Genomic DNA, 55,911 nt, shown 5'->3' with positions numbered 1-55,911 from the left:
GCCAGTTCGGGTTCGACGAGATCGACGACGACTACTCGTGGATGTACAAGGTGTGGCCCGCTCAGCCTTAGGGTGTGCGAGCACTCCCTAGTCCATGATCGGCGGACGGGTGTCGCCGCGACGCGCTAGGCTTGTGCGTTCTCGAATTCGAGCGAGGAGCGCAGTGTCCCAGGAACCAGGCCCCGCCAGAGCCGCCCAACCGGATGCCCAGCAAGAACAGGACGTCGACACGACGCACGCCGTCCCCGTCCCCGATCCCGCCAGCACCCCCGAGCAGGAGATCGCGATCGAGCAGGGCTTCGTCGACCGCGTCTACGCGCGCGTCGACGTGCTCCGCGGTGAGGCCGAAGGCAACCGCGACTCCGGCTACGCCCACCTCGCCGCCACCGTGCCCGGCGCCCGGTACGAACGCGACGTGTTCGTCTACCAGGCCGCCCGCCGCATCGCCGACCTCGACTCCCAGCACGAGGGCCTCGTCTTCGGCCGCCTCGACTTCGACGACGGGAAGGTCCGCCACGTCGGGCGCCTCGGCGTGCGCGACGAGGAGTACCGCACCCTCCTCGTCGACTGGCGCGCCCCGGCCGCTGCGCCGTTCTACCGCGCCACCGCCGTCGACCGCCAGGAGGTCGCGCGCCGCCGCGTCATCCGCTCCTTCGGCCGCACCGTCGAGGAGATCAGCGACGACCTGCTCAATGAGGACGCCGCCGACCGCCTCCCCGTGATCGGCGACGGCGCGCTCATGGCCGCCTTGGGCCGCAAGCGGACCGGGCGGATGCGCGACATCGTCGCCACCATCCAGGCCGAGCAGGACGCCGCGATCCGCGCGCCCGGCCGCGGCGCCACGATCATCACCGGCGGGCCCGGCACCGGCAAGACCGTCGTCGCCCTCCACCGCGCCGCGTACCTGCTCTACCAGGACCGCAGCCGCTACGAGGCCGCCGGCATCCTCGTCGTCGGCCCCTCGGCCGTGTTCATGAAGTACATCGGGCGGGTCCTCCCCAGCCTCGGCGAGGAGACCGCCGCCCTGTACTCCCTCGGCGAGCTGTACGCCGGCGTCGAGGCCACCCGCCAGGACCGGCCCGAGGTCGCGGCCGTCAAGGGCGGCACCGTGATGCTCCCGATCCTGCGCCGCCTCGTCCGCCAGACCCCGCCCGGCGCGCCCGACGAGCTGCGCATCGTCTACCGCGGCGACGTGTTCCGGCTCGACGCCGCCGAACTCGCGGCCGCCCGCGCCCGCGTCTTCGAGAAGGAGCCGCGCCCGAATCTCGCCAAGACCGAGGCCGGACGCGCCCTCCTTGTTGCCTTGTGGCGCAAGATCAAACCGGTCATCGAAGAGGCCGAGCCGGCGAAGTTCTCCCGCGACGTGGGCTCCCGCGGCGAGTTCCTCACCTTCCTCGACCACTGGTGGCCCGACCTCGACCCGGCCGACGTCCTCGGCTGGGCCGGCGACGACCGCCGCCTCGCGTCCGCCGCCGAAGGGCACCTCAAGAAAGAGGCCATCGAAGGGGTCGCGGCCTCGCTGCGCGAGACCGACTTCTCGATCCCGGACGTGGCGCTCCTCGACGAGCTGCGCATTCTCCTCGGCGTGAAGCCGCAGCCCCGCAACCGGGACCGCATCCGCTCCTGGGACGGCATCCAAGAGGTCTCCACGGTCCAGGACCGCTACTACGACCGGCCCGAGCGGCAGGCGCGCGACGCGTTCTACGAGGACTACGCGCACGTCATCGTCGACGAGGCCCAGGACCTCTCGCCCATGCAGTGGCGGATGCTCGGCCGCCGCGGCCGCGGCGCCGGCTGGACCATCGTCGGCGACGAGGCCCAGTCGAGCTGGCCGCGCCCGAGGGAGAGCGCCGACGCCCGCCGCCGCGCCGTCCCGAGCGGGCGCCTCCACGAGTTCCACCTGACCAAGAACTACCGGAACTCCAAAGAGGTCTTCGAGTACGCCGCCGAATGGGCGAAGCCGCGCCTGCGCAACATCGACCTGCCCGAGGCCGTGCGCGAGACCGGCGTGGCCGTCGCGGAGAAGACCGTCGCCGCCGACGCGCTCATGCCCGAGGTCGCGGGCGCGGTCGTCCAGGCACTCGAAGCCGTCGAAGGCACCGTCGGCATCATCGCGTCGTACGACCGCCACCCGGAACTCGCGGACATCGTCCACGACGGCCGCGTGACCCTCGTGGGCCCCTTGGAGTCCAAGGGCCTCGAATGGGACGCCGTGATCGCCGTCGACCTCGAAGCCGTCGCTAAATCGCACGGCGCGGGCGTCGCGTACGTGGTCCTGACCAGGGCCACGCAACGCCTCACCAGGATCGACCTGGCCTGAGCGCCCGGTGCATGGATCGCGCGCCGGTCGGGTACCCCTCCGCTCTTGTAGCGGAGGGGGAGCTATGACCGACCGGCACGCGACCGACACCTTGGGGAACGGCGAGCGCGAGCCCGCACCGGACGAACCGGGGCGGCCCGACCCGAACCGACCGTATCCGTCACCCGGGGAACCCGACCCGCACCCGCCCTTCCCGACGCCCGGCGAGCCTGATCCGGCCAAGCCGTACCCGTCGCCGGGTGAGCCCGACCCGGCCAAGCCGTACCCGTCGCCGGGTGAGCCCGACCCGGCCAAGCCGTACCCGTCACCGGGTGAACCCGACCCGGCCAAGCCGTACCCTTCGCCTGGCGAGCCCGATCCGACCCGGCCGTATCCGGAACCGAACGAGCCCGACCCGTTGCGGCCGTTCCCGGAATGAACCGGTCCGCCTAACGGCGCAGCGCAGGGCGGCGCGCCCAGGTCGCCCATCGCCAATCGCGGACGGCGCCCTCGGCGCGACCAGCACTGCTGCCGGCGTATCGGAGATGCCTGCTATACCTAGGGCGTGACAGCTGCCGAAACGCCTGCGATCGCCGGGACTGTCGGATCGCTGCTCGGCAAGACGGCGGCGGCCTGGCGCACACCTGAGTTCGGGCTGTCTGCTGCCGAACGGCTCGTCGTCACGTTCAGCGACGGCAGCGCCGCGTTTGCCAAAGGAGCCACGACCGAAGAGACTGCGGGCTGGCTGCGCAACGAGCACCGGATCCTCGACCACCTCCGCGGCACCGGCCTCGCCCCCGAGGTCCTCGGCTGGCACGACGACGGCACTGGACAGCCGTTGTTGGTGACGGAGGACCTGTCCGCCGCCTACTGGCCCGCGGCCGGCGTCAAGCATCCGGGCGGCAGCACGTCGACCGTCTGGCGACCAGGCGACATCGACGTTCTCCGCCGCACGCTCGACCGTTTGCGCCGAGTGCCGCTCCCTGTCGGGCTGCCGCGGACCCCCAGCTGGCCCGGGCCACAGTGGCCGCGCGTCATCGAGCTCGCCGACCGGCTTGCCGATCTCGGTGTCGTCATCCGCGGCTGGCTCGAGGCCAACGCCGAGACCCTGACCGCTGTCGACGCGGAGGCCGGCACCGCTCTCGAACTCGATGCACACCTGGTGCACGGCGACTTCCGCAGCGACAACCTGTGCATCCTCGGCAACACCGGCGAGCGCGAAGGTCGCCTCGTCGACTGGTCGCACGCCGGCGCCGGCCACGAGTTGCACGACCTCGTGCAGTTGCTTCCCACGCTGCACCTGGAGGGCGGCCCGCCGCCGTGGCAGGTGTGCACGGAACCCGCACCCCTCATCGCGAGGCTTGCAGGGCCGTCACTGCAGCGCGCCTGTGTGAGCGAGCAGCCGGATTGGCTCCGCCGCGTGTTCGTCGACCTCGCGTCGATCAACCTGACGTGGCTGGCAGCGGCCCTTGGACTGCCACTGCCCGTGCCGGATCAAGACGCCCTCGGTTGAGCAATGCGCTCCACGGGTCTCCGGCAGTACAGGACCAGCGCTGAACCAAGCTGCTGGCTACGGGGCAGCCGCACGAACTCCCGTCACCTCGACACCCGCCGGTACCGGTCAAGGGCTCGCCGCAACCCTGCGCTTCATGAAGGCCGAGAAGAGGACGGTCGCGCCGAAGAGCGTCACCGTAGGCAGCCAGTCGAGGTTCGGACGACCTTCAGCGGACACGGGCCGCCAGCGGGCATCGGTCGAGCCGAGGAACACGTATGCGGTCCAACGCGAGGGGGAGTACGGGGCGACCAGGTCGCCCGGCTCGACCGGCGCGCCCGTGGCGACCTCGATCGATTCGACCCACGAAGGGTCAAGGTCCTCGGAGTCCGTTGCGCGAAACGAGGTCAGGTCGCAGGTCCGGGCGATGCCGAAGCCCAGCGGAGCGCGCTCGCAGTCGCCGACTTCGACCACTTCGACGGTGGGAAGCCCGCGCTCGCCGAAGGGGGAGCCGTAAGCGGCCCGGACCTCGAAGGCCAGCCCCATCGCGGCGGCGAACGCGATGAAACCGGCGATGTTGGTGAGGGCGCGGCGCACCGAGCCCGCGCGAGACCGTTCGGTCGTCGCAGGCCGGTGGGGCTCGGACGGGATCAGGAGACGCAGCGAGACGCCCACAACGGCGAAGACGAGCAGCGCGAACACAAGGATCGCGGCGATGTTGACGAGCGAGGTCATTCGGGGGCCTTGAAGGGCAGGGCCTTGATGGTTCCGAGGATCAGGAGCAGTTGCGCCGCAGCATAAGTCGCCATCACCGTTTGCGACTGGAGCGGAAACTCGAGGCCCGAGACGCCCAGGCCGAGCGTGAGGTCCGAGACCACGAAGAGCAGCCCGCCCACCGCCGCGAGGCGGTTCAAAGCGCCGGCGGCCGCCGCCATGGCGACGAGCAGCAGGCTGTAGACCGCGACCGGAACCGCCAGCGCCTCCAGCCGAGGCCAAAGGATCACATTGGCGCCCAACCAGAACACCAAATAGCACGCAGGAACGATCCAACGGCCGCGGAGCGTCGACAGCGCACCCAAGCGCACGAAGACCGCCAGATACGTGACCTGCATGAGGGCGAACAGGCCCATCCCGACCAGGAACGCGGGCGTGCCGTCGAGCAGCAGCGCGATGTCCGCCGCGCAGGCGAACAGGAGCCCCAGACCGAGCAGGCGGGCCGGGCGCAGACCCGGCTGCGTCGCGATGATCAAGTGGCACAGGAGCAGCAGCATGAGCGCGGGCTTCGTCGCCCAGCGCAGCGGGTCTGCGTCGAAGCTGATCACGGCGAGGTCCGCCGCGATCGCGACCGCGAACGCCCACAGCCAGAAACGCGTCGGGAAACGCACGAGCACCGAACGGATCAGAACGAGGGGAGGGTTCATGGCTGCCGGAGCCTACCAGAGCCCAGCGACGGGGCGGTCGAGTTGAGGGCGCGACCGCGCGCTTCGGAAAAGCGCTGGCGATCGCTCAGGAGATCGGCGATGCTGGCGCCGATGAGAAACAGAAGCTGCTCCGATGACCGCTGACGCCGCCGAATGGGAGTGGGACGAGACCCTCTTCGCCGGCAGCGCCGCCCACTACAGCGTCGGCCGGATGCCGTATCCGACCGGCCTCGCCGAAGCCGTGCGCGCCGAACTCGGGCTCGACGGCACCGGCCGCCTCCTCGATGTCGGCTGCGGCCCAGGCTCGCTGACGCTGCTGCTCGCGCCGCTCTTCGCCGCCACTGTGGGCGTCGACCCGGACGCGGGCATGCTCCGGGAAGCCAGTCGGAGGGCCGAGGACGCCGGGCTCGCCGAGATCGAATGGCGGCAACTGCGCGCCGAGGAACTGCCGGATGACCTGGGCGTCTTCGATGTCGTGGCCTTCGCGCAGTCCTTCCACTGGATGGACCGCCTGCTGGTCGCCCGCCGCGTGCGCGAACTGCTGCGCCCGGACGGGCACTGGATACACGTCGGCGCCACCACCCACCGCGGCGCCGAGGACCCGGAGACGCTGCCGCACCCGGCCCCGCCCTGGGATCGCATCAGCGAACTCGTGGCGGCGTACCTCGGGCCGGTTCGCCGTGCCGGCCAGGGATTCCTGCCCGGCGGCACCGCGGGCGGGGAGGAGGACGTCATGCGGGAAGCCGGGTACACCAAGGTGAACCGCATCCAGGTCGACGACGGCCGGATCTTCGACCGGAGCATCGACTCGATCGTCTCCGCGGTGTTCTCCCTGTCGAGTTCCGCGCCGCACCTCTTCGCGGAACGCCTGCCCGCCTTCGAGATCGAACTGCGCGCCCTGCTGGCCGACGCGGCCCCGGACGGTCGCTTCTCGGAGCGCGAGATGTCGACGGGGGTCGTCATCTGGCGGCCCTGAACCGGTCCGGATCGTGCATAGTTGGGCCATGCCTTCATTCGAGCCGATGTCGTTCCATCTTGAGACCGAGCGGTTGATCCTGCGCCCGTGGAAGGACTCGGACGCCGATGAGCTCCGTGCCCTGCACGCCGAGCGCGGCGGCGGGACGCAGCCGATCGAGGAGATCCGAGCGATCATCGCGGACGGCATCGCCAACGCAGCTGCCACAGGCATCGCGCTGCTGCCGATCCAACGACGGGCGGAAGGCGACTTCATCGGCTACTGCGGACTGACCGTGGGCCGGGCGAGCCTCGAGGAGCCCGAGATCGCCTACGAGCTGTTCGAACGCGTCCACGGCAACGGCTACGCCACCGAGGCGGCCCGCGCGGTCCTCGACGCCGCTGCAGCGACCCGCCGCACCCGGCTGTGGTCGACGGTGCGTGACTGGAACACCGCGTCGTTCCGCGTCCTCGAGAAGCTCGACTTCGAGCGCGACCACGTCACGACCGACGACCGCGGCGACATCGTCTGGCTCACCCGCACACTGCCGTGAGCGGCGAGTCGCCTGGGGCGCAAGAGGTGTCTCTGATTGACTAGCCGCCGTTCGCGGCGGCCGCCGTCAGGTTCCACAGGGTGATCGCGTGGCGGCCGTGCTCGTAGCCGAGGGCGGCGATCGAGGCGGTGTCGATCTTGAACTCGCGGCCGTCGCGGGCCGGGCGGCCGAGCCAGCGGGCCGCGGCGACGCGGAGGCTGTGGCCGTGGGCGATGAACGCGACGTCGCCGCGTTCGAGGAGCGGTTCGGCCTCGGCGAGCGCCCGGTCGAGGCGGGCAGCGACCTCATCAGGGGTTTCACCGCCGGAGCCGGTGCCGCCGTCGGTCCAGAGCGACCAGTCGGGGTCCTCGTCCGCGATCTCCTCGCTGGTGCGGCCCTCGTAGTCGCCGTAGCCCCATTCGGCGAGGTCGGGGATGACGGCGGTGACGTCGAGGCCCGCGAGGTCGGCGGTGATGAGCGCCCGTTTGCGGGGGCTCGACCAGACGGCCGCGAACTCGCGCCCGCTCAGCAGCGGCGCGAGCGCCTTCGCTTGGGACACACCGTTCTCGGTGAGCTCGAGGTCGGTGACGGACGTATGCCGTCCGGAGGCGGACCAGGTGGTCTCGCCGTGGCGGATGAGCACGATCTCTCCCATGCCGACCACCTTAATCCGGCGCGGCCAGGGCCACGGGCGATCGCCTCAGCGGCTCAGATCGCGCGGGCGAGGAACACGCCCATGTAGTCGTGCTCATCCGTCCACCAGCGGGTGGTCTCGAATCCGCTGGCCTGGAGCTGGTTCTCGAGCTCGGCGGGCATGAACTTGGTGGAGATGCCGGTGTGGATCTCCTCGCCCACGGCGAACGAGATGTCCAGACCGAGCGCCGAGAGGTCCACCCGCATCGGCTTCATGGCGCGCAGGCGCATGTCGATGGTGGCGGTGTCGTTGTCCCACAAGGCGATGTGCTCGAAGCTGTCGGGTTCGAAGTCGGCGCCGAGGCGGTGGTTGAGGACGTAGAGGATGTGCCGGTTGAACTCGGCGGTCACCCCGGCGGCGTCGTTGTAGGCCGCGAGGATCACGTCCGGGTCCTTCACGAGGTCGGCGCCGAGCAGGAACCAGTCGCCGGGGCGCAGGGCCTCGCGCAGGTCGCGCAGGAACTGGCTGCGCTCCATGCCGGCGAAGTTGCCGAAGGTGCCGCCGAGGAACGCGACGAGGCGCGTGTCGTGGTGGTCGGGCAGGTTCGCGAGGTGGAGCGTGAAGTCGCCGACGATCCCGCCGAGGTGGGCGTCCGGGTAGGCCGTGGCGAGCTCGCGCAGCACGTCCTTGACCTCCCCTTCGGCGACGTCGAAGGGCCAGAACGCGTCGAGGCGGCCGGCGGCGGCGAGTGCGCTGAGCACGGGCCGGATCTTCTCGGCCCGGCCCGCGCCGAGTTCGATCACGGAGATCGGGTCGGTCCCGAGAGCGTCCGCGATCTCGGCGGCCCCGTCGTGGAGGATCGCGCGCTCGCTGCGGGTCTGGTAGTACTCGGGCTGGCGGGTGAGCTCGCCGAACAGGGTCGAGCCGCGGCCGTCGTAGTGCAGGCGCATCGGCAGGTGCTTGGGGTGCGAGGTCAGGCCCCGGCGGACGTCGAGGCGCAGCGACGCGTCGAGGTCGGACTCGTCGAGGCAGATCCGCATTTCAGGAGCAGACACACCATCATCGTATGTCGACTCGGGGCATGTTTCGCCTCAGTGAACGACGGGCGTCGCAGTGCTTCCCTTCATGGTGCGCCCGGAACGGTGCACGCCTGCGCGGCGACCTGGCTCGCGTACCGCAGGGCCGCGGCGACCACGGCCTGGTTGCCCCAGGCGGGGAGCCGGTCGAGGCGCATCCAGCCCGCCGAGGTGAGCCAGCCGAGGAGCCCGGACGTGAACGCGTCGCCCGCGCCGATCGTGTCGACCACGTCCACCGGGACCGCCGTCATCTCCGTGACGTGGTTGCGGTGGAAGGCGACCGACCCGGCGTCGCCGAGGGTCACGACCACCAGTTCCGGACCGGCTTCGAGCCACTTGCGGGCGATCTCGTCCACCGCGGTGCCCGGGTAGAGGCGGCCGAGGTCGCGCTCGGAGACGCGCACGAGGGTCGCGAGCCCGACCAGGCGCTCAGTGCGTTCGAGGACCTTCGCGCGGTCGCCCATCGCGCCGAGGCGGATGTTCGGGTCGAAGGAGATCGGGACGGCGCGGCGGGCGCGGTTCACCCAGTGCTCGATCGCGCGCGCGGACGGCTCGAGGTAGGCGGCGAGGGACCCGAAGTGCACGAGGTCGACCTGGGCCGGATCGGGCTTGGGCAGGGCCCGGCCCTCCCACGCGAAGTCGGCGGTGCCGGTCGTCCAGTAGTCGTACTCGGCGGTGCCGTCCTCGCTGACGATCGCGAGGCCGAGCGTGGAGGGCAGTTCGGTGCGCAGCAGCCATTCGCGGCGCACGCCGGCGGCGATGTGTCGCCGCCACGTCTGCCGGCCGAAGTGGTCGCCGCCCACGGTGCCGACGAGCGCGGTCGGGATGCCGCGCCGGGCGAGCGAGACGGCGGTGTTCGCGGGACCGCCGCCGCAGGTGGGGCGGAGCTGGCCGCCGGGGGCTGGGACGAGGTCGATGATGTTCTCGCCTGCCACGAGGATCAACGGGGGCTCCTTCCGTTCGGGCGCGGATGCCGCTGCGGAGAGGGTATTGCAGGCGTCCTTCGGGTCGGAAGTCGGATTCGCGTCCTACTGGGCGGGCGCGTCCGGATCGCGGCGCAGTCGCGCGGGCGGGCTTCGTGCGCCACGCCGAGGCGGGCCGGTGCCGCGGGCGGTCAGGCGGTCGTTCAGGATGGAGCCATGTCCACCGAAGAGGTCAAGACCGAGCCCGCAGCCGAGGTCGATGGCGCGGTCGACGGCAGCACTGGCGATCAGGGCGCTGCCGAGGGCGGCACGGTTGAAAGCGGCACTGCCGAGGGCGGCGCGGCCGCCGCCGACGGCGAGGCGGTCAAGCCCGCGCGTCCGAAACCGCGCAGGCTGCGCGACATGGCCATGTCCATGGCGGTGCTGCTCGTGCCGATCGGGCTGTTCTACGTCGGATGGAACTGGCTGGCCTCGGACCGGCAGGTCAGCGTGGTCGACACGAGCGAGAACCACGCGACGGCCGCGAGCCTCGGCCTGGCCGCGATCGAGCCCGAGCTGGACGAGGAGTGGAAGGCGATCTCGACCGACCTCGCCGTCGACGAGGAGACCGTCACGCTCCGGACCGGCTACTACTCGCCCGATGGCAACGGCCTGCAGCTCGCGGAGACCAACGGCTCGCTCGCCGACGTGAACGAGGACCTGTCCGGCGCCGGGACCCCGGTCGAGGCGGCCGGGATCGAATGGGCCGCATACGAAACGGGCAGCGGCGAGACCTGGGTGGCCGAGATCGGCGGCGAGACCGTCGTGCTCAGTGCCGAACCCGACGGCGTGGCCGACCTGCCCGAACTCGCCGAAGGCGTGGCCGAGGCCGCGGGCGCCTGACGGCCCCCGTCGATCTCGCCCTGAGAGCTGCACTCCGGCGGTCTCGAGGCCGGCGCTCAGTCGTCGTCTTCCGCGTCCGGCTCCGTGCGGGCCTTGAGGCGCTCGCGCGCGCCTTCGAGGTGCGATTGGCACAGATCGGCCAGCTTCTCGCCGCGCTCCCAGAGCTGCAGGGACTCCTCCAGGGTGGCCCCGCCCGCTTCGAGCCGTTCGACCGTGGCCACGAGCTCGGCCCGGGCCTCCTCGTACGTCAAGCGTTCCTCGCTCACTACCCGTCCTCTCGTGTGTGTACGACCGCGGCCCGCAGCGATCCCGCCGCCAGCCGCACTTCGATGGCCTCGCCGGCCGCCGTCGCTTCCCGCAGCACCGCACCGGATTCGGTGTCGGTGACGATCGCGTAGCCCCGGTCGAGCGTCGACTGCGGCGACAGCGACCGCAGCCGCGCCCGCAGGTGCTCCAGGTCGTCCGTCGACCGCTCGAGCCGCGAGTCCACGCGCGCGCGCATGCGGTGCGTGAGGTTCGCGACGACATCGGCCCGGGCCTCGAGCATCGTCTCGGGCCGCGCGAGCACGGGCCGGGCGCGCATCGCGGCGAGCCCGTCGGTCTCGCGGGTGAGCATCGCGTTGAGCGCCTGGCGCAGCCGGGTGCGGCAGATGTTCAGGCCGCGCTGCTCCTCGGCGAGGTCGGGGACCACTTTCTTGCCGGCCTCAGTGGGGGTGGAGGCGCGCCAGTCGGCCACGTAGTCGAGGATCGGCGTGTCCGGTTCGTGCCCGATCGCGGAGATGACGGGCGTGACGGCCTCGGCGACCGCGCGGCACAGCGTCTCGTCCGAGAACGGCAGCAGGTCCTCCATCGAGCCGCCGCCGCGCGCGATGACGATGACCTCGATGTCGGGGTCCCGGTCGAGCTCGGCCAGCGCGGCGCAGACCTCGGTGACGGCGCGCGGGCCCTGGACGGCGACCTCGCGGACCTCGAAGTCCGCGGAGGGCAGGCGGGCTTTCGCGTTCTTGAGGACGTCGCGCATCGCGTCCGAGGCGCGGCCGGTGATGAGCCCGATCCGGTAGGGCAGGAACGGGAGCGGCTTCTTGCGCTCGGCCGCGAAGAGGCCTTCGGCGGCGAGGAGCTTCTTGAGGCGTTCGAGGCGGGCGAGGAGTTCGCCGAGGCCGACCTGCCGGATCTCGCGCACGTGGAGCGAGAGCGAGCCGTTCTTGTCCCACCACTGGGCCTGGGCGCGGATGACGACCTGCGCGCCGTCGCGCAGGGGCGGGTCGCAGGCGGCGATGGCGCCGTTGAAGTCGACCACGCGCATCGAGACCTCGGCGGAGGGGTCGCGGAGGGTCAGGTAGACGGTGCGGCCGCGGTGGCTGATCTCGGTGATCTGACCCTCGGTCCAGACCTCGCCGAGGCGGGCGAGCCAGTCGCCGATCTTCTTGGAGACGACCCGCAGCGGCCACGGGTTCTCGGCGCTCATCGGCGCGCCCGGGCCGGTGGCGGGGCGCGGGGAGGGGGTGTCGCTGGGACTGTCGGTGGCGCTGCTCGCTGCGTCGGTCACGTGGCCAGACTAACTGCAGGGTGTGACGAAACCGGGCGGCCGGATACCATCGAGGCGTGGCAGACCCGAAGCGAGTGTTGTTGGCCAAGCCGCGCGGGTACTGCGCGGGCGTGGACCGGGCCGTGGTGACCGTCGAGAAGGCGCTGGAGCTCTACGGCGCTCCCGTCTACGTGCGCAAGGAGATCGTGCACAACCGGCATGTGGTGGAGACCCTGGCCGGCAAGGGCGCGGTGTTCGTGGAGGAGAACGAGGAAGTGCCGCCGGGATCGGTGGTGGTCTTCTCGGCGCACGGCGTGGCGCCCGAGGTGCACGACCAGGCGGCCGAGCGCGGCCTGAAGGCGATCGACGCGACGTGCCCGCTGGTGACGAAGGTGCACAAGGAGGCCGTGCGGTACGCCGAGGAGGATTACGACATCCTGCTCATCGGCCACGAGGGCCACGAGGAGGTCATCGGGACCTCTGGCGAGGCGCCCGAGCACATCCAGCTCGTGGACGGGCCGGACGCGGTCGACCAGGTGAAGGTGCGCGACCCGGAGAAGGTCGTGTGGCTGTCGCAGACGACGCTCTCGGTGGACGAGACGATGGAGACGGTCGGGCGGCTGAAGCAGCGCCTCCCGATGCTGCAGAGCCCGCCGAGCGACGACATCTGCTACGCGACGCAGAACCGCCAGCAGGTGGTGAAGGACATCGCGGCGGAGTGCGACGTGATGCTGGTGGTCGGTTCCAAGAACTCTTCGAACTCGGTGCGGCTGGTCGAGGTCGCGGTGCAGCACGGCGCGCGCGCCGGGTACCTGATCGACTTCGCGCACGAGATCGACGAGGCCTGGCTCGAAGGGGCGTCCACTGTGGGCCTCTCTTCGGGGGCCTCGGTGCCGGACAACCTGGTGCAGGACGTCCTGGCGCACTTGGCCAAGCGCGGTTTCGCGAATGTCGAGGTGTTCGAGCCGGTGACCGAGAAGATCGCCTTCTCGCTCCCGCGCGAACTCGCGAAGGACCTGAAGGCCGCCGGGCGCGCCTGAGCGCCGACGACGCGGGGCGTCGCGGCGTCAGCGCCGCGGCGACCTCTTTCGGGTGACACTTTTCCTTACGACGGTAAGAACCGGGGTGTTCTGTCGGACCCCGGCGAGAGACTTGGCCTGGGGTCGCCCCCCTGGGAGGGCGGGGGACTGCCCCCGGGCGGGTTCGTCAGGCCCGGTAGTCCTCCACCGCTTCCCAACTGGGCTTCCGCGTCGGCGTGATCACCGGTGCCGGGGACTCCGGCGGTTCGCCCGCGACCTCGAGTTCGCTGAAGCGCCGCGCGGTCACCAGGAGCCGCGATTCGACGCTCGCGACGGCCGCGTTGTACGACCCCACCGCCGCCTCCAAAGACGAGCCGAGCCGCGAGAAGTGGCCCGCGACCGCGCCCAGCCGCTCGTGGAGTTCGCGCCCCAGCTTGTGCACCTCCTTGGCGTGCTGCGCGAGCGCCTCCTGCCGCCACGTGTGCGCCACCGTCCGCAGCAGCGCCATCAGCGTCGCGGGCGAAGCGATCACCACGCCCCGCGCGAACGAGTCCTCCAGCAGCGCCGGGTCGCCCCGCAGCGCCGCGTCCAGGAACGCGTCGGCCGGCACGAACAGCACCACCATCTCCGGCGTGTCCTCGAACGCCCGCCAGTACTCCTTGCCCGCCAACGACTCCACATGCCGCCGCAGATGCTTCGCGTGCATCCGCAGCAACTGGTCGCGTCCCGCCTCGTCCTCCGACTCGAGCGCCTGCAGGTACGACTGCAGCGGCGCCTTCGCGTCCACCACGAGCGTCCGCCCGCCCGAGAGCCGCACGACGAGGTCGGGCCGCACCCCGCGCCCGTCGACGAGTCCCGAGTGCTGCTCGGAGAAGTCGCAGTGCTCGACCATCCCGGCCGCCTCGACGATCCGCCGCAGCTGCACCTCGCCCCACTGCCCGCGCACCTGCGGCGACCGCAGCGCCCCCAGCAGCCGCCCGGTCTGCTCCCGCAGGTCCTCCGAGATGTCCGCGACCCCCGAGAGCTGGATCCGCAACTGCGCGTACGCGTCCACCCGGGCGCGCTCCACATCGCCGAGACGGTTCTCGTAGCGCGCCAACGTCTCCGCGATCGGCGCGAGCACCTGCCCGACGGCCTGCCGCGAATGGTCCGTGGCCTCGTACGCGACGGCCTTCAACGTCGCCTCGAGCCGCTGCTCGTTGTCCGCCGCCGCCTCCAGGCGGGCCGTGGCCGCCGCCAGCTCGGCCGCCTGCCGCGACCGCCCCGCGAACCAGCCGCCGAAACCGCCCGCCGCCAGGCACACCACCGCCAATAGGACCCACGTCATACGGGCCAGTGTAGGCGCGCGACCGCGGGTAGGCTCGGGACATGGAGCTGTGGTTGACCCTGCTGGTCGTCGCGATCGTCGTCATCTTCTTCGTGGTGCAGTCCAATAAGAAGCGGGCGGTGGCCGAACTCGCCGACGCCGAGGCCGAGGCCCGCCGCCTCTACGAGCGCCTCGGCGGCCAGACCATGAACCTCGTCGCCCCGGGGGACGACCTCGCCGCGGGCCAGGCCCTCGCCGACGCCGGCGAGCGCTACACCGCCGCGGGCTCGCAGCTCGAGTCGGCGCGCACGATCAACCAGTACCGGCTCGTCGCCGAGACCGCCATCGAAGGCCTCCTGTACGTGCGGGCCGCCCGCACCGCGATGGGCATCGACCCCGGTCCCGAAGTGCCGTCCCTGGTCGGCAAGCGCCGCACCGGCGCGCTCACCGAGCCGGTCAGCGCCGAGGTCGAGGGCCGCACCTACACCGGTTCGCCGGACCCGAGCGACGAGAACCGCCACTACTACCCGGGCGGCCGCGTCGACGGCCGTCCCGTGCCCGCCGGCTGGTACAACACGCCCTGGTGGCAGCCCGCGCTCGCGGGCGCCGCGGGCGTGTTCGTCGGCATGATGGTCTTCGACGCGATGATCGCCCCCGCCTACGCGATGGGCGCGATCGAAGGCAGCGACTACAGCGGTGACGGCGGGGACGCGGGCGCTGACGGCGGCGACATGGGCGGCGACGGCGGCGGCGACATGGGCGGCGGCGACGGCGGCGATTTCGGAGGCGGGGACTTCGGCGGAGGCGACTTCGGCGGGTTCGAGTAGGACTTCAGACCGGTTGAACGGCAAGGGCTCCCGTCGCATCGCGGCGGGAGCCCTTCTCGTTGCACCTCACCACTCGGCGAACGAGCCGTCCTTCAGGCGCCAGATCTCGTTGCGCCACCGGTGCGGGTCCTCGGCGGCCTTGCGCACCGCCGCCTCGTCGACCTCGATGCCCAGGCCGGGCCCGGTGGGCCGCTCGACGTACCCGTCCGTGAACGCGAACACCGCCGGGTCCACGAGGTAGTCGAGCAGGTCGTTGTCCCGGTTGTAGTGGATGCCGAGGCTCTGCTCCTGGATGAGGAAGTTCGGCGACGCGAAGTCCACCTGCAGGCTCGCGGCGAGCGCGATCGGCCCGAGCGGGCAGTGCGGGGCCAGCGCCACGTCGTACGCCTCGGCCATGGCCGCGATGCGCCGCACCTCGGAGATGCCGCCCGCGTGCGAGAGGTCCGGCTGCGCGACCGCGATGCCGGTGGAGAGCACGTCCCGGTAGTCCCAGCGCGAGTAGAGCCGCTCGCCGGTGGCGATCGGGATCGAGGTGCTCGCGGTGACCGCTCCCAGGTCGCGGGAGAACTCGGGGAGGACCGTCTCCTCGACGAACAGCGGGAACAGCGGTTCGAGCAGCGGGAGGACGCGGCGGGCCATGGCAGTCGAGAAGCGGCCGTGGAAGTCGATTGCGAAGTCGAAGTCGTCGCCCACGGCGGCGCGGAGCTCCGTGAACTGGTCGACGATGCGGTGCACCTGCGCGGCGGTCTCGATGTGCCCGATCTGCGCGGAGGCGTTGCACTTGACGGCGTCGAAGCCGTTCTCCTTGGCGCGCAAGGCGTCCTCGGCGAGGGCCTGGGCGGAGTCGCCGCCGATCCAGGTGTATACGCGGGCGGTGTCGCGCACGGCGCCGCCGAGCAGTTCGTAGACGGGCACGCCGAGGGCCTTGCCCTTGAGGTCCCACAGGGCCTGGTCGATGCCGGCGACGGCGCTGGAGAGCACCGGTCCGCCCCGGTAGAAGCCGCCCTTGGTCATGACCTGCCAGTGGTCCTCGATGCGGGTGGCGTCCGCGCCGATGAGGCGGTCGGCGAGGGCTTCGACGACGCTGGCGACGGCTTCGGCGCGGCCCTCGACGATCGGCTCGCCCCAGCCGACGAGGCCGTCGTCGGTCTCGACGCGTACGAAGAGCCAGCGGGGCCGGACGAAGAAGGTCTCGATTCTGGCGATGTTCAAGGGAACCTCTATCTCTTGTGGAGCTGTGGGGTCAGCGGTGCCGGATGAGCCAGCCGCCGTCGACGGGGAGTTCGGCTCCGGTGATGAAACCGGCCTCGTCGGAGGCGAGGAAGGCGACGGCGGCGGCGACTTCTTCGGCGCCGCCCATGCGCCCCAGGAGGGTGCGTCCCGATTCGTCGGCGATGCTCTCGGCCGGGACGCCGTCCCATTGGGGCGTGAGGATGGGGCCGGGGACGACGGTGTTGACGCGCACGCCGGGGGCGTACTCGATGGCGAGCTGCCGTGCGAGCGCGCTGACGCCGCCCTTCGCGGCGGCGTACGCGGCGAACCCGGGGAACGACGCGTGGGCGTGCACGGAGGAGACGGCGACGACGGCCGCGCCGGTCGCGGGGGCGAGCGGCGTGAGGGCTTTGAAGCCCAGGTAGAGCGCTTTCAGGGTGACCTCGAGGGTGCGGTCCCAGTCGTCCTCGTCGAGCAGGTGCGCGGGGCCGAAGCGGATCGCGTAGGCGTTGGAGACGAACACGTCGACCTTGCCCTGGCCGCCTTCGATCTCGGCGGCGAGTGCCGCCCAGTCGGCACTGCTGCCGACGTCGCAGTGGACGAAGTGGACGTTCCCGCCGATGTCGGCCGCGGTCTTCTCGCCGTGCTCGCGGTCGACGTCGGCGACGTACACGACCGCGCCCTCGCTCGCGAGGCGCCGCGCGGTGGCGGCCCCGATGCCTTTCGCGCCCCCGGTGACGACAGCGACTTTGCCCTCGAATCGATTCATGCGGCGACCCTATCGCCCGTCGCCGGGCGGCTTGCCCGCCTGCGGTTCGGTGAGGTCGACGAGGGCCGAGGCGAGGCCGGGGCGCTCGCGGAGGATGAGGGCCGCGCCGCCGACCGCTCCGGCGCGGGCGCCGAGGTCGAGGGCGGCGGGGACGACGTCGACCTCGCGCACGAGGGTGAGCGCGTACCGGCGGATGGCGGTGCGCAGCGGGTCGAGGAGCACTTCGCCGGCGCGGGAGAGCTCGCCGCCGACGACGATGCGCTCGGGGTTGAGCAGGTTGCAGAGGCTGGCGAGCACGCGGCCGGTCATCTGGCCGACGTCCGCGAGCACGCCCTCGCAGGCGCGGTCGCCCGCCGCGGCGGCGGCGAGCACGTCCTCCACGGTCGCCTTGGCGCCCAAGTGGGGCCGCAGCGCGGCGAGCACGGCCGGGATGCCGGCGTGGAGGACGAGGCAGCCGCGGTTGCCGCACGGGCACGCCGGTCCGTCGACATGGACCGACGTGTGGCCGAGCTCCCCGGCGGCGCCCACCGAGCCGCGGAAGACCCGGCCGTCGAGGATGAGCCCGGCGGCGATGCCGCTGGACAGGCCCACGTACATGAGGTCGCGGACCCCGCGGCCCGCGCCGCTGTAGGCCTCGGCGACGGCCTCGAGCCGGGTGTTGTTCTCGATGGCGACCGGCAGGCGCAGGCGCCGCTGGAACTCGTCCGCGGCGTGCACATGGGACCACGGCTGGTCGGGGAGGGACGTGGAGACGATCCCGGTCGCCTTCTCGATGGGCCCGGGCAGGCCGATGCCGGCGCCCACGATCCGTCCCCGGTCGAGCGCGTGCTCGGCGATGAGGGCGTCGAGGAGGTCGGCGGCGACGTCGATCCGCTCCGCCCAGCCCAGATCGGGGTCCACGGCCCGGCCGGCGCCCGCGATCTCGTTGTGCGCCAAGTCGGAGAGGTGCACCCAGACGTGGTCGAAGGTGAAGTCGAGGCCGAGCGCGACGGCCGCGCCCGGATTGATCGCGAGCGTCTCTTTGGCGCGGCCGTCCCCGTCGGGGTCGCCGTCCTGCTCGATCACCAGGCCGCGCGACATCAGTTCGGTAACGATGGTCGACACGGTGGTACGGGACAGGTCGGCGCGACGGGCGAGTTCGGCGCGGTGCGTGGGCCCCTTGCGCAGCAAGAGGGTCAGCAGTCGTTCCTGGTTCGCCCGGCGCAGTGACTGGAGGGATCCGCTCTTCGTCCGGGGCATGCGCCGATCATACAACCCGCTCATAAATCTGTGTCAAGACTATTGACGTACTTATGTGAGTGGAGCTAGCCTTCGTCCACAGACTTTCGTACCCCTTCCCTGAAAGGCGAAAACCCATGCGTGGATCCCTCGGGACGACGGCGTCCCAGGCGGCACCGTCCAAGACGGAGCTGTCCCGTCGTTCGCTGATGCGCGGCACCGCCCTCGGCGCGGCCGCCGCGGCCGGCGCCGGAGCCCTCTCCGCCTGCGCCCCTTCGGCAGGCGGCTCGGACGGCGGCAAGACGACCCTCACGGTCATGGCCCCGGAGAACGAGATCGACATCAAGGCCGCCGAAGCGGCCCTGGGCCTCAAGATCAAGCGCGTCGAGGTCGACACCACCAAACTCACCGCGATGCTCGCCAGCGGCACCGCCCCCGACCTCGTCCGCGGCCTCGGCGCCGTCGAGACGCCGTATATCGTGGCCCGCGACCTCGCCCTGCCCCTCGACGACTACTTCGCGAAGAGCGAACTGCTCAAAGAGGACGACATCGACCCGATCAACGACGTGTGGCGCTACGACGGCTCCGTCCAGGGCAAGGGCCCGCGCTACGGCCTGGCGAAGGACTACTCCCAGGACGCCATGATCTGGTACAACACCGCGCTGTTCGACGCCGCCGGCGTCGATTACCTCTCCGACACCGAGCCGGTCACCTACGACCAGTGGCTCGAGCTGGGCAAGCAGCTCACCCAGAAGGACGGCGACACGACCTCCGTCTACGGCCTCTCCGCGGGCGGCCTCGGCCTCTTCATCACCATGGTCAACATGACCGCCTCCGCCGGCGGCAGCCTCTTCGCCGACGACCTCGGCTCCCTCGACTTCTCCTCGCCCGAAGGGCAGCAGGCCCTCTCCTGGTACCTCGACTACGCCCGCGCCAGGGTCGGCTTCAGCCCCGTCGAGCCCAACCCCGACGGCTGGGACTGGCCCCCGTACCAGACCGGCCGCCTCGCGATGAGCTGGTCCGGCTACTGGTTCGGCGGCTCGATCGCGGCCGAGCCCGCGCTCGCCGAGACCTCCCGCTTCGCCCCGGCCCCGGTCATGGGCGCCGAGCGCATCAGCCCCTGCTTCGGCGCGACCGGCTACTGGATTCCCAAGGCCTCCAAGAACCACGACGACGCCTGGAAGCTCTTCGAGTGGTTCATGGGCGGCCAGCCCGCCAAGGACCGCGCCGCCGGCGGCTGGGGCCTGCCGAGCCTCCTGTCGCTCCGCGCCGACCTGCCCACCGGCACCCCGGCCCAGGCCCAGGCGCTCACCGTCCAGGACGCCGAGGCCGACTACTTCAAGGTCCTGTCCTTCACCCCGTACGTCAAGGTCGAAGCGCTCGACGCGGTGCTCAACCAGTACCTGCCCGACGCGATCAACGACGGCACCAGCGCCGCCGCGCTCGCCGACACGCTGAACAACGACATGAACGCCCTCATCGACGAAGGCAAGGAGCTGGTCAAGTGACCGCGACGCTCGAAGCGCTGCGGGACACTCCCCCCGGAACCGCCCGGCCGCGCAGTGGGAAGCGCGGCCGGGCGGGCCAACGCACCCGCACGTTCTACCTGTTCGTGGGGCCGTGGATCGCGGGGTTCGTCCTGCTGACGATCTTCCCGCTCGCCTACGCGTTCTGGATGAGCCTCACCAACACCGACGGGCTCTCCCCGAACTGGTCCTATGTGGGCCTCGACAACTACGTCAGGGTGTTCCAGGACCAGCAGACCATCGCGTCCCTGGGTCGCACCATGGTCTTCATGCTCGCCACCGTGCCCACCGGCGTCGCCGCCGGGCTCGCGATGGCGGTCCTGCTCAACCGCGACTTCCGCGGCCGCGCGCTGTTCCGGGCCCTGTTCTACCTGCCCGCCGTCGTGCCCGGCGTGGCCGCGGCCCTGACGTTCAAGATCATCTTCGACAAGAACGCGGGCTTCGCCAACGCCGCGATCGGCGCCACGGGCGGCGAGCCGATCTCCTGGCTCGCCGACCCCTACGTGCGCATGGTGCTGATCTTCATGATCCTGTGGGGCGTGGGCGGATCGATGATCGTCTCGCTCGCCGCGCTGCAGGACGTGCCCCGGGAACTCCTCGAAGCCGCCAAAGTGGACGGTGCGGGCCCGGTCTACTCGTTCTTCAGGATCACCCTGCCGCTGCTCAGCCCGATCATCTTCTTCCAGGTGGTCACCGGCGTGATCGGCTCGCTCCAGGTGTTCGTGCCCTCGCTGCTGCTCGCGCCCGTCAACGGCGCGGCCGCCGTCACGGCCGTGCCCGAGGGCAACTACTTCTTCATGGTGCACGTCTACGCCGAGTACTTCGCCAAGAGCCACTTCGGATACGCCTCGGCCCTGCTGTGGGTGCTGTTCCTGTTCGTGCTGCTCATCACCGGCGTGGTCTTCAAGATCGGCAACAGGGCGGTCTTCTACGGCGGCGTCGACCCCTCGGAACGCAAGGACTGACCAATGACCGAGACCATCGCGCGCCGGGCCCGCGTCACGGCCCTGTACATCTGCCTGATCGTCCTCGCGGTGATCTTCTCCGGGCCGCTCGGCTGGCTCATCCTCACCTCGTTGAAGGCCCCGAACGAGCTGTCGGTCTTCCCGATCCAGCTGCTCCCGTCGACGCCCCAGTGGCACAACTACATCGACGCGATCACGTTCATCGACTTCCTCGGCTACGCCCGCAACTCGCTCATCCTCGCCACGCTCTCGGCGGTGCTGACCACGATCTCCTCGGCGTGGATGGCGTACGGCTTCGCGCGGCTCTCGGCCCCGGGCAAGAAGTTCTGGTTCGGGCTGCTCATCTCGACGATGATGATGCCCGGCATCATCACGCTCATCCCGACCTATCTGATGTTCGCGAAGATGGGCCTGGTCGACACGTACGTGCCGTGGATCCTGTGGGGGCTCTCAGGCGCGGCGTACATGATCTTCCTGTTCCGGCAGTTCTTCTCCGGCATGCCGAAGGAGCTCGAGGAGGCCGCGATCCTCGACGGCTGCGGCCACGTGCGCATCTTCTGGCGGATCTTCATCCCGCAGTCCTGGCCGGTCCTGGCCGCGTGCATGGTGCTCACCTTCACCGCCGCCTGGGGCGACTACATCGCCCCGAGCCTGCTGCTGAGCTCCGACCGCACGACGCTCGCGGTCGCGATGACCGCCGGGTACGTGAACGAGAAGGGCTTCCCGGTGCAGAACCTCCTGGCCGCGGGCAGCACCCTGTTCATCCTGCCGGTCCTGCTGATGTTCCTGTTCTTCCAGCGGTTCTTCGTGCAGGGCTTCTCGACTTCGGGCCTGAAGTAACGGATTTCCGGCGCCCTGCCACTCGTCTCGTCAGGGCGCCGGTGCACGACCGGGGCGGTGGGCCGGGCAGCCGGGGTCAAGTCTCCGGTCCATCGCCCCTCAGCGCTGCGGGCCCTGCTTCGGCGTGTAGCGGGCCATGATCGCGTCGAGGTCGAACCGGTCGCCGAGCATGCGGCGGGCCATCTCGGTGGTGCGCCGCTGGTGCTCGGCGCGGGCCTCGGCGATGAGGAGGACCATGGCGCGGCCGAGGGTCTGGCGGTTCCGCATCGCGGTCTCCTCGACCCCGATCTGGTCCACATTGCCGTTCGCGTCGAGTTTGACGCGCAGCTGGCGGTCCTCGGAGTAGACCTCCACAGCGTCGGTGCCGAACTCGGCGGCCATCTCGTCGAACCTGCGGACCGTCGCCTCGGCTTCGGCCTTCAGCCGCTCGAACTCGGCCACGACCTCAGCGGGGTCCGGCCGGTTCACGTTGTCGCTCATAGCTGCTCCTCCTGTGCGGCGCCGAAGACGTCGCCGACCACGCCGCGGATCTCCTCCGAGAGGCGCCGGTCGGCGTCGGCGGTGGCGCGTTTTACCGTGGCGGCGGTGAGTTCGCCGAGTTCCACGCCGCTCATCTCGAACGCGTTGAGCCGCAGGTCGATCTCCTTGACCTCGCCGCCGGGCCCGGCGACGACGCGCACGGCGCCGCCCTCGGAGACCGCCTCCGCGCGCAGCTCCGCGGCCATCTGCTGAACCGCGGCGATCCTGCCGTTGATATCACCGTGCATCTGACGGCTCTCCTTTCCTCGTGGGGGCTTTCGCTCAGCGCCAGTAGGCGAGGCGCCGCTCCGGGTCGCCCATCCACGCGGCGCTGAACTCCTCGGCTTCGAGGTAGAGCGCGCCTTCGTCGTGGACGAGACCGCGGTCGGGGCCGCGGTGGACGAACCGGTGCGCGTCGGCGCGCAGCGCGGTCGTCTCGCCCGCGGCGATGTCGATGTCGAAGCGCTCCAAGCGGTCCATGCCCTCGATCTCGACCGTGTGCGGGCCGGGACGCAGCGGGTACCACCAGTTGCCCCAGCTCGCGGGCTGCTCCAGGCCGTCGATGCGCACGGTCGGCGGCCCGACGGGCTGCGCCGCCAGCTCGGCGTCGCGGGCGGTGACGCCCTCGCCGTCCTTCCACAAGTGACGGTGCGCCTTCGTGCGGAGTATCAGTGCGCCCTGGCCCGGAGCGAAGTCCGGCAGCCGCTCGGGGCGGTCGCCGAGGAGCGCGGGCCGGTCGTCGACCTGCGGTCCGTCCCAAGGGAAGTGGACGGGCCGGGACTGCCCGCCGCGCTCCTGTTCGAGCTGCAGCGCCGCGAGGCGGGCGCGCTCGCGTTTCCGCCACGGCAGCAGCGGGAGCAGGGCCACGCCGAGCACGAGCACCGCGACGACGGTGGCGCGGCTGGCGGTCTCGCCCCAGCTGAACAGGTTCACCGTGGCCAGCGGCAGTCCGCAGACGGCGAACACGGCGATCGCCCAGTGGTACAGCGCCAGCGGCGACGCCGGTGGCAGCGGGTCGACGCGCCGCGTCCCGAACGAGACCGTGAAGCGGTCGGCCTCCTCGTACCAGACGAGGGTCGCCGTCTCGCCCGGCTCGATGTCGGCGACGACGGGGCTGCACGTCGCGGCGCCCTGCACCGCGATCACATGCCGCCCTGCGGGAAGCACCGCGAAGACGGTGCCCTCGCCGACCGCGACCGGGGTGCCGTCCACCATGGCGACCGGCATCGTCGCGGCCGCGTCCAGCTGCAGTTCGAGCACGCCCGAGCCCTCCGGCGGGACCGGCGGCTCGAGCGACACCATGAACGGTGAGTCCAGGACCTCGGCCCGGGAGTCGCGGTGGTACAGCGGTTTCGACCGCAGGTGCCGGCCGCCGAGCTCCCGGTACAGGTGCGGGTCGCGCCGGTAGGACAGCGCGAGGTCCTTCGGGATGCTCTTGCGGTCCAGACCAAGCACTACTTGCCCCCGGCGACCTTGATGTCCTCGGAGGCCTGCACGTCCGCGTCCTCGTAAGCGGCCGCGGTCTCCTCGAAACGCTGCGCGTTCCCTTCCAGCGCAGGGGAGATGAGGGCGACGTCGCCGGCGATCTCGACCCGCTGCTGGTTGTAGTCGTCGAGCCAGGCCCGGCAGGCGAGGCCCCACGTCCAGAAATCGGTCTCGGTGTCGCCGTTGACGGCCGTGGACAGCGACTCGGCGTTGCCCTGGAGGCGGCGCAGCTCGCCCGCGCCCACGTTGAACTCCTCGGGGTCCACGTCGATGTACGCGGCCATGCCGCCGGACGGGTTCGAGGAGGCCGGGTTCGGGCCGCCCAGCCCGGGGACGCCGGTGCCCTGCACCCCGCCCGCCCAGTTCGAGATGAGCCCGCCGGCCCACTGCAGCATCTCGGAGGAGGACTGGCGGAACGTCGAGTTGAGGACGTCCATGCCGATCGACCCGAGCTGGCTGCCGAGCTGGTTGGCCATGTGCACCTTCATGAACATGGTGGCCGTCTCGGCCGCGGTCGAGCGGGTCGCCCACACCAGGAACGTCGCGATCGAGCCGCCGCCGGTCGTCCACGCCAGCGCGAGCGACGCGAGGCCGTAGATGATGACCTGCTCGACGAGCGCCGAGAGGAGCGCCTTGACGACCTCGAAGATGGCCTTCGACAGGACCTGCGCGCCACCGATGAGCGACTCGATCTGCGCGATCTCGGAGGCGACGCCGGCGATGGCGGCGGCCATGCCGCTGACCTTGTCCTTGGCGGCGTCGGTGGTCGGCGACTGCGAGGTGGCGAGCGAGGACTCCCAGGCCTTGTCGACCTCTTCGCGCAGGGCGATGAGGGTGTTCTTGAACTGGCGCCACCGCTCCTGCAGGTCGGACATCTGGTTGGGGTCGCCGGAGAGCCAGGTGATGAGCTTGTTCGCGGGCTCGAACAGGTTCAGCACGAAGTCGAGGCCGACGTTGACGAGCATCCCGAGCGGGTTCGTGTACGCGGCGAAGGCTTCGAGGCCGAGGCTGGCGATGTCGGCGGTGACGGTGGTGGCCGCGTTGGCGAAGGTGACCTCGTCGGACTCGATCGCGTCCTCGATCACCTTCTTGCTGTTGAGGAACTGCTTGACGCCCGGGATGGCGCCGCCGATCTTCTCGCCGGTGCTGTCGCCCGGTTTCTCATCGTTCGTGATGTCTGAGTCGTCGGCCATGCGGCCCTCCGGTGGCTGATGGGGGAACAGTTCGCGAACTGAAGATAACCGACCCCCGCCCGTTCATCCTCCGGCAGGGGTGCGGCGCACCGCACGGCCCGCGAGCGCGGTCGTGCGTTTCCCGTCTTCGATCGCAATCCGTCCGTTGACCAGCACGTACGGTATTCCCGCGGCTTGCCGCCTGGGTTCGGCGAAGGTGGCGCGGGCGTCCACGGTGCGGGGGTCGAAGAGGACGAGGTCGGCGGCGTAGCCGGGCTTGACGAGGCCGCGGTCGGTGAGGCCGAGGACGGCGGCGGGGCGGCCGGTGAGGTGGGCGACGCATTCCTCGACGCTCATGAGGCCGAGGTCGCGGGTGTAGTGGCCGAGGTAGCGGGCGAAGGAGCCCCAGGCGCGGGGGTGGATCTTCTCGCCGGAGAGGACGCCGTCAGTGGATCCGGTGTGGACGCCGTGGCGCATGATCGCGCGGACGTTCTCCTCGTTGCCCTCGTGCATGAGGCAGGCGGTGGCGAAGTCGTCGCGTGCGATGAGGTCGAGGAAGAACTCGGCGGGCGGCTCGCCGGCGGCGGCCTCGCTCACGCGGCGGCCGACGAGGCCGCGCAGCTGCGGGTCGGCGACGCCGGCGATCTCGATCTTCGTCCAGTCGACGGGGACGCCGTTGGCGCCGTCGGTGCCTTCGACGTCGAGTTCGCGGACGATGCGGGCGCGGAGCGCGTCGTCGCGGAGGCGTTCGGCGAGGGCGCCGTAGCCGCCGGCGAGGGACCAGCTCGGGAGGAGGGCCGCGAGCATGGTCATGCCGGGCAGGTACGGGTACGTGTCGAGGCTGATCGGCAGGCCCTCGTCGAGGCCTTCGTCGATGAGCTTGAGGAGTTCGGCGGCCCGGCCCTCGTTGACGCGGTAGTTGAGGGTGGCGTGCGCGAGGTGCACGGCGCAGCCCGAGTGGCGGCCGATTTCGATCATCTCCGCGTACCCCTCCATCGCGCCTGCGCCGTAACTGCGCTGGTGGGGGCTGAAGTAGCCGCCGTAGCCCGCGACGACCTTGCACAGTTCGACCAGCTCAGTGGTCTTGGCGTACATGCCGGGGGCGTAGCTCAGCCCGGCCGAGAGGCCGAGCGCGCCCGCTTCCATGCCTTGGGCGACATGGGCTTTCATGACCTCGAGTTCGGCCGCCGTGGGTTCGCGGTCCTCCCAGCCCATCGCGAGCATCCGCACGGTGCCGTGGGGGACGAGGTAGGCGGCGTTGGTCGGGATGCCGCGGTCCAGGCGGTCGAGGTATTCGGCGACGGTGCGCCAGTCGTAGTCGACGTCGAGGCGGCCGTTCCACGCGGCGATGGCCTCCCACATCTGCGGGGCGGTCGTCTCGTCGACGGGCGCGTAGGAGAGGCCGTCCTGGCCGAGCACTTCGAGGGTGCAGCCCTGGCCGAGTTTCGCGAGGTGGTCGCGGTCGGTGAGGAGCGCGAGCTCGGAGTGGGCGTGCATGTCGATGAACCCGGGGGCGAGGACGAGTCCGCCGGCGTCGATGACCTTGTCCCCGTCGAGGCGCTCGGGGCCGATCGCGGCGATCCGGCCGTCCTTGACGCCGATCTCGGCCGCGTACCGGGGCGAGCCGGTCCCGTCGGCGACGTCCGCTCCCCGGATCACGATGTCCATTGCGGCCACGCGGCGCCCTCCCTCGATCGGCACGGAGCGTCAGTCTATGCACGGCGGAGGGTGACCACTAGGGGCGTCTCGCGAAGCGGACTAGGCGTTCAGGAGGTCCCGCAGGGCGTCGACGGCGGGGCGGTTGCCGGGGAGCCAGGGCACGGAGTCGAGCTCGTCGGGGGCGAGCCAGCGCAGTTCGGCGTGCTCCTTCGTGTGCGGTTCGCCCTCGAGCAGCTCGGCGAAGTAGACCCGCAGCAGGTACCGGCCGTTGCCGGTGGAGAGGTCGCCGCCGACGCGGTCGCCGACGCTGATCGCGACGCCGAGTTCTTCGCGGCATTCGCGCACGAGCGCTTCGGTCTCGGTCTCGTCGGGCTCGACCTTGCCGCCGGGGAACTCCCAGAGCCCGGCGAGCTCGGGCGGGTAGGCGCGGGCGGCGGCGAGGACGCGGCGCCCGTCGCGGATCGCGGCCCCCACTACGATGCGCGGTTCGTTCACTGCAAGAGCTTATCGGCGCGGGGATGTCGTTCGGGCTTCGCCACTGTTGCCGGTTTGAGGGCGTTTCGTTATCGTTCGCGCGTCAGATCACGAACAGTGATCACCAGTGAGCAACCTGTTGTTCATACGTTCGGATGATGCGGGCTGGACCCTACGGTCAGGAATCGTGTCCACCAGCACAAAACCAGACAAGAACCGTCCCTCGAAGACCGGTATTCCTGATTGATCCCATTTGCCGGTCTGGACAGAAACTGGGAGACGCGCAAGACTCGGTTCAGAAACGATAAAGATCCGGCGACAATTCAGACACGAAGCCCCCGTGTCCGTCGGAGCCGAATCAGACCACCTTACTGATCGGTCGCGGCCCTGCTTCGGCAGGGCACCGCTTTGCCGGTCGCGGCCAGGATGAAATGGCGATGGTGCCATATGGGGAGAACGGAGCAAGACGACAACGTGCTGCTGGATGCACTGAGGGAGCTCAACGGTTGGGTAGCGGATGACGACGGCCGCCTCTCGCGGTCGCTGCCGCTCGACGATTCCCAGCACGCGGAGCTCGCCGAATACATCAAGATCTTCGCTGACACGCTCGGCGTCCGGCCGGACGTGTCGCGCACTGCAGAGGCCACGCTCATCGTGCTCGCCAGCGAGGGCGGCTACAGCCTCACCGACGTGACCTTCGCGGGCCGCGTCGAGACCGCCTACATCACCATCGCCGGCGACCTCGCCGTCGAGGAGGCCTCCTCCAAGGGCCGCTTCCGCTGGCTCAGGCGAGGCGAATAACGCGAACCCGCACGGCGGATCGCCGGGGACCCCACCTCCCCGCCGGTCCGCCGTTTTTTCACGCCTTCATGAGGGCGGCGCGGCCTCGGGGTCGTGGCCCTGGCCCGAGCGGCCGCCGTCGACCGGGAGCACTGCGCCGCTGATGAACGAGGCCCGCTCCGAGAGCAGGAACGCGACCGCGTCCGCGACCTCGCCCGCCTCGCCGGCCCGCCCGAGCGGGTGCAGTTCGCGCATCGCCGCCTCCACGCGCGCGTACGCCTCGGTCCCGGCGTCCTCCAAGGCGCGCAGCCGTTCCGTCACCACGGACCCGAGCGCCAGGGCGTTCACCCGCACCCCCCAGGGGCCGTAATCGACCGCGAGCGCGCGCGTCAGGCCCTCGATCGCGGCCTTCGCCGTCGCGTACGGCAGCGCCCCGCGCACGGCCCGCTGCGCTTGATGCGACGAGATGTTGACGATGCTCCCGGCGACCCCCTGGACCCGGAACGCGGCCACCGCGGCGGCCGCGCCCGCCAGGCACGGCTGCAGGTTGCGGCGGATCATCTCGGCGACCACCGTGCCGCCGGCCTCGTGGAGCCAGGCGTCGCGGAAGACCGCGGCGTTGTTGACCCAGCCGGTGAGCGCGCCGAGCGATTCGGCGGCCGCGACGGCCCGCTCGGCGACGGCGTCGTCGCCCGCGTCGCCCACGACCACCCAGGCCCGGCTCTCGCTGATCGCCTCGTCGAGCCATTCGAGCGCCTCGTCTCGCAGCTCCACGACGACGACCGCGCGGTCCTCGGCGAGGAGCCGCTCGACGATCGCCCTGCCGATGCCCTGTCCGCCGCCGGTCACGACCGCGACCTCGCGATGCCTCTGCTCGTGCTGCATGCGCCCACCTCCGAATCGAAGACGCCGCGACCGGCCGGTCGCGGCGTCTGATTCCTTAGTGCTCAAGGAAAGGCGGGTTTAAACCATTGCCCTCAGACGTTGAAGCGGAACTCCACGACATCCCCGTCGGACATGACGTAGTCCTTGCCCTCCATGCGGACCTTGCCGGCGGCCTTGGCGGCCTGCATGGTCCCGGCGTCCAGCAGCGCGTCGAAGGAGACGATCTCGGCCTTGATGAAGCCGCGCTGGAAGTCGGTGTGGATCTCGCCGGCGGCCTCGGGGGCGGTCGCGCCCTTCTTGATCGTCCAGGCCCGGGTCTCCTTGGGGCCGGCCGTCAGGTAGGTCTGCAGGCCCAGGGTCTCGAAGCCGACGCTGGCGAGGCGGTCGAGGCCCGGCTCGGTCTGGCCGGTCGACTCGAGGAGTTCGCGGGCCTCGGCCTCGTCGAGGTCGATGAGCTCGGACTCGAACTTGGCGTCGAGGAGGACGGCCTGGGCGGGGGCGACGAGCGCGCGGAGCTTCGCGGCCAGCTCCTCGTCCGCGACCTGGTCCTCGTCGACGTTGAAGACGTAGATGAACGGCTTCGCGGTGAGCAGGTGCAGGTCGTACAGCAGCTCGGTGTCGAGCCCGGCGGCGAAGATCGTCTTGCCGGAGTCGAGCACCTGCTGGGCGGTCTGGACGGCCTCGAGCTTCGCCTTGGCGTCCTTGTTCATCCGCGCCTCGCGCTCGAGGCGCTTGAGGGCGTTCTCGACGGTCTGGAGGTCGGCGAGGATCAGCTCGGTGTTGATCGTCTCGATGTCGTCGACGGGGGAGACCTTGCCGTCGACGTGGGTGACGTTCCCGTCCTCGAAGACGCGCACGACCTGGGCGATCGCGGAGGTCTCGCGGATGTTGGAGAGGAACTGGTTGCCCTTGCCGGCGCCTTCGGAGGCGCCCTTGACCAGCCCTGCGATGTCCACGAAGGTGACGGTCGCCGGGAGGATCTTCTCCGACTCGTAGATCTCGGCCAGCTTCGGGAGCCGGGCGTCGGGGACGGCGACCACGCCGACGTTCGGCTCGATGGTCGCGAACGGGTAGTTGGCCGCGAGGATCTCCGAGCGGGTCAGCGCGTTGAACAGCGTGCTCTTGCCGACGTTGGGCAGGCCGACGATACCGATGCTGAGTTTCACGAGGGTCAAGTCTAGGCGGGGCCGCGCCGTGGCACCACGGCGCGACCTGGTGCTGTGTTGCGGAAGACCGGGGCGCTAGGCGGTCAGGAGCCCGATCCCGAGGGTCAGGGTGCCCACGGCGAGGCTCGCGGCGCCGGCGTAGAGGACCACGATCGCCTTGTTCGGCGAGGTGCGGCCCTTGCCCGCCATGGCGGCGAAGAACCCGCCGGACATGAGGATCGCGGCGAGCGGGATCGCGGCGCGGGCGACCCAGCCCCAGAGGCCTTCGAGCCCTGAGGCGTCGGCGAGGACGACGCCGATGAGGCTGAAGATGACGAGGACGCCGGCGTGGGCGTGCCCGGCCCGCGAGAAGGACTTCTGGAACTCGGTGAAGGGCACCTTGCCGCTGGCGATCCTGAGGAGGAAGGTCCCGCCGAACTCGATGGTGACGACGGTGAGCAGGACGGCCCCGGCGATGATGCGGGAGGCGTCGGAGAGGGCGAAGGCGGATTCGAACATCAGGGGCGTCCAATCGTGAGTGGCTTGAGAACTCAACGTACGCCCTAGTCTTGACAGTGTCAAGTTGGACGTCCAGATGGCCGCAGTGGTGTTTGACACTGTCAAGATCCGCGCTACAGTGGCTCTCGTGACCGATCGCTATCACCACGGCGACCTCCGCCGGGCCCTCATCGGGGCCGCCGTCGAGGCCATCGCCGAAAGCGGCCCGAGCGCCTTGAGCCTGCGGGCCGTCGCCAAGCGCGCCGGCGTCTCGCACGCCGCCCCGGCGCACCACTTCGGCGACAAGGCCGGGCTCCTGACCGCCGTCGCGGCCGAGGGGTACGACCGCTTCGCGGACGCACTGGAACGAGCGTGGGAGGCGACCGGCGACTTCGTCGAGGTCGGGGTCGCCTACGTGCGCTTCGCCATCGACAACAAGGCGTATTTCGAGACCATGTTCCGGCCTGAACTCCTCCATGAGGACGACCCCGATCTCCAGCGCGCCGAAGCGCGCTCCAACGCGGCCCTCGTGCGCGGCGCCGGCGAGCAGCGTCCCGACGCCGCGTTCAACGCCGAAGCCCTCGGCGCCTGGTCCCTCGTCCACGGATTCGCGGGCCTGTTCCTGGGCGGCAACTTCCCCCCGGCGGTCCAGGCCGACCCCGAGGCCGCCCTCCGCGAGATCGCCAGACGCGTCCGCTTCGGGGAGTAGCGCGAATAGATCACACACAACTAGGTTGCGCACAACTTAGTTGTGCACTACTGTCGTGCTCATGGACAAGACGCCACGGCTTCGAGAGCAGGCCTGCTTCGCGCTGTACACCGCCTCCCGTGCGGTGACCGGCCTGTACCGGCCGCTGCTCGACAAGCTCGGGCTGACCTACCCGCAGTTCCTGGTCCTCATGGCGCTGTGGGAGACCGACGGTCTCACGGTCACCGCGCTCGGCGACGCGCTCCAGCTCGACTCGGGCACCGTCTCACCGCTCCTCAAACGACTCGAGGCCGCCGGGTTCGTCGAGCGCCGCCGGGAGTCGGGGGACGAGCGCCGCGTCACGGTGCACCTCACCGAGAACGGGGCTGCGCTCGAACGTGAGGGCTGCGAGATCACCCAGGTCGTCGGCGAGGCGTCGAGCATGTCCTACGAGGAGCTGGTCGCCTTGCGCGACAAGCTCAACGAGTTCACCGAAGCCATCCACACCCGCGAAACCACCGCATAGGCAAGGGGAAATACCACATGGAACAAGCGCTCTACGTCGCGAACGCCGTCTCCTCCGGCGAAGGCCGCAACGGCCACGTCGCCACCACCGACGGCATCATCGCCCTCGACCTGGCCATCCAGAAGGAACTGGGCGGCCCCGGCGGCAAGGCCAACCCCGAGCAGCTGTTCGCCGCCGGCTACGCGGCCTGCTTCCACAGCGCGCTCCAGATGATCGCCCGCCAGGCGAAGGTCGACCTGGGCGACTCCACCGTGGAGGCCTCCGTGGGCATCCACAAGCAGGGCGTGGGCTTCGGCCTCAGCGCCGTCCTCGAGGTCACCACCCCGGGCGCCACCCGCGAGGTCGCCGAGGACCTGGTCGCCAAGGCCCACCAGGTCTGCCCCTACTCGAACGCGACGCGCGGCAACATCCAGGTCGAGGTCGACCTCGTCCAGACCGCCTAGCACCGCAACGGAAAAGGGCCCGCCTCCCGGCGGGCCCTTTTCTCGTCTACTTGCGGAAGATCTTGCGGCCCAGCCACACCAGCGGGTCGTACCGGTCGCCCGCGACGCGCTCCTTCATCGGGATGATCGCGTTGTCGGTGATCTTGATGTGCTCGGGGCACACCTCGGTGCAGCACTTCGTGATGTTGCACATCCCGAGGCCCTGGTCGTCCTGCGCCAGCTCGCGCCGGTCGTCGCGCGCGTCCAGCGGGTGCATGTCGAGCTCGGCGGCCCGGATGAACAGGCGCGGGCCCGAGAACGGCGGCTTGTTCTCCTCATGATCGCGCACCACGTGGCAGGTGTTCTGGCACAGGAAGCACTCGATGCACTTGCGGAACTCCTGGCTGCGCTCCACGTCGACCTGCTGCATCCGGTACTCGCCGGGCTCGAGGTCCTGCGGCGGCGCGAACGCCGGCATGCTCCTTGCCTTCTCGTAGTTGAACGAGACGTCCGTGACCAGGTCGCGCACCACCGGGAAGGTCCGCAGCGGCGTGATCGTGACCGTCTGGCCCTCTTCGAAGAGGTTCATGCGGGTCATGCACATCAGCCGCGGCATGCCGTTCACCTCGGCCGAGCACGAGCCGCACTTGCCGGCCTTGCAGTTCCACCGCACCGCGAGGTCCGGCGCCTGCTCGGCCTGGATGCGGTGCACGACGTCGAGGACCACCTCGCCCTCGTTGACCTCGACGTCGAACTCGGCGAAGTCGCCGCCGTCCGCGTCGCCCCGCCACACTCGGAAGGTCCTCTCGCTCATCGGGATTCCTCCGTCGAAGATTCGGTCGAGGACTGGTACTCCTCGGGGGTCATGTACTTGGAGAGTTCGCTCGTCTCGAAGAGCCCCAGCAGCTCCGGCGTCATGGACGGCACCGCCCGGCGCGTCAGCCGGACCTCCTCGTCCTCGAGCGAGGCCACGAGGTTCACCTTGCGCCACTGCGGGTTCATGCCCGGCGCGTCCTCGCGGGTGTGCCCGCCGCGCGACTCGTCCCGCTCCAGCGCGGCCATCGCGGTCGCCACCGAGCAGACGTACATGTTCCGCAGGTCCAGCGCCAGGTGCCAGCCGGGGTTGTAGGCCCGGCCGCCGCTCGCGCTCACATTGGCGATGCGGTCCTTCAAAGCGGCGAGCTCGGTCAGGGCCTCTTCGAGTTCGCCCGCGCGGCGGATGATCCCGACGAGGCGGCCGTTGATCGCCTGCATCGCGCTCTGCAGCGCGAACGGGTTCTCGCCGTCGTTCCCGAAGGGCCGCAGGGCTTCTTCCGTCGCCGCGTCGATCTCCGCGGCAGTGAGCTTCGGCGGTTCGGACGCGCCGGCGTGCGCGGCCGCGTGCTGGCCGGCGCGCTTGCCGAACACGAGCAGGTCCGAGAGGGAGTTCCCGCCGAGCCGGTTCGAGCCGTGCATGCCGCCCGAGACCTCCCCGGCCGCGAACAGTCCCGTCACGGCCGAAGCGGCCGTGTCCGCGTCGACCTCGATGCCGCCCATGATGTAGTGGCAGGTCGGGCCCACTTCCATCGGCTCCGCCGTGATGTCCACATCGGCCAGTTCCTTGAACTGGTGGTGCATGGACGGAAGCCGTTCGCGGATGTACTCGGCGCTGCGCCGGGACGCGATGTCGAGGTACACGCCGCCGTGCTCGGTCCCCCTGCCCGCCTTGACCTCCGAGTTGATGGCCCGCGCGACCTCGTCGCGCGGCAGCAGCTCCGGAGGGCGGCGGTTCTGGTCGGGGTCGGTGTACCAGCGGTCGGCCTCGTCGGGATTGTCGGCGTACTGCGCCTTGAACACCTCGGGGATGTAGTCGAACATGAACCGCTTGCCCTCGGAGTTCTTCAGCACTCCGCCGTCGCCGCGCACCGACTCGGTGACGAGGATGCCGCGAACCGAAGGGGGCCAGACCATCCCGGTCGGGTGGAACTGGATGAACTCCATGTTGATGAGCTTCGCCCCGGCCCGCAGCGCGAGCGCGTGGCCGTCGCCGGTGTACTCCCACGAGTTCGACGTGACCTTGAACGAGCGCCCGATGCCGCCCGTGGCGAGCACGATCGAGGGCGCCGCGATCGCCATGAACCGGCCCGTGCCGCGTCGATACCCGAAGGCGCCCTTGACGGCGCCTCCCGCGGTGAACAGCTCGGTGATCGTCGTTTCGTCGATGACCTGGAGCTTGTCCTCGCCTTCGCCCGCCGCCTCGTCGTCCTGCTGGAGCGAGACGAGCTTCTGCTGCAGCGTGCGGATCAGCTCGAGCCCGGTGCGGTCGCCCACGTGCGCGAGGCGCGGGTACTCGTGGCCGCCGAAGTTGCGCTGGCTGATCTTCCCGTCCGCGGTCCGGTCGAACAGGGCCCCATAGGTTTCCAGCTCCCAGATCCGGTCCGGCGCCTCCCGGGCGTGCAGCTCGGCCATCCGGTAGTTGTTGAGGAACTTGCCGCCGCGCATCGTGTCGCGGAAGTGGACCTGCCAGTTGTCGTTCGAGTTCACGTTCCCCATGGCGGCGGCCGCGCCGCCCTCGGCCATGACGGTGTGCGCCTTGCCGAACAGGGACTTCGAGATCACGATGACGCTCTTGCCCGCGAGCCGCGCCTCGACGGCGGCCCGGAGGCCCGCGCCGCCCGCGCCGATCACGAGCACGTCGCAGGAGAGGTGCTCGACCTCGTTCATGTCGTTGTCGCTCATGCGCTTCCCCTTACCCGACGAACCGGAGGTCGGTGATCCAGCCGGCCGCGACGGCCATGACGTACAGGTCGGTGAGCGCCAGCGACGCCAGCGTGATCCACGCCCACATCATGTGCCGCGCGTTGAGCGCGCTCGAGAACGTCCACAGCCGGTACCGCACCGGGTGCTTCGAGAAGTGCCGCAGCCGCCCGCCCATCACGTGCCGGCACGAGTGGCACCCGAGCGTGTAGCACCACAACAGCACCACGTTCGCCCACAGCACGACGTTCCCCAGGCCGAGGCCGAAGCCGTCGGGGGAGTGCATGGCCAGCACCGCGTCCCAGGTGTTCACGAGCGAGATCGCGAACGCCAGATAGAAGAAGTACCGGTGGAAGTTCTGGAGGATCAGCGGGAAGCGGGTCTCGCCGGTGTAGCGCGGGTGCCCGTCCGGGACGGCGCACGCGGGCGGCGAGAGCCAGAACGACCGGTAGTAGGCCTTGCGGTAGTAGTAGCAGGTGAGCCGGAACGCCAGCAGGAACGGCAGGCTCAGCGCCGCGTAGGGGATGAGCGGGTGGTCCGGCAGGAACCGTCCGAAGTGGGCGGACTCGGGGACGCATCCCTCGGAGACGCACGGGGAGTAGAACGGCGTCAGGTAGTGGTAGTCGGCGACCCAGTAGTCGCCCTGGTAGAAGACGCGGAAGGTCGCGTAGGCGACCCACACGGTGATGCCGAGCACCGTCAGGATCGGGCCCCGCCGCCAGTCGTCGATCCGGAGGTTCCGCGCGGTGATCGCGGCCCGTGGCGACGAGACGGCACTGTCTTCGGTCGTGGTCATCAGCGCAGGATATCCCCGAACCTGTGACGTAAGTCCATGGGGTGCATCACAATTACGAGCATTTCTCGTGCTGGGACTGTAGATTGTCAAGTTTCATTTGAGTCCTCGTCGCATCTCCTGGGTTGCGAGTGAACAGAGTCGTTTATGAACAGAGTCGTTCAAGAACAGAGCCTTAAGTGAACAGAGCCGTGAGTGAGTAGGGCCGCGAGTGAGCCGAGTCGCCGGTCCCCCTCGCTAACCTTGACCGCATGAGCGCACGCGGGATCCTGTTCGTCCACGCCCACCCCGACGACGAGACCGTCGGCACCGGCGCCACCGTCGCCCACTACGCCGCCCGCCCCGACGCGCACGTCACCATCGTCACCTGCACGCTCGGCGAAGAGGGCGAAGTCCGCGTTCCCCACCTCGCCGGACTCGCCGCGGGCGAGGCCGACCAGCTCGGCGGCTACCGCTACTGGGAGTACCGCCAGGCCACCGCCGCGCTCGGCGTCACCGACACCCACTTCCTCGGCGGCGTCGCCCGCTACCGCGACTCCGGCATGATGGGGCTGCCCTCGAACCGGCACCCGCGCGCCTTCTGGGGCGCCGACCTGGACGAGGCCGCCGCCGACCTCGTCGCCGTCGTCCGCGACCGCGCCCCCGACGTGCTCGTCACCTACGACCCCGACGGTTTCTACGGCCACCCCGACCACATCCAGGCCCACCGCGTCGCCATGCGCGCCGCCGACCTCGCCGCCGACCCCGCCTGGCGCCCCGACCTCGGCAAGGCCCACGAGATCCGCAAGATCTACTGGACCACGATGCCCCGCAGCATCATCGAAGCCCAGTTCGACGCCTTCACCGGCGCCACCGACAACCCTTTCGCCGACGCCGCCTCCGTCGACGACCTCCCCTTCGGCGTCCCCGACGACCAGATCGACGCCTGCGTCATCGGCGACACCGCCAAGAAGCGCGCCGCCATGGCCGCCTACGCCACCCAGATCGCCCCCGGCGACTGGCTCGACGTCCTCGGCGACAAACTCGGCGACCAGGCCCTCGGCGCCGAGCACTACCGCCTCGTCAAGGGCGAAAAAGGCCCTGGCCAGGGCGAACACGGCTGGGAGGCCGACCTCCTCGCCTGACCGGAGGGTTCGGCAGGCGCAAATCCGGGTATCCCTCACGATATGGACGTCTGGACATATCTCGGCCCCCTAGGGCTCGCACTGCTCCTCGGCCTCGCCGTCGGCGCCGAACGCGAATGGCAGGGCAAGCCCGCCGGGATGCGCACCCACGCCCTCATCGCCGTCGGCACCTGCCTCTTCGTCCTCGCCGGCCGCTACGGCTTCCCCGAGACCGCCCCGGGCACCCCGGGCGTCGACCCCGCCCGCATCGCCGCCCAGGTCGTCACCGGCATCGGTTTCCTCGGCGCCGGCGTCATCTTCTTCAACCGCAACATCGTGCACGGCATGACCACCGCCGCCTCCATCTGGTCGACCACCGCCATCGCGCTCGCCTGCGGCGCCGGCCTCTACTGGGCGGGCGTGGCCGTCGCCGTCGCCCAGCTCGCCGTCGTCGCCGGACTCGCCCCCGTCGAGGGCGTGATCGCCCACCACGCCAAGCACGCCGGCCGCCTCCAGATCCGCTACACCAGCTCCGGCGCGCTGGCCGCCGCGCTCGCCCGATGCACCGCGGAGGGGTTCAAGGTGACCGAGGTCCAGGGCGAGAACGGCGACGGCTTCGAGCGGGCCACCGACTTCGTCCTCACCGGCCGCGGCGCGGTCGCCGAACTCACGGTGAAGCTCAGGACGATCGAAGGCATCGAAGGCGTGACCTACCGCGAAGCGGAGGGCGATGGCTGAGGCGGACGGCGGCCCGCGGGGATCGGGGGCCGCCGCCGCGTCAGCAGCCGATGACGACCTTCCCCAGCGCCGCGCCGGAAGCGTAGTAGCGGAAGGCGTCCGGTGCCTGCTCGAAGGGGAACGCCCGGTCGATGACCGGGCGCAGCCGCGCCGATCCGATGAGGCGGTTCATCGCCAGGAACTGCGACCGGGAGCCGACCGCGACCGGACGCAAGGTGGCCGCGGCCGCGAACATCGCCGCGGGGTCGATCGGCTGCGCGGCCCCCGAGATGAAACCGACGCAGGCGATGTGGCCGCCGAGCTTCACGGCCCGTAGCGACGCGGCGAGCAGCCCGGTGACGTCCACGACGCGGTCGGCGCCCCGCCCGGCGGTCAGATCGCGGACCTCCGCGGCCCAGTCGGGCGAAGCGGTGTAGTCGACGACCCCGTCCGCGCCGAGCTCGCGCAGCCGCCGCGCCTTCTCGGGGCTGCTTGTCGTAGCGATCACCTTGGCCCCCAAGGCTTTGGCGAGCTGGAGCGCGGACAGCGACACGCCTCCCGAGCCCTGCACGACGACCGTCTCGCCCGGCTGCACGCCGGGGCCGTCGCCGGTCAGCGCGTTCCAGGCGGTGACCGCGGTGCACGGCAGCGCCGCCGCCTCCTCGTACGAAAGGTGGCTCGGGATCGGCACCAGGCCCGACTCCTCGATCACGGCGATCTCGGTGAGCATCCCGTCGAGCGAGCCGCCGCGCTGCGCCAGGTGCTCGGTGCCGAACGGGCCGTCCTGCCAGGTCGGGAACAGCGTGGCCGCCACGCGGTCGCCCACGCGCACCGTGTCCACGCCCGGCCCCACGGCGATCACGTCGCCGGCGCCCTCCGCCACCGGGACCACGTCCGGCTTGACGGGGAGGACGTAGGTGCCGCGCAGCACCAACAGCTCGCGGTAGCTGAGCCCGGCCGCCCGCACCGCGACCGCGACCTGCCCGGGACCGGGGGTCGGGTCCTCGTGGTGCCGCACGGACAGGCCTTCGACGCCGTCGCCGGTCTTGCTGAGGTGAAAGCTACGCATGAGGGGCCTCCTCGGAGTGCACGCGGGCCGCGATCGCGTTGCGGCCCAGTCGGTCAGGGGCAGGTCTGGCGGGGTGGAACGGCATCGGGACTCCGGTAGATAGAACGATCGGTCTACGAAACTATATAGACCGGTTGATCTACCGGTCAAGAGGTGCCAGGATGAGACCATGGCCATTCGAGACACCCCCGGACCCCGCGAGCGCCTGCTGCAGGCCGCCCAGTCGCTGACCTACAGCCACGGCATGGGCGTCGGCGTCGACGCCCTCCTCAAGACCGCGAACGTGGCGCGCCGCTCGCTCTACGAGCACTTCGGCGGCAAGGACGGCCTGCTCACCGAAGTCCTCAAACGCACCACCGAGGCCGACGAGGCCCGCTACGTCGAGACCATGGACGCCGCCGGGACCGAGCCGCGCGAGCGCCTGCTCGCCGTCTTCGACGCCTTGGGGGACGTCGTCACCGCGCCGGGGTTCCGCGGCTGCCGTTATCTCGCGGCGGACATGACCCTCAGCGACCCCGACCACCCCGGGCACGCCGTCACCCGCGCCTACCGAGAGCGGGTGTGCGGACTCCTGGAACGCGAACTGCGGCGCCTGGGCCACCCGCGGCCGGCGCTGGGGGCGGATCAGCTCCTGATGCTCATCGACGGCGCGATGGCCGCCGGGGCCACCCGCACCGGGACCGACCCCGCGGCGGCGGCCCGCGAACTGGCGGCAGTCGTCATCGACGCCAAGGCGACATAAGGACGGACGGGCGAATGCCGGAACCGGCGGTCGCGAGAACCAATGGCCCGATGCGCGATAAGCGGCGCGCCCGGCAGGATTCGAACCTGCGACCATTGGATTAGAAGTCCAGTGCTCTATCCAGCTGAGCTACGGGCGCCGGGCGGGGGCCGCACAGCGGGCCGCGCCAGCGGTAAGAATACCCGGGGACGGGTCCGTCGGGGGACCCGGGAGCCATGAAGAGGGCATGGATACGGGGCGTCGCAAGAACACCCCAAACGATTCTCCACGACGCCCCGGAATTGCTGACCCGTATCAATGAGTAGTCCTTGCGGGCGTGGGTGTCAAGCGGAGTGCGGCGTGTTGACGCCGATTCGTTATCTCGCCCCCTTGTGGGCGGCAATGCCCGCTATGCGTCGTAACTGCTTGGCGCCCTTGCGGACTTCCCGGGTGAAACCCGACACGGCCGCGACGGCGCGGCGCGGAACGCCCTGGGGGCGTGCGGTTCGCGCGGTGACGTCACGACTGGCGTCGGCGTGCCACACTTGCAGCAGAGCCAACCGTGAGGAGCGGGCATGAGCGACGACCAGTCACCGGCCGAAGGCGGTCCGGTCGAGATCAGGGATCCGGCTCGCGGGCCGGTCATCCTGCGCGGCATATCGACCCGGGCCTGGGAGCACCCCGCCGACCGCGGCGCGCTGGTGGCCCTGCGGGAGCTGCGCGGCTTCGACATCGTCCTCCGCAAGGTCTCCGGGATGGTCTCCGAGCGGGCGCTGCGCCTGAGCCTCATGGGCTCCTCGATCCGCGTCGACCGCCACCAGTACTCGCGCGTCTACGAGGCCTACCAGCAGGTCGGCGCCGTCCTCGACGCCGCGGAGCTGCCGGACCTCTACATCACCCGCGACCCCGACCTGGGCGGGATGTGCATCGGCATCGACAAGCCGGTCGTCGTCGTCAACTCCGGCTCGATCGAGCTGCTCGACGACGCCGAACTCAAGTTCCTCCTCGCGCACGAGCTGGGGCACGCCCTCTCCGGGCACGGCCTGTACCGCACCCTCCTCATGGTCCTGGTGCGGCTGACCACCTCGGTCGCGTGGATCCCGGTCGGCGTCGTGGGCCTGCGGGTCATCACCGCCGCGCTCTACGAATGGGCCCGCAAGTCCGAGCTCTCGGCCGACCGGGCCGGGGCGCTCGCGGTGCAGGACCCGGCCGCCGCGATCCGCGTCATGGCGAAGCTCGCCGGCGGCGGCGACCTGCACGATGTGGACACCGCGGCGTTCCTGGAGCAGGCCAAGGAGTTCGAGACCGGCGGGGACCTGCGCGACAGCTTCCTCAAGCTCATGCTCCTCGAGCAGCGCAGCCACGACTTCGCCGTCGCGCGCGCGGCGGCCGTCAAGACGTGGATCGACGAGGGCGAGTACCGCGACTACCTCGCCGGAGAGTACCCGAAGCGCGAGGACGACAAGGACGCCTCGATGGCGGCCGAGGCCAAGGCCGCCGCGAACTCGTACCGCGCCGCGTTCCAGACCTCGGGCGACCCGCTCGCGAGAGTGCTGCGGAAGGTCCGCGAAGGGTTCTAGACGAACGGGAACGGGCCGGCCCATTGTGGACCGGCCCGTTCCCTGTCTCCTCAACGCTTGAGCTTCTCCAGCAGGAGCGCTTCGGCCACGCAGACCCGCTCGAACATCTTGATGTCGAGCGACTCGTTGGGGCCGTGCGGGTTCGAGTACTGGTCCTCAACGCCCGTGACCAGGATCGCGGCCTCCGGGAACAGTTCCTGGAACGTGGCGATCATCGGGATCGAGCCGCCCACGCCGATCTCGACGGGCTCGGTGCCGTCCCACGCCTCCGCGAACGCGGCGCGCGCGGCGTCGAAGGACGGGCCGGTCGCGTCGATCGCGCACGGGTCGCCAAGGCCCCCTTCGGGAACGACCGTGACCTCGGCGCCCCAAGGCGCGTTCGCCCGGAAGTGCTCCTCGACGGCCTTGAGGGCGTTCGCCGCCGAGTCGCCGGCGGCGAGCCGGAACGAGACCTTCGCGCGGGCCTTGGGCTGCAGCGCGTTCGCCGACTCCGCCGCGCCCGGCGCGTCGATCCCGAGCACCGTCGCGGTCGGCTTCGACCACAGCCGCTCCGTGAGCCGCCCGGTCCCGATGAACTCGGTGCCCGGCAGCATCCCGGCCTCGTGGCGCAGCGCCGCCTCGTCGTAGTCGAGGTCCGAGCTGCGACCGGAGGCGAGCCCCGCGACGGCCACGTCACCGTTGTCGTCATGCAAGGTGGCGATGAGCCGCGCGAGCGCGGTCAGCGCGTCCGGCACCGGCCCGCCGAACATCCCCGAGTGCACCGCGCCGTTGAGGAGCGAGACCTCCACGTACACGTTGATGACCCCGCGCAGGGTGGTGGTGAGGGCCGGGACCTCCGTGCGCCAGTTCTGGGAGTCGGCGATCACGACGACGTCGGCGGCCAGGAGCTCCTGGTGGTCGCGCAGCAGCCCTTCGAGGGTGGGGGAGCCGAACTCCTCCTCGCCTTCGATGAGGAGCTTGACTCCCACGGGAGGCTTCCCGCCGAAGGCGCGCAGCGCGGCGATGTGCGCCATCACCCCGGCCTTGTCGTCGGCGACGCCGCGGCCGTACAGCCGCCCGTCCTTCTCGACCACGGTGAACGGGTCGGGCTGTACCCATTTGGCGAGGTCGCCGACCGGCTGCACGTCCTGGTGGGCGTACAGCAGCACCGTCGGCTGGCCCGCGGGGGCGGGGAAGTGCGCGTACACGCTCGGCTGCCCGCCGCCGTGGGAGAGCTGCCGGGTCTCGGCGGCTCCGGCGTCCTCGAGGAGCCGCTGGACGGCGTTCGCGCCCTGGCGGACCGGCTCGTGGTCGAGTCCGTCGAAGGCGATCGCCGGGATCTTGACGAGGGCCTCCAGATCGGCGCGCACGGCAGGCATGGCGGCGCGCACCGCATTCACTACATCGCTCATGGGGCGCAAGTCTAAGCCCGGTCTACACTCGGCGGCGTGATGCAGCGTTACCGATTCGTCCTCGCACCGCGCTGGCTCCTGCTCACCCTGGCGGGCCTGGTCGTGATGGTCGTCTGCGTGCTGCTCTCCCAGTGGCAGTGGGGCCGCGCCGTGCAGCGCGCCGCCGCGAACGAGGTCATCGAGAACAGCACGGTCGCCGCCCCCGTCGACGAGGTCCTGCCCGCCGGCGAGCCCCTGGACGACGACGAGCGCTGGACCCTCGTGGAGGCCACCGGCGTCTACGACACCGAGCACGAGATCGTGCTGCGCGCCCAGACCAACAACAGCCTCAACGGCTTCGAGATCGTCACCCCGCTCGTCCTCGCGGACGGTTCGGCGCTCCTGGTCGACCGCGGTTTCGTCGCCTCCGAGAACACCGGGCACGTGCCCGACTACCCGGCCGCGCCGTCCGGCGAGGTCACCGTGACCGGCCGCGTCTACGAGTCCGAGCCCGCAGGCGGCTCGATCACCGAGGTCGACGGGCACCTCGAATCGCGCCGGCTGAGCCTCGACATGTTCGAGGACCGCTTCGACTACGACCTGCGTTCAGCGTGGGTGGCCGACATCGAGCCGGCCGAGGGCTTCACCGCGCTCGAGACCCCGTCGTTCAAGGACTGGCAGAACTACTCGTACGCCGTCCAGTGGGCGCTGTTCGCGGCGATGGTCCCGGTCGGCTGGGTCGTGCTCGCGCGCCGCGAGCGCCGCGACATGGACACCGCCGAGGACGGCATCATCGAGGACAGTGCCGCCGAGGACGCCGAAAAGGAAGCGGCCCCCGGCGAGGAGCCGGAGGCCGCTGACGATGCCGAGGCCGTCAATCCCCGTACATGATGTCGCGTGACGGCGGTTTGAACTTGACCTCCGGCTGACCCTTCAAGGCCTCCCTGAAGATCGTGCCTACGGTCTGCTTCGAGACGGTCGCGTTCCCCGTCCCCACCGCGTTGAAGATGTAGTCCGGGTCCGCCATGAACGCCCCCACCGTCAACTGCGGCGTGTAGCCCAGGAACCACGAGGTCCGGTTGTTGTCCGTCGTACCGGACTTGCCGGCCACGGGCCGCCCGGCCAGCTTGCCGACGATCGGCGAGGTGCCCCAGGACCCGCACTGCGCGCCCTTGCGGGCGGTCTGGGTGACGCACCGGGCCGCGTCGGTCGCGGCCCGCGCCACGTCCTTGTCGAGCTCCTGGTGGCAGCGCGGCGAGGCGGCGTCGAGCTCCTGGCCTTCCGGGTCGATGATGCGCATCGCCGGTATCGGCTCGCAGTAGAGGCCCTCGGAGGCGAGCGTGTTGAACACGTTCGTCATCTCGATCGGCTGCACGTCGGAGACGCCCAGCGTGAACGGCCCCCAGCCCGCGCGCCGCTCCGGGGAGGCGTAGTACGCGTCGCCCTCGGATCGCCATTTCAGGCCCATCCGTTCGGCCATCTCCACGGTCTTGTCGGCCCCGACCCTGTCGATGAGCTGCGCGAAGTACGTGTTCACCGACATCCCGAACCCGGACCACATGTCGCGGTTGCCGGCCATGGAGGCCGAGCCGTTCTTCGGGCACCAGCGCCCGCCGCACGCGGTCGTCGCCGAGACGAAGCTCGTTCTGACCTGGTTGGGCGAGTAGATGTTGTAGTTGAGCGGATAGCCCGCGTCGAGCGCGGCGAGCATCGTGAAGATCTTGAACGTCGAACCGGCCTGGTACCCGCCCTCGGCGCCGCCGCCGAGCACCGGGTTCACCGTGTTCGGGTAGTTGCCCTTGCGGTCGAAGGACGGGTTCGAGTGCGGGCCGTTGTGCGACTGGTCGTAAGAGAAGGTGCGGTTCAGTCCCAGCGCCTTGATCCTGCCCGTGCCCGGCTCCATGACCACCGCGCCGTGCGCGAACTTCGACTCCTCGCTCTTGGCGTTGTTGACGGTCTTGTTCACCATCGTCTGCAGCTCGGGGTCGAGCGTGGTGATGATCGTGTACCCGCCTTGGCGCAGTTCGCGTTCGCGTTCGGCCGGGGTCGCCCCGAAGGCGTCCTGCTCGCGCCACCACCGGCGGAAGTAGTCGCAGAAGAACCCGAACTCGCTGGGCGTGCCCTCGATCCCGATGCACGAGTTGGGCGGGTCGGAGACGTCGAGCTCGATCGGCAGGCCGCGCACCTCGGAGGCGTCGCCGCGCGAGAGGTAGTCGATGTCGACCATGCGGTCGAGCACCCAGTTGCGGCGCGCGAGCGCCTGCGTCTGGTCCGAGGTGATCGGGTCGTACGCGGACGGGGCCTGCACGAGCCCGGCGAGCGTGGCCGCCTCCTGCAGGTTGAGGTCGGACGGATGCTTGGAGAAGTACACCTGGGCGGCCGCGAAGATCCCGTACGCGTTGTGCCCGAAGTACGCCTGGTTGAGGTAGCGCTCGAGGATCTCGTCCTTGGTGAGCTGCTCCTCGACGGCCATCGCGAGGCGGGCCTCGCGGAGCTTGCGCACGGCGGTCTGCTCGGTGGCGGCGATGACCTCGTCGATGGTCTCGGCGTTGAGCTGGAGCGCGCCGCGCACGTACTGCATGGTGATCGTGGAGGCGCCCTGCTCGACCCCGCCGGAGGAGTTGTTGGCGACCATGGCGCGCACGATGCCCCGGTAGTCGACGCCGTTGTGGGTGTAGAACCGCGAGTCCTCGGCGGAGACCATGGCCTGCTGCATGACGGGCGCGACCTCGTCGAGCGTGACGTGGCGGCGGAACTCGTCGTAGAAGAGGCTGATGAGCGTCTCGCCGTCCGCCGCGTACACGTACGAGGTGAGCGGCGGGTCGGTCTCGGTGACCTCCACGGAGAGCGTGTCGATCGAGTCGAACCCGGCTTTCGCGCTCAAGCCCGCCATGGCGGCGAGCGGGAACACGAGCGCGGCTATCGCGAGCCCGGCGAGCAGACTCGTGCGCAACAGCGCGTACACGCCTTCGGCTGATGGTCCGGGTTCGTCGCTCCCATGTGCGGACAGTCCGGGCACACGGTGCTGGCGGGGTCGATCGCGCATATATCCAGCCTAGGGCACATGGGTGGCCGCAAGGTGAAAAACCTCACGACCACTGGCGTCGCTTTCCCGATGGCGAGGAACGTAACGAGTGCTCGCATCACTCCAGTCCGCCGCGTCTCGCGGGTTTCGCGTAACAGGCTCGCAATCCGCCGGTTAGATGCCCGCGACGAAACCCGCATACGCTTGGCGGGTCTTACTGGGAGTGCTGGAGGAGGCACACGTGTCGGTCTACGAGATCGGGCTGCGGCTGCAGGGCAAGTCGGTGCTCGTCGTCGGCGGCGGTTCCATCGCCGGGCGCCGGGTCCCCCGCCTGCTGGCCGCCGGCGCCCGCGTCCTGCTGGTCGCCCCCGAGGCCACCACCACGCTCTCGGACTACGCCGCCGCCGGCGAGATCCAATGGGAGCGGCGCGAGTGGCGCTCCGGCGACGGCGACGACGCCTGGTTCGTGCTCGCCGCCACCGACGCCCCCGAGGTGAACGCGGCCGTCGCCGCCGAGGCTGAAGCCCGCCGCACCTGGTGCGTGCGCGCCGACGACGCCGCGGCCTCCGACGCCTGGACCCTCGCGCACGCCGAGTTCGACGGCGTCTCCGTCGCGGTCTCCGCCTCCGGCGACCCCCGCCGCGCCGCCGCCGTGCGCGACGCCGTCGCCGCCGGGCTCCGCACCGGCGAGATCGAGGCGCCCCGCAACCGCACCACCCGCCCCGCCGGCGTGGCCCTCGTGGGCGCCGGCCCCGGCGACGCCGACCTCATCACCCTCCGCGGCCTCGAACTGCTCCGCCAGGCCGAAGTGGTCGTCTCCGACCGCCTCGCCCCGCAGGAACTGCTCGACATGCTCGGCGAGGACGTCGAGATCGTCGACGCCGCGAAGCTCCCGTACGGGCGGCACACCACCCAGGAGCAGATCAACGCCGTCATGGTCGAGCGCGCCCTCGAAGGCAAGTTCGTGGTGCGGCTCAAGGGCGGCGACGGGTTCGTCTTCGGCCGCGGCGCCGAAGAGCTCGACGCGTGCCTCGAGGCCGGGGTGCCCGTCGAGGTCGTCCCGGGCCTCTCCTCCTCCATCGCCGGACCGGCCGCCGCCGGTGTCCCCGTGACCGAGCGCGGCGTCGTGCACGACTTCACCGTCGCCACCGGCCATGTGCCGCCGGGCCCGCAGAGCAAGGTCAACTGGACCGCGCTGGGCGCCGGGAACGGGACGATCGTGCTGCTCATGGCCGTCAAGAACCGGGCCGCGATCGCCGCGGCGCTCATCGAGGGCGGCCGCGCCCCCGAGACCCCGGTGCGGATCGTGGAGAACGCGACGACGAAGAACCAGACCGTCCGCGAATGCGCCCTCGCCGACCTCGGCGTCACCGAAGCGCACCACCCGTCCGTCATCGTCATCGGGGACGTCGCGGGGAGGGCTCGCGAACTGTGAGTTCTCGCAGGTAGAAGCTGATATTGCGGCGGCGTCGGAGGTTCACTCCGGCGCCGCCGCAGTTTTACCTGATCCACTCTTTACAAGCCTGACCACAGGCCGTAATATTCGTCCATCAACAGCGCAGCGATCGTTGCGCTAAACCACCATGGTCACGTTCTGCACCACTGGTGTACTTCCATTCAAGCGGGTGCTTCCCGCTGACCCTTTCTGTCCTTTTTGGAGTGTGCATGCGCATTCGTGAGTTCTCCGCTGAGCTCGCCACGCGGCTCAAAGTCGCCTACGCGGTCCGGAATGTCGACCTGACATCCCCCGGGCTGACCCTGGTCGACGGATGCGCCCCCCGACCCGGCCACATCCTGGCCGCGCGGGTCGACGCGATCGGGCACCACAACTGGCTCGAGCTCGCCAGCGGCCGCAAGGCCGCCATCTACCCCGGGGACGAGATCCTCCTGGCCTTCGGCGAGCGCTACGCGCCCGACCAGTACGAGTCCCGCGTGCCCGAGGTCCTCGGCACGTCCGTGGACCTCGTCGCCGCCGGCGGCGTCGCGGGCGAGGTCCTCTCGCGCCACGGCGACATGCGCCCCCCGACCCGGCTGGAGCCCCTGGGCATCCTCGCCGACCGCGAGGGCGTGCCGATCGACCTGCGGCGCTACAGCGTCCTCGCGCCGTTCGGCCTCGGCGACCACCCGCCGGTGGTCTGCGTCGTGGGCACCTCCATGAACGCCGGCAAGTCCACCACCGCCGCCAGCGTGATCCGCGGCCTGTCGCGCGGCGGCCGCCGCGTCGCCGGCATCAAGATCACCGGCACCGGCGCCGGGGGCGACCCGTGGATGTTCCGCGACTCCGGCGCGGTCGTCGCGGCGGACTTCACCGACGGCGGCTACCCGACGACCGCGGGCATCCCGGTGCCCGAGCTCGCCGAGCTCGCCCAGACGCTCTACCACCACGCCGCCGCGCACGACGTCGACGCCGTGGTCATGGAGATCGCCGACGGCATCCTCCAGGCCGAGACCTCCGCGCTCCTCGAGCACCCGCTCGTGCGCGAGCTCGTCGACGGCGTGGTCCTCGCCGCGGCCGACGCCGCCGGCGCCCGCTACGGCGCGCTGCACCTGAGGAACCTCGGACTCCCGGTGATCGCCGCGTCCGGGAAGCTCACGCAGTCGCAGCTCGCGATCCGCGAGGCGACGGCGGGCATGGACGCCCCGGTCTACACCCCCGGCGAGCTCGCCGAGGCGCATGTGGCCCAGGAGATCCTGGCGCTCGCGGGCGTCGCCCGCACCCGCCGCGCAGGCGTCCTCGAGCTCGGCGAGGCCGCCTAGCGAAGCGCCCATGCGAAGACAGGAGACGGTGACCGTCAGGCAGTCACCGAGAAGGCACACACAGGCAGACGACGTAGGCGGTGCGCTCAGCGCACCGCCCCTTTGTGTTCATAGGACACTTTTCGCCGTCCCTGGCGACGCTTGCGAGCCATGAATTCGTGTTGCCGTACGCGCCGGTAACCTGACCGACTCGGGCCACTTTGGGCCACCCCAGACCGATACCTGTTTGTGACAATGGCAGCCTAGTCCTGATTGCGCTGACGAATTAGGCTCGGATTCGCGTGCCGCACCCCGAGGCACCAGCAGGGGCCCTTCTGGCGCTCGCGCCCCACAACCGGCATAGCTGACCCCGCAGAGGACTTCCCCCTTATGACCACTCGCAACGTCGACGCCCGACGGCTCAACGTCAAGGGCCTGCTCATCGCGATAGGCCTGCCGGTGGTGCTCGTCGGAGCGCTCGTCGCGACGCTTCTCGGCACCGGCGCGTTCAGCCGCGACAGCGAGCTCCAGGACGAGAGCCTGTGGCTGTGGACCACCCCGGCCGGCGAGATCGCCCGCGTCAACGGCCTCACCGCCGCCACCGACGTGCGCTTCCCGCTCACCGACGCGGCGGGCAACGAAGTCCAGATCGTCCAGACCGACTCGCACCTCCTGCTGCGCGAGATCGCCTCCGGCAAGGTCTCCGCGATCGACCTCTCCACCCTCGAACTCACCGGCGAGGCCGAGACGGCCCCCGGCGAAGGCGTGCGACTCGCGCTCGCCGATGAGGGCGCGTTCATTATCGACCAGACCCAGGGTCTGGTCAACCAGGTCGACCCGAGCTCGCTCACCGCGATCGGCGACCCGCTGCAGTTCCCCGCCGGCCTCACCGGCGGCGCGTTCGACTCGGCCGGGAAGCTCTGGATCGGCGTCCCCCGCGAAGGCACGATCGTCCAGATCGAGCCGAAGGAGGCGGGCGCCAGGACCGTCGCGACCGAGGTCGTGGCCGAGCCGCGCCAGGAGCTCGCCCTCACCGTCCTCGGCGACGGCGTGGCCGTGCTCAACTCCACGGCCAAGAAGATGACGACGATCCGCGCCGACGGCCGCCGCTCCGAGACCGATGTCGAGCTCGTCGGCCCCGCCGAGACCGCCGAGTCGAGCCCCGGCACGATCGCCTCGGTCACCGTCACCGACCCACCCTCGATCGTCACCGTCAACGACAACGAGTCCAAGCACTTCTCGATCGACGCGGCGCCCTCGAACCTGCTCGGCGCCTCCGTCGAGTTCCACCAGCGCATCTACGTCCCGGACGGCGCCTCCGGCCTCGTCTGGGTCTACGACCTCGACGGCAAGGAGCTCGACCGCATCGAGATCGACGCGGGCGGCGGCCCCGTCGAGCTCTACCACACCGGCGACACCCTCTTCGCGAACGCGGTCAACACGAACGCGGCCGTGGTCGTCTCCTCCGACGGCAACGCCCGCCAGGCCGAGAAGGACCGCGACGACATCCTCGGCGGCAACGCCCCGCCGGAAGACGAAGAGGAGAACGGCGACGAAGGAGACGAGGATGGCAGCGACGAGTCCGCCCCCGAGATCGGCCCGCCCGGCGCGGTCACGAACCTCCGCGGCACCGTCGGCGACGGCCTCATCAACCTGTCCTGGGACGCCGCGCCGAACAACGGCTCCGCGCTCACCAAGTACACGATCGAAGGCGCGGGCCAGACCTGGGAGATCGCCCCGGACCAGCGCGTCCTGGAGATCAGTGACCTCGAGAACGGCACCCCGTACACCTTCAACGTGACCGCCCACAATGCCGAAGGCCAGGGCGACACCGCGACGTCGCCGTCCATCACGCCGTCCGCCGAGGTCCCCGACCCGGTCGGCAGCGTCGAGGCGACCGCGAACAACGACGGCACCGTCACCGTGAAGTGGGACGAGGCCAACGGCCAGGGCAACGACGTGTCCGGCTACCAGGTCGAGGCCATCGCCTCCGGGAAGCAGGTCGTGGTCGGCCAGTCCGACTCGACCACCTTCACTGTTCCCGAAGGGACCCTTGAGTACGGCGTCGGCTACGTCTTCCAGGTGACGACCCTCGCCGGAGCGGCGGCTTCATCACCCTCGGCCCCGTCGAACTCGGTGACGCCGTTCAACGTGCCGGATGCTCCCACGAACCCGCTCGCCGAGACTGCCTCGAACGAGGCCGGATCGATCGATGTCACCTGGGAGCAGCCGTCCCACAACGGCCGCCCGATCGAGAAGTACATCGTGCGGGCCGGATCCCAGACCGTCGAGGTCGACGGCAACACGACCAAGACCCGCGTCTCGGGCTTCAGCAACGGCGAGCAGGTCAACGTCTCCGTGGTCGCGGTCAACGAGGCGGGCGAGTCCGAACCGGCGACGACCACGTCGAACACCATGGTCGCGCCGCAGATCACGCTCACCGGCAACTCGAGCACGACGAGCCAGATGACGCTCGACTTCACCTTCGACGACGGCGGCGGCGAGGCCACCTGCAAGCTGTACCGGTCCACCGCGACCGCCGCGGAGGTGACCGAGGCCTGCGACGGGTCCATGACCACCGACCAGCACTACGCCTCGACCGACCACGACCTCCGCATCGAGGTCACGAACGCCGTGGGCACCGCCGCCTCCGAGACCGTCACGGTCCACACCCAGGACATCTGGGGCGAGGTCTACTTCGGCTGCTCGGAGATGGACACGGACTACTGCAACACGGCGAACTCCAGCGGCGGCGGCAAGGACGGTGTGGCGGTCTACTCCAGTCCCAACGCGACCGGCCGTCTCGGCTACGTCAACACCGGCGACCGCTTCACCTCGGCGTGCACCACGACCGGCATCAACGTCGTCCCCCGAGGCGAGGAGGGCGACGGATACCACGACTACCACCCGGGCAAGGACGCCACCAACATCTGGATCCGCATCAACTACGGCAACAACGACAAGGCCTACATCCCCTTCGCCTGGTTCAACATCGACGGCGAAGGCAAGAACTCCGTCGGCGCCCTCCGCGACTGCGGATAGAGCAGAGAGATGACTTATGCACGACACCGAGCAGACCCACCCGCTGCGCGTGCCTAGGCATATTCAGCAGCAGCCGGTCCAGCTCGTCGCCGCGCAGGCCGAGCAGTTCGCCGCGACCTTCGAGGCGCTGGCCTCGGCGGTCGACACCGTCGTGCTCGGCAAACAGGAAGTGGTGCGCCTCGCGCTGACCGCGATGTTCGCCCAGGGCCACATCCTGCTCGAGGACGTGCCCGGCACCGGCAAGACCACGCTCGCCCGCACCATCGCGGCGGCGGTGTCGGGCCAGTGGCGGCGCATCCAGTTCACGCCGGACCTGCTGCCGTCCGACGTCTCGGGCGTGACGATCTTCAACCAGGCCAGCGGCGCGTTCGAGTTCCACCCCGGCCCGGTCTTCGCGAACATCGTGATCGCCGACGAGATCAACCGGGCCAGCCCGAAGACGCAGTCCGCGCTGCTCGAGGTCATGGAGGAAGGCCGCGTCACCGTGGACGGCAACCCGCACCAGGTGCCGCAGCCGTTCCTCGTGGTCGCCACTCAGAACCCCGTCGAGATGGACGGCACCTACCGCCTTCCCGAGGCCCAGCTCGACCGCTTCCTCGTGAAGCTCTCGGTCGGCTACCCCGTGGAGGCCGCCGAGATCGAGGTCCTGCGCGGCACCCACCAGCGCAGCCCCGAGCACCTGTCGCCCGTGGTCGACACGGACACGGTGGCGCAGATGGCGGAGATGGCGAAGCACGTCTACATCGCCGAGCCGCTGTACGCGTACCTCGTGCAGCTCGCGAACGCGACCCGCAACCACCCGCAGGTGGCCGTGGGCGTCAGTCCGCGCGGTCTCATCGCGTTGACCAGGGCCGCAAGCGTGTTCGCGCTCTCGCAGGGCCGCACCTACATCATCCCGGAGGACGTGAAGGCCCTCGCCGGACCGGTGTTCACGCACCGCATCCAGCTCGCGCCCGACGCCGCGATGCGCGGCACCACGGGCGCGGCGATCGTCGCCGACGCCTTCGAGCAGGTCCCCGTCCCGCTGCCGGCCTCGGCGGCATGAGCGAGTCCGGTCGGGCCGCCGGAGCCGGACCGGGCGAGGCCCAGAAGTCCATTTTGGCTGGTGAGAGGCTTGCGAACCTCGCTCTGGCCGTGCCGATCACCGGCCGCGGGGTCGCGCTCGCGATCGCGGCCGTCGCGCTGCTCGCCGCCGGCTGGCTCTGGGGCTACCCGGAGCTCGCGACCCTCGGCGCCGCCGCGGCCCTCGCGTGCGTGGCGGCCGGCTCGGTGATCGCCGCGAAGCCGCGCCTCGAAGTCGAACGCTCGGTCACGCCCGACCGGATCTCGGTGGGCCACACCGCCCACGTCAATCTGAACGTGCGCAACGCGGGGCGCTGGCGCTCGGTGAACGCCCGCGCCGTGGACGCCTACGGCGCCCCGCAGGGGATCGAGACCCGCCGCGTCGCGATCCCGTTGGCGCGCCTGCGTCCCGGCAAGAGCGCCGGGGCGAGCTACGCGATCCAGGCCGAGCGGCGGGGCGTGGTCGACGCCGGGCCGTTGAGCATCGGCAAGCGCGACCTCCTCGGCCTGGCCGCCACGGCCGGGAACTTCGGCGGCACCGGCCGCCTGTGGATCCACCCGCGGCTCCACCAGCTCGGCCGCACCCCCGACGGCCTCGCCCGCTCCCTCGAAGGCACCGCCGACAAGGTCGAGCAGGGCTCGCTCACGTTCCATGCCTTGCGCGAGTACGTGATCGGCGACGAGCTGCGGCACGTCCACTGGCGCACCTCCGCGCGCATCGGCAAGCTCATGGTGAAGGAGCACCTCGACACCTCGCTCCCCACGGTTGCGATCGCGATCGACGACAGAGCCGACAGTTGGCCCGAGCCAGATCCCTTCGAGGCCGCCTGCGAGGCCGCGTACTCGATCCTCACCGCCTGCTTCCGCGCCGAGTACCACGCCGCGCTCGTGCCGGCCTCCGGCGCGGTCGTCTCCGGGGCCGGGCGCGACTCGTACGGGGACCTCCTCGCCGAGCTCGCCCCGAACGCCTCTGATGGCTTGGGCGCGTATGTCTCCCGCCTCTCCTCCGCCCGCTACGGGGACACGCTCGTGTGGATCACCGGGACCGAGCCGCCCACGGACCGGCTCGCGGTCCTCAAGCGCGCCTACCCGACCGTGATCGCCGTGCACCTCGCGCACGGCCTGCCGACCTCCGCGTCGCTCGCGGGCGGGGTGCCGACGATCCGCGCCGCCGACGGCGAGCAGTTCGCCGCGGCCTGGAACAACGGCGGGACGCGGTTGTGAGCGCCCCCGGAATCGCAGCGCCGGCGCGGCGCGGCCGCCGCACCCGCTACCGCCTCCGCGTCGCCACGGTCGCCGCCTGCCTCACCCTCATGTGCGTGGTCGCCGGCGCCGTCGCGGCCCGCGTCTACCACGGCCAGACGCTCCTGCTGCTGGTCGCCGGGGCCGCGTTCGGGGCGTTCGCGATCGGCTTCGCGCTCCGCAACCGCCCTTCGTTCCTGGCCCCGAGCCTCTCGGCGACGGGCCTGGCCGCGTACCTGCTCGGGGCGATCGTGCTCACGAGCGACGGCACGGACCCGCTCGGCACCACGATCGTCGACGCGCTCGTGAACGCCGTGCCGCGCACGCTGACCGCGCTCATCCCGGTGGAGCCGGTGCCGGACACGGTCGTCGTGCCGGTCTTCCTGACCTGGCTCGCCGCGACCCTCTCGTGCGAGTTCGCGATCCGATACGGCCGCACGCTCCTCGGCTGCCTCCCCCCGACCCTCCTGTACGGCGCGGGCCTGTACCTCGTGGGTCCGAACGCCGACGCGGGACCGCTGTTCGCGGTCGCGTTCTGCGTGCTCGCGGCCGCCGCGCTCGCGGTGACCGCCGCGCCGCCCGAGCGCCGCCCCGACCGGGACGCCACCGTGGAGGGCCAGGCGCCCTCGCGCACGCCCGCCCTGATGGGCGCGGTCGTCACGACCACAGTGCTGCTCGCGGCCGTCGCGGTCCTCGGCCCGGCCGCCGCCCGGCTCGTGACGACCAGTCCGGGCGACCCGCGCGAGTACGTGGAGCCGCCGCAGCTCACGGACATCGACCTGAACCCGCTCGTGCGCATCGCTCAGTGGGCCCAGTTCCCCGATCAGGAGCTGTTCAAGGCGGACACGAGCGCGGACGCGTGGATGCGCCTGGCAGTGCTCACGAAATACGACGGCACCACCTGGCAGGCCGAAGGCGACTTCCGCACCGCCGGCACCGTGATCCCGGGCGCCGGCGAGGCCACCTACTCGGCCGACGTCGAGATCATCGAGCTGGGCGGCAAGCTCGTGCCCGCCGCCGCCGACCCCGCGGGCGTCACCGATCTGCCGATCGCCGTGAATCTCTACACGAAATGCCTGCTCACCCCGGACGGCCTCGCCACGGGCACGAGCTTCCACGTCGACTCCGCGCTGGTCCCCGAGCCGACCGGCGTGGAGACGGCCCGCCCCGACCTCTCGGACCCGGCCACGGTCACCCTGCCGCCCGCGCCGCCCGAGATCATGACCCAGATCGCCGAGTACATCAACACCACCTTCGACACGCCTTACGAACGCGCCCAAGGGCTCGCGGACTTCCTCTCGCAGCATTACGCGTTCGACCCCGAGGCGCCCTCCGGGCACGACCTGCCCGCCCTCGGGTTCTTCCTCGGCAGCCCCGTGACCGCGGGCGGCCAGACCGGCACGAGCGAGCAGTTCGCCGCCTCGTACGCGATCATCGCGCGCATGGTCGGCCTGCCGAGCCGGGTCGTGGTCGGCTTCGACGTGCCCGCCGGGTCGAGCACGGTGACGGCCGCGCAGGGCCAGGCCTGGCCGGAGGTCGCGTTCGACGGGCCCGGGTGGGTCCGCTTCGACCCGATGCCGGCCGCCGGGGTCGCGCCGATCCCGCCGGAGGACACGCTCGAGAAGATGGAGGAGGAGACGCCGAGCCCCGAGGAGGCCGAGGGCGGCGGCGGTGAGGCCGAGGATTTCAACGACGAGGCGCTGGAGCAGGACGGCGACTTCAACGAGGAGGCCGGGCAGGAGGACGCGGGGATCCCGCGCTGGGTCTGGTACGCGGCGGCCGCGCTGCTGCTGGCCTGCGTTCCCCTGGCGCTCAAGGCCCGCCGGGCATTGCGGCGCCGACGCCGGCTCCGCACCGGCACACCCGCGGAGCGGGTCGCGGGGGCCTGGGCCGAGGTGCTGGCGGAGGCCGCGCGGGCGGGTGTCAAGATCCCCGACCATGCGAACGCCGAAGAGGCCGCAGTGCGCCTTTCCGCCCTCAAAGCGGACATCGGCCCGCTGCCGCGCCTCGTGAACGCCGCCGCGTTCGCGCCCGGGGCGGTGTCGGAAGCGGACGCGGACGCCGCAACGGGACTGGTCGCACCCTTCTCGCGGACAATTCGGCATCAAGTGAAATGGATGAGGCGTGTCCTCACTTAACTTGTGGCCGTTACGAGTTGTTATGACCGTCGAAATTTGATCGGGGCCGGGGCGATCCCACTGAGTGGTGCACACCTGGCAGACTGTGACGTATGGAGAACCCCTTCTTCTCTGTCCGTTTCCGCGGATACGACCGAGCCCAAGTCGATCTGGCCGTTGCCCGCATCAGGCGCGCGACCGAGGCCGGCGCGCCGCCGCACCCCGACTCCCTCACCAACCTCGGCTTCCAACTCACCATGCGCGGCTACGACACCAAAGAGGTGGACGAGTACTTCTCCGAGGTCGCGAGATCCCTTCGAGGCGGCTAGTCTGGTGGCGTGACCGCGCAGGACCCGTACCAACCTCACATGCAGCCGCCGCCTCCCCAGGCGCCGCCCGCCCCGCCGGTCCACGGCTACGCGCCGTCGCAGTACCAGCAGCCGTACCCCATGCATCCGATGCAGCCCGTCTGGCAGCCGATGGCAGTCCCCGCACCTGCCATGGTCGACGGCTACTACCTCTTCTTCCCCAAGCTCAAGCCGATCCCGTCGGGCCCGGCCATCGGCTCACTCGTCGCCGGCATCGCCGGCGTCTGCGGCGCCGTGCCGGGCCTGATCAGCGCGGCCTTCAACCCGTGGGCCGGGCTCACCTTCTTCATGTCGGTGGCGCTGTTCGGCATCGGCTCGGTCGGGTTGAGCGCGTACGCGAAGCGCCAGATCCGGGCCGCCCAGGGCGGCGTCTCGGGCAAGGGCGTGGCGACCACGGGCCTCATCCTCGGCATCGTGGCCCTCGGCCTCGCGGGGATCACCGGCCTGATCTCCCTGCTCACGGCTTAGACGAACACGACGGCGGCCGACCTCGACGAGGGCGGCCCCCCGTCTGCGCGCCGAGCCGGAGGGGGTGGACGCGGCCCGGGTGGCG

General features: G+C 70.7%; 54 protein-coding genes, 1 tRNA gene and 1 pseudogene (1 of these 56 only partly in view). 29 read left to right on the top strand and 27 right to left on the bottom strand.

The annotated features are described in order from the left end of the window. The 4 genes from O2L01_RS06165 to O2L01_RS06150 all read left to right on the top strand — a co-directional run. On the top strand, positions 1–71 hold the 3' end of the coding sequence (locus O2L01_RS06165; RefSeq protein WP_270121020.1) for a GNAT family N-acetyltransferase. It extends 355 nt beyond the left edge of the window; only the last 71 of its 426 coding nucleotides appear in the window; its start codon lies off the left edge, out of view; its stop codon occupies positions 69–71. 92 nt (positions 72–163) lie between these two features. Continuing rightward, positions 164–2,320: a HelD family protein gene (locus tag O2L01_RS06160; RefSeq protein WP_270121019.1), complete on the top strand. Its 2,157-nt coding sequence runs from the start codon at positions 164–166 to the stop codon at positions 2,318–2,320. 64 nt (positions 2,321–2,384) lie between these two features. After that, entirely contained in the window at positions 2,385–2,738 is a 354-nt protein-coding gene (locus O2L01_RS06155; protein WP_270121018.1) for a hypothetical protein, read from the top strand. A 126-nt stretch (positions 2,739–2,864) separates the two neighbouring features. Next, positions 2,865–3,812: a phosphotransferase gene (locus O2L01_RS06150; protein WP_270121017.1), complete on the top strand. Its 948-nt coding sequence runs from the start codon at positions 2,865–2,867 to the stop codon at positions 3,810–3,812. Positions 3,813–3,920: 108 nt separating this feature from the next. On the opposite strand, the gene O2L01_RS06145 is transcribed toward O2L01_RS06150, so the two are convergent. Continuing rightward, entirely contained in the window at positions 3,921–4,526 is a 606-nt protein-coding gene (locus O2L01_RS06145; RefSeq protein ID WP_270121016.1) for a hypothetical protein, read from the bottom strand. Beyond that, positions 4,523–5,212, bottom strand: a complete 690-nt coding sequence (locus O2L01_RS06140) for a lysoplasmalogenase (RefSeq protein ID WP_270121015.1) — start codon at positions 5,210–5,212, stop codon at positions 4,523–4,525. The genes O2L01_RS06145 and O2L01_RS06140 overlap by 4 nt, the downstream gene beginning before the upstream one ends. Positions 5,213–5,345: 133 nt before the next feature. Between O2L01_RS06140 and O2L01_RS06135 the strand changes: the two genes are divergently transcribed. Together O2L01_RS06135 and O2L01_RS06130 are read left to right on the top strand one after the other, a co-directional pair. Continuing rightward, positions 5,346–6,188: a class I SAM-dependent methyltransferase gene (locus O2L01_RS06135; protein WP_270121014.1), complete on the top strand. Its 843-nt coding sequence runs from the start codon at positions 5,346–5,348 to the stop codon at positions 6,186–6,188. Positions 6,189–6,216: 28 nt separating this feature from the next. Beyond that, positions 6,217–6,720: a GNAT family N-acetyltransferase gene (locus O2L01_RS06130; protein WP_270121013.1), complete on the top strand. Its 504-nt coding sequence runs from the start codon at positions 6,217–6,219 to the stop codon at positions 6,718–6,720. A 40-nt stretch (positions 6,721–6,760) separates the two neighbouring features. Here the strand turns inward: O2L01_RS06130 and O2L01_RS06125 are convergent, their stop codons facing one another. The 3 genes from O2L01_RS06125 to O2L01_RS06115 all read right to left on the bottom strand — a co-directional run bounded on the left by O2L01_RS06125 (position 6,761) and on the right by O2L01_RS06115 (position 9,344). Further along, the gene (locus O2L01_RS06125; protein ID WP_270121012.1) at positions 6,761–7,354 is read right to left on the bottom strand and encodes a histidine phosphatase family protein; all 594 of its coding nucleotides are present in this window, start codon (positions 7,352–7,354) and stop codon (positions 6,761–6,763) included. Positions 7,355–7,407: 53 nt separating this feature from the next. Continuing rightward, positions 7,408–8,388 (bottom strand): L-histidine N(alpha)-methyltransferase, encoded by a 981-nt coding sequence (gene egtD / locus O2L01_RS06120; RefSeq protein WP_270121011.1) that lies wholly within the window; start codon positions 8,386–8,388, stop codon positions 7,408–7,410. A 68-nt stretch (positions 8,389–8,456) separates the two neighbouring features. Continuing rightward, the gene (locus O2L01_RS06115) at positions 8,457–9,344 is read right to left on the bottom strand and encodes a carbohydrate kinase family protein (protein WP_270121061.1); all 888 of its coding nucleotides are present in this window, start codon (positions 9,342–9,344) and stop codon (positions 8,457–8,459) included. Between the two features lie 204 nt (positions 9,345–9,548). Here O2L01_RS06115 and O2L01_RS06110 point away from each other — a divergent pair, with 204 nt between their 5' ends. Further along, positions 9,549–10,214, top strand: coding sequence for a DUF4245 family protein (locus tag O2L01_RS06110; RefSeq protein WP_270121010.1), 666 nt, complete (start codon positions 9,549–9,551; stop codon positions 10,212–10,214). A gap of 56 nt (positions 10,215–10,270) precedes the next feature. Here O2L01_RS06110 and O2L01_RS06105 read toward each other — a convergent pair whose 3' ends face one another. Further along, on the bottom strand, positions 10,271–10,480 hold the full coding sequence (locus O2L01_RS06105) for an exodeoxyribonuclease VII small subunit (RefSeq protein WP_270121009.1): 210 nt from the start codon (positions 10,478–10,480) through the stop codon (positions 10,271–10,273). Then, positions 10,480–11,682: an exodeoxyribonuclease VII large subunit gene (xseA, locus tag O2L01_RS06100; protein ID WP_344469405.1), complete on the bottom strand. Its 1,203-nt coding sequence runs from the start codon at positions 11,680–11,682 to the stop codon at positions 10,480–10,482. Before xseA ends, O2L01_RS06105 begins: the two co-directional genes overlap by 1 nt. Before the next feature lie 137 nt (positions 11,683–11,819). On the opposite strand from xseA, the gene O2L01_RS06095 reads away from it, so the two are divergent. Next, on the top strand, positions 11,820–12,782 hold the full coding sequence (locus O2L01_RS06095; protein WP_270121007.1) for a 4-hydroxy-3-methylbut-2-enyl diphosphate reductase: 963 nt from the start codon (positions 11,820–11,822) through the stop codon (positions 12,780–12,782). 166 nt (positions 12,783–12,948) lie between these two features. On the opposite strand, the gene O2L01_RS06090 is transcribed toward O2L01_RS06095, so the two are convergent. Next, on the bottom strand, positions 12,949–14,088 hold the full coding sequence (locus tag O2L01_RS06090) for a DNA recombination protein RmuC (RefSeq protein ID WP_270121006.1): 1,140 nt from the start codon (positions 14,086–14,088) through the stop codon (positions 12,949–12,951). Positions 14,089–14,129: 41 nt separating this feature from the next. Here O2L01_RS06090 and O2L01_RS06085 point away from each other — a divergent pair, with 41 nt between their 5' ends. After that, positions 14,130–14,894, top strand: coding sequence for a hypothetical protein (locus O2L01_RS06085; RefSeq protein ID WP_270121005.1), 765 nt, complete (start codon positions 14,130–14,132; stop codon positions 14,892–14,894). Positions 14,895–14,960: 66 nt separating this feature from the next. On the opposite strand, the gene dgoD is transcribed toward O2L01_RS06085, so the two are convergent. Genes dgoD through O2L01_RS06070 form a run of 3 tightly spaced genes read right to left on the bottom strand, consistent with a single transcriptional unit; the run spans position 14,961 to position 18,114 of the window. Beyond that, a complete protein-coding gene (gene dgoD, locus O2L01_RS06080) occupies positions 14,961–16,106 on the bottom strand; it encodes a galactonate dehydratase (protein ID WP_270121004.1) in 1,146 nt (381 codons plus the stop codon). A gap of 31 nt (positions 16,107–16,137) precedes the next feature. Beyond that, positions 16,138–16,875: an SDR family NAD(P)-dependent oxidoreductase gene (locus tag O2L01_RS06075; RefSeq protein ID WP_270121003.1), complete on the bottom strand. Its 738-nt coding sequence runs from the start codon at positions 16,873–16,875 to the stop codon at positions 16,138–16,140. Positions 16,876–16,884: 9 nt separating this feature from the next. Then, positions 16,885–18,114, bottom strand: a complete 1,230-nt coding sequence (locus O2L01_RS06070) for an ROK family transcriptional regulator (protein WP_270121002.1) — start codon at positions 18,112–18,114, stop codon at positions 16,885–16,887. A 116-nt stretch (positions 18,115–18,230) separates the two neighbouring features. Here O2L01_RS06070 and O2L01_RS06065 point away from each other — a divergent pair, with 116 nt between their 5' ends. Genes O2L01_RS06065 through O2L01_RS06055 form a run of 3 tightly spaced genes read left to right on the top strand, consistent with a single transcriptional unit; the run spans position 18,231 to position 21,424 of the window. After that, positions 18,231–19,601, top strand: a complete 1,371-nt coding sequence (locus tag O2L01_RS06065; RefSeq protein WP_270121001.1) for an extracellular solute-binding protein — start codon at positions 18,231–18,233, stop codon at positions 19,599–19,601. Beyond that, positions 19,598–20,584 carry a carbohydrate ABC transporter permease gene (locus O2L01_RS06060; RefSeq protein ID WP_270121000.1) on the top strand — a complete coding sequence of 329 codons (987 nt, stop codon included), beginning with the start codon at positions 19,598–19,600 and terminating at the stop codon, positions 20,582–20,584. Before O2L01_RS06065 ends, O2L01_RS06060 begins: the two co-directional genes overlap by 4 nt. Positions 20,585–20,587: 3 nt before the next feature. Next, complete coding sequence (locus tag O2L01_RS06055) at positions 20,588–21,424, top strand: carbohydrate ABC transporter permease (RefSeq protein WP_270113647.1); 837 nt, start codon at positions 20,588–20,590, stop codon at positions 21,422–21,424. 99 nt (positions 21,425–21,523) lie between these two features. On the opposite strand, the gene O2L01_RS06050 is transcribed toward O2L01_RS06055, so the two are convergent. The 6 genes from O2L01_RS06050 to O2L01_RS06025 form a co-directional block, all read right to left on the bottom strand. Then, a complete protein-coding gene (locus O2L01_RS06050; protein WP_270120999.1) occupies positions 21,524–21,904 on the bottom strand; it encodes a hypothetical protein in 381 nt (126 codons plus the stop codon). Continuing rightward, a complete protein-coding gene (locus tag O2L01_RS06045) occupies positions 21,901–22,191 on the bottom strand; it encodes a YbaB/EbfC family nucleoid-associated protein (protein WP_270120998.1) in 291 nt (96 codons plus the stop codon). Before O2L01_RS06045 ends, O2L01_RS06050 begins: the two co-directional genes overlap by 4 nt. A 34-nt stretch (positions 22,192–22,225) precedes the next feature. Further along, positions 22,226–23,398 (bottom strand): hypothetical protein, encoded by a 1,173-nt coding sequence (locus tag O2L01_RS06040; protein ID WP_270120997.1) that lies wholly within the window; start codon positions 23,396–23,398, stop codon positions 22,226–22,228. Next, positions 23,398–24,621, bottom strand: coding sequence for a hypothetical protein (locus tag O2L01_RS06035; protein ID WP_270120996.1), 1,224 nt, complete (start codon positions 24,619–24,621; stop codon positions 23,398–23,400). Before O2L01_RS06035 ends, O2L01_RS06040 begins: the two co-directional genes overlap by 1 nt. Before the next feature lie 63 nt (positions 24,622–24,684). Then, positions 24,685–26,268 carry an N-acyl-D-amino-acid deacylase family protein gene (locus tag O2L01_RS06030; protein WP_344469403.1) on the bottom strand — a complete coding sequence of 528 codons (1,584 nt, stop codon included), beginning with the start codon at positions 26,266–26,268 and terminating at the stop codon, positions 24,685–24,687. Positions 26,269–26,358: 90 nt separating this feature from the next. Next, positions 26,359–26,754, bottom strand: coding sequence for a (deoxy)nucleoside triphosphate pyrophosphohydrolase (locus O2L01_RS06025; RefSeq protein ID WP_270120994.1), 396 nt, complete (start codon positions 26,752–26,754; stop codon positions 26,359–26,361). A gap of 426 nt (positions 26,755–27,180) precedes the next feature. Between O2L01_RS06025 and O2L01_RS06020 the strand changes: the two genes are divergently transcribed. Beyond that, entirely contained in the window at positions 27,181–27,534 is a 354-nt protein-coding gene (locus tag O2L01_RS06020; RefSeq protein ID WP_270120993.1) for a hypothetical protein, read from the top strand. A 66-nt stretch (positions 27,535–27,600) separates the two neighbouring features. On the opposite strand, the gene O2L01_RS06015 is transcribed toward O2L01_RS06020, so the two are convergent. From O2L01_RS06015 to O2L01_RS06005, 3 genes are all read right to left on the bottom strand, one after another. Beyond that, positions 27,601–28,398 carry an SDR family NAD(P)-dependent oxidoreductase gene (locus tag O2L01_RS06015; RefSeq protein ID WP_270120992.1) on the bottom strand — a complete coding sequence of 266 codons (798 nt, stop codon included), beginning with the start codon at positions 28,396–28,398 and terminating at the stop codon, positions 27,601–27,603. Positions 28,399–28,490: 92 nt separating this feature from the next. Continuing rightward, positions 28,491–29,564: a redox-regulated ATPase YchF gene (gene ychF, locus O2L01_RS06010; protein ID WP_270120991.1), complete on the bottom strand. Its 1,074-nt coding sequence runs from the start codon at positions 29,562–29,564 to the stop codon at positions 28,491–28,493. Between the two features lie 75 nt (positions 29,565–29,639). Continuing rightward, a complete protein-coding gene (locus O2L01_RS06005) occupies positions 29,640–30,062 on the bottom strand; it encodes a hypothetical protein (protein WP_270120990.1) in 423 nt (140 codons plus the stop codon). Between the two features lie 127 nt (positions 30,063–30,189). Between O2L01_RS06005 and O2L01_RS06000 the strand changes: the two genes are divergently transcribed. From O2L01_RS06000 to O2L01_RS05990, 3 genes are all read left to right on the top strand, one after another. Further along, positions 30,190–30,750 carry a TetR/AcrR family transcriptional regulator gene (locus O2L01_RS06000; RefSeq protein WP_270120988.1) on the top strand — a complete coding sequence of 187 codons (561 nt, stop codon included), beginning with the start codon at positions 30,190–30,192 and terminating at the stop codon, positions 30,748–30,750. 61 nt (positions 30,751–30,811) lie between these two features. After that, complete coding sequence (locus O2L01_RS05995; RefSeq protein WP_270120987.1) at positions 30,812–31,255, top strand: MarR family winged helix-turn-helix transcriptional regulator; 444 nt, start codon at positions 30,812–30,814, stop codon at positions 31,253–31,255. A 17-nt stretch (positions 31,256–31,272) separates the two neighbouring features. Then, complete coding sequence (locus tag O2L01_RS05990; RefSeq protein ID WP_270120986.1) at positions 31,273–31,698, top strand: organic hydroperoxide resistance protein; 426 nt, start codon at positions 31,273–31,275, stop codon at positions 31,696–31,698. A gap of 49 nt (positions 31,699–31,747) precedes the next feature. Here the strand turns inward: O2L01_RS05990 and O2L01_RS05985 are convergent. The 3 genes and pseudogenes from O2L01_RS05985 to O2L01_RS05975 form a co-directional block, all read right to left on the bottom strand. Continuing rightward, positions 31,748–32,491, bottom strand: a pseudogene (locus O2L01_RS05985) (succinate dehydrogenase/fumarate reductase iron-sulfur subunit); the annotation flags it as partial. Beyond that, complete coding sequence (locus O2L01_RS05980; protein WP_344469401.1) at positions 32,488–34,380, bottom strand: fumarate reductase/succinate dehydrogenase flavoprotein subunit; 1,893 nt, start codon at positions 34,378–34,380, stop codon at positions 32,488–32,490. The pseudogene O2L01_RS05985 and the gene O2L01_RS05980, both read right to left, overlap by 4 nt. 25 nt (positions 34,381–34,405) lie before the next feature. Continuing rightward, positions 34,406–35,209, bottom strand: coding sequence for a hypothetical protein (locus O2L01_RS05975; RefSeq protein ID WP_270120983.1), 804 nt, complete (start codon positions 35,207–35,209; stop codon positions 34,406–34,408). A 248-nt stretch (positions 35,210–35,457) separates the two neighbouring features. Between O2L01_RS05975 and mshB the strand changes: the two genes are divergently transcribed. Next, complete coding sequence (mshB, locus tag O2L01_RS05970; RefSeq protein WP_270120982.1) at positions 35,458–36,330, top strand: N-acetyl-1-D-myo-inositol-2-amino-2-deoxy-alpha-D-glucopyranoside deacetylase; 873 nt, start codon at positions 35,458–35,460, stop codon at positions 36,328–36,330. 42 nt (positions 36,331–36,372) lie between these two features. After that, on the top strand, positions 36,373–37,047 hold the full coding sequence (locus tag O2L01_RS05965; protein WP_270120981.1) for an MgtC/SapB family protein: 675 nt from the start codon (positions 36,373–36,375) through the stop codon (positions 37,045–37,047). 40 nt (positions 37,048–37,087) lie between these two features. Here the strand turns inward: O2L01_RS05965 and O2L01_RS05960 are convergent, their stop codons facing one another. Next, positions 37,088–38,095 (bottom strand): zinc-dependent alcohol dehydrogenase family protein, encoded by a 1,008-nt coding sequence (locus O2L01_RS05960; RefSeq protein ID WP_270120980.1) that lies wholly within the window; start codon positions 38,093–38,095, stop codon positions 37,088–37,090. A gap of 169 nt (positions 38,096–38,264) precedes the next feature. Between O2L01_RS05960 and O2L01_RS05955 the strand changes: the two genes are divergently transcribed. Next, positions 38,265–38,837, top strand: a complete 573-nt coding sequence (locus O2L01_RS05955) for a TetR/AcrR family transcriptional regulator (RefSeq protein ID WP_270120979.1) — start codon at positions 38,265–38,267, stop codon at positions 38,835–38,837. 65 nt (positions 38,838–38,902) lie between these two features. Here O2L01_RS05955 and O2L01_RS05950 read toward each other — a convergent pair. Next, positions 38,903–38,976: transfer RNA gene (locus O2L01_RS05950), tRNA-Arg, on the bottom strand. Between the two features lie 415 nt (positions 38,977–39,391). Here O2L01_RS05950 and O2L01_RS05945 point away from each other — a divergent pair. After that, positions 39,392–40,396 (top strand): M48 family metallopeptidase, encoded by a 1,005-nt coding sequence (locus tag O2L01_RS05945; RefSeq protein WP_270120978.1) that lies wholly within the window; start codon positions 39,392–39,394, stop codon positions 40,394–40,396. A 50-nt stretch (positions 40,397–40,446) separates the two neighbouring features. Here O2L01_RS05945 and O2L01_RS05940 read toward each other — a convergent pair whose 3' ends face one another. Further along, positions 40,447–41,787: a dipeptidase gene (locus O2L01_RS05940; protein ID WP_270120977.1), complete on the bottom strand. Its 1,341-nt coding sequence runs from the start codon at positions 41,785–41,787 to the stop codon at positions 40,447–40,449. A 39-nt stretch (positions 41,788–41,826) separates the two neighbouring features. Between O2L01_RS05940 and O2L01_RS05935 the strand changes: the two genes are divergently transcribed. Beyond that, positions 41,827–42,657, top strand: a complete 831-nt coding sequence (locus O2L01_RS05935; RefSeq protein ID WP_270121060.1) for an SURF1 family cytochrome oxidase biogenesis protein — start codon at positions 41,827–41,829, stop codon at positions 42,655–42,657. Here O2L01_RS05935 and O2L01_RS05930 read toward each other — a convergent pair. Further along, complete coding sequence (locus O2L01_RS05930; protein ID WP_270120976.1) at positions 42,641–44,812, bottom strand: transglycosylase domain-containing protein; 2,172 nt, start codon at positions 44,810–44,812, stop codon at positions 42,641–42,643. The two genes, O2L01_RS05935 and O2L01_RS05930, sit on opposite strands and share 17 nt — an antisense overlap. Positions 44,813–45,032: 220 nt before the next feature. Here O2L01_RS05930 and cobA point away from each other — a divergent pair, with 220 nt between their 5' ends. From cobA to O2L01_RS05890, 8 genes are all read left to right on the top strand, one after another. Further along, a complete protein-coding gene (gene cobA / locus O2L01_RS05925; RefSeq protein ID WP_270120974.1) occupies positions 45,033–46,226 on the top strand; it encodes a uroporphyrinogen-III C-methyltransferase in 1,194 nt (397 codons plus the stop codon). A gap of 230 nt (positions 46,227–46,456) precedes the next feature. Further along, positions 46,457–47,548: a hypothetical protein gene (locus O2L01_RS05920; RefSeq protein WP_270120973.1), complete on the top strand. Its 1,092-nt coding sequence runs from the start codon at positions 46,457–46,459 to the stop codon at positions 47,546–47,548. A 369-nt stretch (positions 47,549–47,917) separates the two neighbouring features. After that, complete coding sequence (locus tag O2L01_RS05915) at positions 47,918–50,569, top strand: fibronectin type III domain-containing protein (RefSeq protein WP_270120972.1); 2,652 nt, start codon at positions 47,918–47,920, stop codon at positions 50,567–50,569. A 16-nt stretch (positions 50,570–50,585) separates the two neighbouring features. Continuing rightward, a complete protein-coding gene (locus O2L01_RS05910; protein WP_270120971.1) occupies positions 50,586–51,614 on the top strand; it encodes an AAA family ATPase in 1,029 nt (342 codons plus the stop codon). Then, positions 51,611–52,855 (top strand): DUF58 domain-containing protein, encoded by a 1,245-nt coding sequence (locus O2L01_RS05905; protein WP_270120970.1) that lies wholly within the window; start codon positions 51,611–51,613, stop codon positions 52,853–52,855. The genes O2L01_RS05910 and O2L01_RS05905 overlap by 4 nt, the downstream gene beginning before the upstream one ends. After that, the gene (locus O2L01_RS05900; RefSeq protein WP_270120969.1) at positions 52,852–55,011 is read left to right on the top strand and encodes a transglutaminase-like domain-containing protein; all 2,160 of its coding nucleotides are present in this window, start codon (positions 52,852–52,854) and stop codon (positions 55,009–55,011) included. The genes O2L01_RS05905 and O2L01_RS05900 overlap by 4 nt, the downstream gene beginning before the upstream one ends. A 92-nt stretch (positions 55,012–55,103) precedes the next feature. Further along, on the top strand, positions 55,104–55,319 hold the full coding sequence (locus O2L01_RS05895) for a DivIVA domain-containing protein (protein WP_270120968.1): 216 nt from the start codon (positions 55,104–55,106) through the stop codon (positions 55,317–55,319). A 9-nt stretch (positions 55,320–55,328) separates the two neighbouring features. Further along, positions 55,329–55,826, top strand: a complete 498-nt coding sequence (locus O2L01_RS05890; protein WP_270120967.1) for a DUF4190 domain-containing protein — start codon at positions 55,329–55,331, stop codon at positions 55,824–55,826. Positions 55,827–55,911 lie beyond the last annotated feature (85 nt).

The organism is Glycomyces lechevalierae (assembly GCF_027622945.1).
Taxonomy (GTDB): Bacteria; Actinomycetota; Actinomycetes; order Mycobacteriales; family Micromonosporaceae; genus Glycomyces; species Glycomyces rutgersensis.
The sequence above is the reverse complement of the archived record's forward strand: the minus strand, read 5'-3'. Positions and strand labels throughout refer to the sequence as shown.

Bases quoted from the DNA above. Each gene is read 5' to 3' on its own strand.
- O2L01_RS06155 (WP_270121018.1), top strand. From the start codon at position 2,385: ATGACCGACCGGCACGCGACCGACACCTTGGGGAACGGCGAGCGCGAG.
- O2L01_RS06055 (WP_270113647.1), top strand. From the start codon at position 20,588: ATGACCGAGACCATCGCGCGCCGGGCCCGCGTCACGGCCCTGTACATC.
- O2L01_RS06085 (WP_270121005.1), top strand. From the start codon at position 14,130: ATGGAGCTGTGGTTGACCCTGCTGGTCGTCGCGATCGTCGTCATCTTC.
- O2L01_RS06110 (WP_270121010.1), top strand. From the start codon at position 9,549: ATGTCCACCGAAGAGGTCAAGACCGAGCCCGCAGCCGAGGTCGATGGC.
- mshB (WP_270120982.1), top strand. From the start codon at position 35,458: ATGAGCGCACGCGGGATCCTGTTCGTCCACGCCCACCCCGACGACGAG.
- O2L01_RS06015 (WP_270120992.1), bottom strand. From the start codon at position 28,398: ATGCAGCACGAGCAGAGGCATCGCGAGGTCGCGGTCGTGACCGGCGGC.
- O2L01_RS05895 (WP_270120968.1), top strand. From the start codon at position 55,104: ATGGAGAACCCCTTCTTCTCTGTCCGTTTCCGCGGATACGACCGAGCC.
- O2L01_RS06145 (WP_270121016.1), bottom strand. From the start codon at position 4,526: ATGACCTCGCTCGTCAACATCGCCGCGATCCTTGTGTTCGCGCTGCTC.
- O2L01_RS05995 (WP_270120987.1), top strand. From the start codon at position 30,812: ATGGACAAGACGCCACGGCTTCGAGAGCAGGCCTGCTTCGCGCTGTAC.
- xseA (WP_344469405.1), bottom strand. From the start codon at position 11,682: ATGAGCGCCGAGAACCCGTGGCCGCTGCGGGTCGTCTCCAAGAAGATC.
- O2L01_RS05920 (WP_270120973.1), top strand. From the start codon at position 46,457: ATGCGCATTCGTGAGTTCTCCGCTGAGCTCGCCACGCGGCTCAAAGTC.
- O2L01_RS05935 (WP_270121060.1), top strand. From the start codon at position 41,827: ATGCAGCGTTACCGATTCGTCCTCGCACCGCGCTGGCTCCTGCTCACC.
- O2L01_RS06090 (WP_270121006.1), bottom strand. From the start codon at position 14,088: ATGACGTGGGTCCTATTGGCGGTGGTGTGCCTGGCGGCGGGCGGTTTC.
- O2L01_RS06035 (WP_270120996.1), bottom strand. From the start codon at position 24,621: ATGGCCGACGACTCAGACATCACGAACGATGAGAAACCGGGCGACAGC.
- O2L01_RS06030 (WP_344469403.1), bottom strand. From the start codon at position 26,268: ATGGACATCGTGATCCGGGGAGCGGACGTCGCCGACGGGACCGGCTCG.
- O2L01_RS06045 (WP_270120998.1), bottom strand. From the start codon at position 22,191: ATGCACGGTGATATCAACGGCAGGATCGCCGCGGTTCAGCAGATGGCC.
- O2L01_RS06140 (WP_270121015.1), bottom strand. From the start codon at position 5,212: ATGAACCCTCCCCTCGTTCTGATCCGTTCGGTGCTCGTGCGTTTCCCG.
- O2L01_RS06070 (WP_270121002.1), bottom strand. From the start codon at position 18,114: ATGCCCCGGACGAAGAGCGGATCCCTCCAGTCACTGCGCCGGGCGAAC.
- O2L01_RS06005 (WP_270120990.1), bottom strand. From the start codon at position 30,062: ATGTTCGAATCCGCCTTCGCCCTCTCCGACGCCTCCCGCATCATCGCC.
- O2L01_RS06020 (WP_270120993.1), top strand. From the start codon at position 27,181: ATGGGGAGAACGGAGCAAGACGACAACGTGCTGCTGGATGCACTGAGG.
- O2L01_RS06075 (WP_270121003.1), bottom strand. From the start codon at position 16,875: ATGAATCGATTCGAGGGCAAAGTCGCTGTCGTCACCGGGGGCGCGAAA.
- O2L01_RS06065 (WP_270121001.1), top strand. From the start codon at position 18,231: ATGCGTGGATCCCTCGGGACGACGGCGTCCCAGGCGGCACCGTCCAAG.
- O2L01_RS05940 (WP_270120977.1), bottom strand. From the start codon at position 41,787: ATGAGCGATGTAGTGAATGCGGTGCGCGCCGCCATGCCTGCCGTGCGC.
- O2L01_RS05905 (WP_270120970.1), top strand. From the start codon at position 51,611: ATGAGCGAGTCCGGTCGGGCCGCCGGAGCCGGACCGGGCGAGGCCCAG.
- O2L01_RS06050 (WP_270120999.1), bottom strand. From the start codon at position 21,904: ATGAGCGACAACGTGAACCGGCCGGACCCCGCTGAGGTCGTGGCCGAG.
- O2L01_RS05915 (WP_270120972.1), top strand. From the start codon at position 47,918: ATGACCACTCGCAACGTCGACGCCCGACGGCTCAACGTCAAGGGCCTG.
- O2L01_RS05960 (WP_270120980.1), bottom strand. From the start codon at position 38,095: ATGCGTAGCTTTCACCTCAGCAAGACCGGCGACGGCGTCGAAGGCCTG.
- O2L01_RS05980 (WP_344469401.1), bottom strand. From the start codon at position 34,380: ATGAACGAGGTCGAGCACCTCTCCTGCGACGTGCTCGTGATCGGCGCG.
- O2L01_RS06125 (WP_270121012.1), bottom strand. From the start codon at position 7,354: ATGGGAGAGATCGTGCTCATCCGCCACGGCGAGACCACCTGGTCCGCC.
- O2L01_RS06130 (WP_270121013.1), top strand. From the start codon at position 6,217: ATGCCTTCATTCGAGCCGATGTCGTTCCATCTTGAGACCGAGCGGTTG.
- O2L01_RS06135 (WP_270121014.1), top strand. From the start codon at position 5,346: ATGACCGCTGACGCCGCCGAATGGGAGTGGGACGAGACCCTCTTCGCC.
- O2L01_RS05930 (WP_270120976.1), bottom strand. From the start codon at position 44,812: ATGCGCGATCGACCCCGCCAGCACCGTGTGCCCGGACTGTCCGCACAT.
- O2L01_RS05975 (WP_270120983.1), bottom strand. From the start codon at position 35,209: ATGACCACGACCGAAGACAGTGCCGTCTCGTCGCCACGGGCCGCGATC.
- O2L01_RS05990 (WP_270120986.1), top strand. From the start codon at position 31,273: ATGGAACAAGCGCTCTACGTCGCGAACGCCGTCTCCTCCGGCGAAGGC.
- O2L01_RS05945 (WP_270120978.1), top strand. From the start codon at position 39,392: ATGAGCGACGACCAGTCACCGGCCGAAGGCGGTCCGGTCGAGATCAGG.
- O2L01_RS05965 (WP_270120981.1), top strand. From the start codon at position 36,373: ATGGACGTCTGGACATATCTCGGCCCCCTAGGGCTCGCACTGCTCCTC.
- O2L01_RS05910 (WP_270120971.1), top strand. From the start codon at position 50,586: ATGCACGACACCGAGCAGACCCACCCGCTGCGCGTGCCTAGGCATATT.
- O2L01_RS05955 (WP_270120979.1), top strand. From the start codon at position 38,265: ATGGCCATTCGAGACACCCCCGGACCCCGCGAGCGCCTGCTGCAGGCC.